Origin of the sequence: Bradyrhizobium sp. SZCCHNR1017 (assembly GCF_032381375.1) — a bacterium.
In the GTDB taxonomy this organism is placed as follows: Bacteria; Pseudomonadota; Alphaproteobacteria; order Rhizobiales; family Xanthobacteraceae; genus Bradyrhizobium.
Genome location: NZ_JAUHIR010000001.1, coordinates 114,098 through 171,195, shown reverse-complemented (window position 1 = coordinate 171,195; position 57,098 = coordinate 114,098). Strand labels below are relative to the sequence as shown.

The 57,098-nt window shown below is 66.2% G+C and carries 51 protein-coding genes and 1 pseudogene (2 of these 52 running past the window's edge); 26 read left to right on the top strand and 26 right to left on the bottom strand.

The features are described 5' to 3' along the window. Both QW863_RS00815 and QW863_RS00810 read left to right on the top strand, forming a co-directional pair. On the top strand, positions 1-450 hold the final stretch of the coding sequence (locus QW863_RS00815; protein WP_315712400.1) for an alcohol dehydrogenase. Its footprint begins 609 nt before the window's first position; only the last 450 of its 1,059 coding nucleotides appear in the window; its start codon lies beyond the left edge, outside the window; the stop codon is at positions 448-450. A 381-nt stretch (positions 451-831) separates the two neighbouring features. Beyond that, entirely contained in the window at positions 832-3,099 is a 2,268-nt protein-coding gene (locus QW863_RS00810; protein ID WP_315712401.1) for a hypothetical protein, read from the top strand. A 12-nt stretch (positions 3,100-3,111) separates the two neighbouring features. On the opposite strand, the gene gmk is transcribed toward QW863_RS00810, so the two are convergent. From gmk to fabD, 7 genes are all read right to left on the bottom strand, one after another. Further along, positions 3,112-3,771, bottom strand: a complete 660-nt coding sequence (gene gmk / locus QW863_RS00805) for a guanylate kinase (protein ID WP_172109343.1) — start codon at positions 3,769-3,771, stop codon at positions 3,112-3,114. A gap of 3 nt (positions 3,772-3,774) precedes the next feature. Continuing rightward, positions 3,775-4,662, bottom strand: coding sequence for a YicC/YloC family endoribonuclease (locus tag QW863_RS00800; protein ID WP_315712651.1), 888 nt, complete (start codon positions 4,660-4,662; stop codon positions 3,775-3,777). A 124-nt stretch (positions 4,663-4,786) separates the two neighbouring features. Next, complete coding sequence (gene mltG / locus QW863_RS00795; RefSeq protein ID WP_315767262.1) at positions 4,787-6,076, bottom strand: endolytic transglycosylase MltG; 1,290 nt, start codon at positions 6,074-6,076, stop codon at positions 4,787-4,789. A gap of 277 nt (positions 6,077-6,353) precedes the next feature. Beyond that, positions 6,354-7,619 (bottom strand): beta-ketoacyl-ACP synthase II, encoded by a 1,266-nt coding sequence (fabF, locus tag QW863_RS00790; RefSeq protein WP_315712404.1) that lies wholly within the window; start codon positions 7,617-7,619, stop codon positions 6,354-6,356. Between the two features lie 221 nt (positions 7,620-7,840). Next, positions 7,841-8,080 carry an acyl carrier protein gene (locus QW863_RS00785; RefSeq protein WP_006610957.1) on the bottom strand — a complete coding sequence of 80 codons (240 nt, stop codon included), beginning with the start codon at positions 8,078-8,080 and terminating at the stop codon, positions 7,841-7,843. 437 nt (positions 8,081-8,517) lie between these two features. Further along, positions 8,518-9,255 carry a 3-oxoacyl-[acyl-carrier-protein] reductase gene (gene fabG, locus QW863_RS00780; protein ID WP_315712419.1) on the bottom strand — a complete coding sequence of 246 codons (738 nt, stop codon included), beginning with the start codon at positions 9,253-9,255 and terminating at the stop codon, positions 8,518-8,520. A gap of 34 nt (positions 9,256-9,289) precedes the next feature. Further along, a complete protein-coding gene (gene fabD, locus QW863_RS00775) occupies positions 9,290-10,249 on the bottom strand; it encodes an ACP S-malonyltransferase (protein WP_315712421.1) in 960 nt (319 codons plus the stop codon). A 372-nt stretch (positions 10,250-10,621) separates the two neighbouring features. Between fabD and rpsF the strand changes: the two genes are divergently transcribed. The 4 genes from rpsF (at position 10,622) to rplI (ending at position 13,054) form a co-directional block, all read left to right on the top strand. Next, positions 10,622-11,083: a 30S ribosomal protein S6 gene (gene rpsF, locus QW863_RS00770; RefSeq protein ID WP_315712423.1), complete on the top strand. Its 462-nt coding sequence runs from the start codon at positions 10,622-10,624 to the stop codon at positions 11,081-11,083. A 5-nt stretch (positions 11,084-11,088) separates the two neighbouring features. Continuing rightward, positions 11,089-11,328, top strand: coding sequence for a 30S ribosomal protein S18 (rpsR, locus tag QW863_RS00765; protein ID WP_008963441.1), 240 nt, complete (start codon positions 11,089-11,091; stop codon positions 11,326-11,328). A gap of 132 nt (positions 11,329-11,460) precedes the next feature. Continuing rightward, entirely contained in the window at positions 11,461-12,411 is a 951-nt protein-coding gene (locus tag QW863_RS00760; protein ID WP_315712425.1) for a hypothetical protein, read from the top strand. A 49-nt stretch (positions 12,412-12,460) separates the two neighbouring features. Next, entirely contained in the window at positions 12,461-13,054 is a 594-nt protein-coding gene (rplI, locus tag QW863_RS00755) for a 50S ribosomal protein L9 (protein ID WP_315712426.1), read from the top strand. 60 nt (positions 13,055-13,114) lie between these two features. Here the strand turns inward: rplI and QW863_RS00750 are convergent, their stop codons facing one another. Next, positions 13,115-13,891, bottom strand: coding sequence for a hypothetical protein (locus QW863_RS00750; RefSeq protein WP_315712428.1), 777 nt, complete (start codon positions 13,889-13,891; stop codon positions 13,115-13,117). Positions 13,892-14,313: 422 nt separating this feature from the next. On the opposite strand from QW863_RS00750, the gene QW863_RS00745 reads away from it, so the two are divergent. From QW863_RS00745 to QW863_RS00730, 4 genes are all read left to right on the top strand, one after another. Then, a complete protein-coding gene (locus QW863_RS00745) occupies positions 14,314-15,564 on the top strand; it encodes a cyclopropane-fatty-acyl-phospholipid synthase family protein (protein ID WP_315712430.1) in 1,251 nt (416 codons plus the stop codon). Between the two features lie 641 nt (positions 15,565-16,205). Next, positions 16,206-17,714: a replicative DNA helicase gene (locus tag QW863_RS00740; RefSeq protein ID WP_315712432.1), complete on the top strand. Its 1,509-nt coding sequence runs from the start codon at positions 16,206-16,208 to the stop codon at positions 17,712-17,714. A 45-nt stretch (positions 17,715-17,759) separates the two neighbouring features. Next, positions 17,760-18,944, top strand: coding sequence for an alanine racemase (gene alr, locus QW863_RS00735; RefSeq protein ID WP_315712433.1), 1,185 nt, complete (start codon positions 17,760-17,762; stop codon positions 18,942-18,944). Between the two features lie 727 nt (positions 18,945-19,671). Then, entirely contained in the window at positions 19,672-20,199 is a 528-nt protein-coding gene (locus QW863_RS00730) for a hypothetical protein (RefSeq protein WP_315712435.1), read from the top strand. Positions 20,200-20,572: 373 nt separating this feature from the next. Here the strand turns inward: QW863_RS00730 and QW863_RS00725 are convergent, their stop codons facing one another. Beyond that, positions 20,573-21,463 carry an SDR family oxidoreductase gene (locus tag QW863_RS00725; protein ID WP_315712437.1) on the bottom strand — a complete coding sequence of 297 codons (891 nt, stop codon included), beginning with the start codon at positions 21,461-21,463 and terminating at the stop codon, positions 20,573-20,575. 91 nt (positions 21,464-21,554) lie between these two features. On the opposite strand from QW863_RS00725, the gene QW863_RS00720 reads away from it, so the two are divergent. Further along, on the top strand, positions 21,555-22,382 hold the full coding sequence (locus tag QW863_RS00720; RefSeq protein WP_315712439.1) for a helix-turn-helix transcriptional regulator: 828 nt from the start codon (positions 21,555-21,557) through the stop codon (positions 22,380-22,382). A gap of 154 nt (positions 22,383-22,536) precedes the next feature. Next, positions 22,537-23,307, top strand: a complete 771-nt coding sequence (gene xth / locus QW863_RS00715; RefSeq protein ID WP_315712440.1) for an exodeoxyribonuclease III — start codon at positions 22,537-22,539, stop codon at positions 23,305-23,307. A 28-nt stretch (positions 23,308-23,335) separates the two neighbouring features. Here xth and QW863_RS00710 read toward each other — a convergent pair whose 3' ends face one another. Beyond that, complete coding sequence (locus QW863_RS00710) at positions 23,336-23,839, bottom strand: hypothetical protein (RefSeq protein WP_315712442.1); 504 nt, start codon at positions 23,837-23,839, stop codon at positions 23,336-23,338. A gap of 158 nt (positions 23,840-23,997) precedes the next feature. After that, entirely contained in the window at positions 23,998-24,723 is a 726-nt protein-coding gene (locus QW863_RS00705) for an alpha/beta hydrolase (protein WP_315712443.1), read from the bottom strand. 104 nt (positions 24,724-24,827) lie between these two features. Here QW863_RS00705 and QW863_RS00700 point away from each other — a divergent pair, with 104 nt between their 5' ends. Next, positions 24,828-25,814 (top strand): helix-turn-helix domain-containing protein, encoded by a 987-nt coding sequence (locus QW863_RS00700; RefSeq protein WP_315712444.1) that lies wholly within the window; start codon positions 24,828-24,830, stop codon positions 25,812-25,814. 13 nt (positions 25,815-25,827) lie between these two features. On the opposite strand, the gene QW863_RS00695 is transcribed toward QW863_RS00700, so the two are convergent. Beyond that, positions 25,828-26,121 carry a GlsB/YeaQ/YmgE family stress response membrane protein gene (locus QW863_RS00695; protein WP_315712445.1) on the bottom strand — a complete coding sequence of 98 codons (294 nt, stop codon included), beginning with the start codon at positions 26,119-26,121 and terminating at the stop codon, positions 25,828-25,830. 507 nt (positions 26,122-26,628) lie between these two features. Here QW863_RS00695 and QW863_RS00690 point away from each other — a divergent pair. The 5 genes from QW863_RS00690 to QW863_RS00670 all read left to right on the top strand — a co-directional run bounded on the left by QW863_RS00690 (position 26,629) and on the right by QW863_RS00670 (position 34,518). After that, the gene (locus QW863_RS00690; protein ID WP_315712446.1) at positions 26,629-28,413 is read left to right on the top strand and encodes an amidohydrolase; all 1,785 of its coding nucleotides are present in this window, start codon (positions 26,629-26,631) and stop codon (positions 28,411-28,413) included. Positions 28,414-28,492: 79 nt separating this feature from the next. Beyond that, a complete protein-coding gene (locus QW863_RS00685) occupies positions 28,493-29,989 on the top strand; it encodes an amidase (protein ID WP_315712447.1) in 1,497 nt (498 codons plus the stop codon). Positions 29,990-30,081: 92 nt separating this feature from the next. Continuing rightward, the gene (locus QW863_RS00680) at positions 30,082-30,882 is read left to right on the top strand and encodes a hypothetical protein (protein ID WP_315712449.1); all 801 of its coding nucleotides are present in this window, start codon (positions 30,082-30,084) and stop codon (positions 30,880-30,882) included. Between the two features lie 246 nt (positions 30,883-31,128). Continuing rightward, complete coding sequence (locus tag QW863_RS00675) at positions 31,129-32,940, top strand: amidohydrolase (RefSeq protein ID WP_315712451.1); 1,812 nt, start codon at positions 31,129-31,131, stop codon at positions 32,938-32,940. 72 nt (positions 32,941-33,012) lie between these two features. Further along, on the top strand, positions 33,013-34,518 hold the full coding sequence (locus QW863_RS00670) for an MFS transporter (protein WP_315712453.1): 1,506 nt from the start codon (positions 33,013-33,015) through the stop codon (positions 34,516-34,518). Between the two features lie 14 nt (positions 34,519-34,532). On the opposite strand, the gene QW863_RS00665 is transcribed toward QW863_RS00670, so the two are convergent. Both QW863_RS00665 and QW863_RS00660 read right to left on the bottom strand, forming a co-directional pair. Then, positions 34,533-35,351, bottom strand: coding sequence for an LssY C-terminal domain-containing protein (locus QW863_RS00665; RefSeq protein WP_315712454.1), 819 nt, complete (start codon positions 35,349-35,351; stop codon positions 34,533-34,535). A 204-nt stretch (positions 35,352-35,555) separates the two neighbouring features. Next, complete coding sequence (locus QW863_RS00660; protein ID WP_409977883.1) at positions 35,556-35,843, bottom strand: hypothetical protein; 288 nt, start codon at positions 35,841-35,843, stop codon at positions 35,556-35,558. A 270-nt stretch (positions 35,844-36,113) separates the two neighbouring features. Between QW863_RS00660 and QW863_RS00655 the strand changes: the two genes are divergently transcribed. The 5 genes from QW863_RS00655 to QW863_RS00635 all read left to right on the top strand — a co-directional run bounded on the left by QW863_RS00655 (position 36,114) and on the right by QW863_RS00635 (position 41,732). Then, complete coding sequence (locus QW863_RS00655; RefSeq protein WP_315712457.1) at positions 36,114-36,839, top strand: sulfite exporter TauE/SafE family protein; 726 nt, start codon at positions 36,114-36,116, stop codon at positions 36,837-36,839. A gap of 19 nt (positions 36,840-36,858) precedes the next feature. Continuing rightward, positions 36,859-38,349, top strand: coding sequence for a DNA repair protein RadA (radA, locus tag QW863_RS00650; RefSeq protein ID WP_315712459.1), 1,491 nt, complete (start codon positions 36,859-36,861; stop codon positions 38,347-38,349). A gap of 174 nt (positions 38,350-38,523) precedes the next feature. Then, entirely contained in the window at positions 38,524-39,150 is a 627-nt protein-coding gene (locus tag QW863_RS00645; protein ID WP_315712460.1) for a CvpA family protein, read from the top strand. 23 nt (positions 39,151-39,173) lie between these two features. Next, positions 39,174-40,706, top strand: a complete 1,533-nt coding sequence (gene purF, locus QW863_RS00640; protein ID WP_315712462.1) for an amidophosphoribosyltransferase — start codon at positions 39,174-39,176, stop codon at positions 40,704-40,706. Between the two features lie 282 nt (positions 40,707-40,988). After that, positions 40,989-41,732 (top strand): SDR family NAD(P)-dependent oxidoreductase, encoded by a 744-nt coding sequence (locus QW863_RS00635; RefSeq protein ID WP_315712464.1) that lies wholly within the window; start codon positions 40,989-40,991, stop codon positions 41,730-41,732. Positions 41,733-41,774: 42 nt separating this feature from the next. Here the strand turns inward: QW863_RS00635 and QW863_RS00630 are convergent, their stop codons facing one another. The 5 genes from QW863_RS00630 to QW863_RS00610 all read right to left on the bottom strand — a co-directional run bounded on the left by QW863_RS00630 (position 41,775) and on the right by QW863_RS00610 (position 45,718). After that, the gene (locus QW863_RS00630; RefSeq protein WP_315712465.1) at positions 41,775-42,164 is read right to left on the bottom strand and encodes a 4Fe-4S binding protein; all 390 of its coding nucleotides are present in this window, start codon (positions 42,162-42,164) and stop codon (positions 41,775-41,777) included. A gap of 25 nt (positions 42,165-42,189) precedes the next feature. After that, positions 42,190-43,083 (bottom strand): VOC family protein, encoded by an 894-nt coding sequence (locus QW863_RS00625; RefSeq protein WP_315712467.1) that lies wholly within the window; start codon positions 43,081-43,083, stop codon positions 42,190-42,192. Positions 43,084-43,242: 159 nt separating this feature from the next. After that, on the bottom strand, positions 43,243-43,539 hold the full coding sequence (locus tag QW863_RS00620) for a hypothetical protein (protein WP_315712468.1): 297 nt from the start codon (positions 43,537-43,539) through the stop codon (positions 43,243-43,245). 23 nt (positions 43,540-43,562) lie between these two features. Further along, entirely contained in the window at positions 43,563-44,804 is a 1,242-nt protein-coding gene (locus QW863_RS00615) for a patatin-like phospholipase family protein (protein WP_315712470.1), read from the bottom strand. Further along, positions 44,801-45,718 carry a DUF3313 family protein gene (locus tag QW863_RS00610; RefSeq protein WP_315712471.1) on the bottom strand — a complete coding sequence of 306 codons (918 nt, stop codon included), beginning with the start codon at positions 45,716-45,718 and terminating at the stop codon, positions 44,801-44,803. The genes QW863_RS00615 and QW863_RS00610 overlap by 4 nt, the downstream gene beginning before the upstream one ends. Before the next feature lie 161 nt (positions 45,719-45,879). Here QW863_RS00610 and QW863_RS00605 point away from each other — a divergent pair, with 161 nt between their 5' ends. The 3 genes and pseudogenes from QW863_RS00605 (at position 45,880) to QW863_RS00595 (ending at position 49,130) form a co-directional block, all read left to right on the top strand. After that, positions 45,880-46,518, top strand: coding sequence for a TetR/AcrR family transcriptional regulator (locus QW863_RS00605; protein WP_315712472.1), 639 nt, complete (start codon positions 45,880-45,882; stop codon positions 46,516-46,518). Between the two features lie 100 nt (positions 46,519-46,618). After that, positions 46,619-47,759 (top strand): annotated as a pseudogene (locus tag QW863_RS00600) (hypothetical protein). 144 nt (positions 47,760-47,903) lie between these two features. Next, complete coding sequence (locus tag QW863_RS00595; protein ID WP_315712474.1) at positions 47,904-49,130, top strand: ABC transporter substrate-binding protein; 1,227 nt, start codon at positions 47,904-47,906, stop codon at positions 49,128-49,130. A 99-nt stretch (positions 49,131-49,229) separates the two neighbouring features. Here the strand turns inward: QW863_RS00595 and QW863_RS00590 are convergent, their stop codons facing one another. The 7 genes from QW863_RS00590 to panB form a co-directional block, all read right to left on the bottom strand. Beyond that, complete coding sequence (locus QW863_RS00590) at positions 49,230-50,450, bottom strand: PLP-dependent aminotransferase family protein (protein ID WP_315712476.1); 1,221 nt, start codon at positions 50,448-50,450, stop codon at positions 49,230-49,232. Between the two features lie 136 nt (positions 50,451-50,586). Next, complete coding sequence (locus QW863_RS00585; RefSeq protein ID WP_315712477.1) at positions 50,587-51,840, bottom strand: TCR/Tet family MFS transporter; 1,254 nt, start codon at positions 51,838-51,840, stop codon at positions 50,587-50,589. 29 nt (positions 51,841-51,869) lie between these two features. Beyond that, the gene (gene der, locus QW863_RS00580; RefSeq protein WP_315712478.1) at positions 51,870-53,240 is read right to left on the bottom strand and encodes a ribosome biogenesis GTPase Der; all 1,371 of its coding nucleotides are present in this window, start codon (positions 53,238-53,240) and stop codon (positions 51,870-51,872) included. Positions 53,241-53,322: 82 nt separating this feature from the next. Then, the gene (locus QW863_RS00575) at positions 53,323-53,856 is read right to left on the bottom strand and encodes a hypothetical protein (protein WP_315712479.1); all 534 of its coding nucleotides are present in this window, start codon (positions 53,854-53,856) and stop codon (positions 53,323-53,325) included. A gap of 46 nt (positions 53,857-53,902) precedes the next feature. Next, complete coding sequence (locus QW863_RS00570; RefSeq protein WP_315712480.1) at positions 53,903-54,556, bottom strand: tetratricopeptide repeat protein; 654 nt, start codon at positions 54,554-54,556, stop codon at positions 53,903-53,905. 177 nt (positions 54,557-54,733) lie between these two features. Next, positions 54,734-56,326 (bottom strand): class I adenylate-forming enzyme family protein, encoded by a 1,593-nt coding sequence (locus QW863_RS00565; protein ID WP_315712481.1) that lies wholly within the window; start codon positions 56,324-56,326, stop codon positions 54,734-54,736. A 167-nt stretch (positions 56,327-56,493) separates the two neighbouring features. Next, a protein-coding gene (gene panB, locus QW863_RS00560) for a 3-methyl-2-oxobutanoate hydroxymethyltransferase (protein ID WP_315712482.1) crosses the window boundary here: on the bottom strand, positions 56,494-57,098 show its 3' portion. 220 nt of this gene lie beyond the right edge of the window; only the last 605 of its 825 coding nucleotides appear in the window; its start codon lies off the right edge, out of view; the stop codon is at positions 56,494-56,496.

Genomic DNA, 57,098 nt, shown 5'->3' with positions numbered 1-57,098 from the left:
CCGATCTCGGTGGCCGACCTCTCGGCGGCCGCGCGCGAGACCGCGCTGAAGAATGGCGCCGCGACGGCCTACGATCCGGCCGAGCCGGATGTGATCAAGCGCATCCTCAAGGAGACCGAGGGCGGCTTCGACGAGGTCGTCGATTTCGCCGGCAACGAGAAGTCGATGGCCTTTGCGGTGTCCGTCGTTGCACGCGGCGGCAAGATCGTCGTCTCCGGACTGATGGGCGGCCAGTTCACCCTGCCGATGGTTCAATGGGTGTACAAGCGCATGACCATCGAGGGCTTCATGGTCGGCACGCTGACTGAGGCGCACGAGTTGATGGCGCTCGCGCGCGCCGGCAAGATCAAGCCGCCGCCGATGCGCGAGGAGCCGATGGCTGACGTACAGAAGTGGATCGATGCGCTGCGCGCCGGCCATGTGGTCGGACGTGTGGTGCTGACGAACTGATCCCTCGTCCGTTGCGACATCGCACGCGGCGGCGGTGCTGCACCGCTGCCGCTGTGGCCAATCATTTGTCCACAAACGTAGAGGTTGTCGGCGCCGCGCCTCGGATCCCTGAGGGTGAAAAGTCAGGTCCATCTTCACGGATGTGACCGATTTGGCGCGCTAGCGCGGCCAAAATCGAGACGGGATGCGGATCCTTTTGTGGGAAAAAAGCCGCACTCGGGCACGAAAGGATCGCGACAGAATTAATCCGGAATTGCGGCTCATTGCCACCCAACTTCTCTCCGAGAACGCGCCGTTGCGTAAGCGTATCCGGAGTCTTCAATGGCAAGCCGAACGGCAGGAGTTGCGTTTGCCATTGCAGCCGGAATCGCCGGCACCGTCGTGCTCGTGCTGCCGCGCGTCGTGTTGGCGGCGGAGGAATGTCTGACCGAGCCGACGGGAGAGAAGTCTGACGCGCAACGCTGGTACTATCGTTTCGATCGTGGCACCAATCGGCGTTGCTGGTATCTGAAAGACGCCAACGGCAATACCCGTGACGCCGCGGCACCGATGCGGGCCGCGCAGCAGCCGACTCCCTGGGACTTCGCCCAGCCCGCTCCACCCAAACTGACGCCGAGACGCAGCGATGGCCCGGTCGCTCGCACCAGCGACGCCCTCGCCGAAGCGCCGCAGCCGCGGCTGCGTGCCGATCTCGCCGTGCGGGGCACGCCGAAGCCGCAGACTCTCGCCACGCCGACGACGCTGACGGCATCGGACACCAGCCTGCCGCGCAGCCTCGATAGCTCGCCCTGGCCCTCTGCCCCGCCGCAACAGGCGGACCCGATCGCGGCCGATGCGCCACCACCGGCAATGGCCGACGACGGCAATGCGGAGCCGGACGCGAATGCGGCGCCGACTGCCGACGGGCCGATCATCGCACCCAAGCCGAGCAAGCCCGAAGCGCCCATCCACGTGCTCATGCTCGTGGTCATCGGCGCACTCGCGATTTCAGGACTGCTGGCGAGCGCGCTCTATCGGCTCAGCCGGATGGGACGGCGGCAACGGCGCAACGGCAGCTGGCACGCGGACGCAGTACGGATGCGCCGCAGTCGCATCAAACCACGCTCCAAGGCGCCGCAGGGCGGGATGCGTGCGAACCGCGGCAGCATGCCGGCGGCACCATCCCAGCCAGGCGGCAGCCGCGGCTCCCAGCCGGCTTCGGCGCTCGACCTCGCCAGCGCGCGGCTGTCCGCTTCAACGGACCAGATCGACCCCCGTGCGCAGCGACCGGCGCCGTCTCCCCAGCATCAGGATCACCCGGCCGTGGCCGCACGCCGACGCGACCGGGACGCGGCTGCGGAGATGCAACGATCACAATCCACCGACGCAGTATGGCAGGCGGTCGATGAGTTGGTGGATCGCGCAGCAGTGCGCCGGGCCGAGCCTTCCGGGGCACAGATCGCTGCGACCAACGCGCCGCCATCGCCGGTTGCCGCAACTGCCGCATCGCCTGCTGCTCCGGCGCAGGCACAACTGGCGGCTGCCCAGATGGCCGCGGCGCAGGCCGCTGCCGCCAAGATTGCAGCAGCCCAGGCGAGCGCCGCTGCTGCAGCCGCCTCGCCGCGCTCGCCGACCTATGCGGCACCGACCGCGCCCGCCGAGCCCTGGCCGGCGGCGCAGCGGGTTGAACCAGCGAATCCCACCCGCATCCAGGCAGCCGCAGCAATGCCGCCAGCCGCCCCGCCACCGGCGCAGGCTGCCGCGACCGCCGCCCCACCTGCCCCTGTCGACGTCAGCGAAATCGTGTCGGCGCTGCGCAAGGCCCGAAGCAGCGATGTCACGTCCCCCTCTGCCGGCGCTCCGATCGACGCCGCCAAGGTGATTGCCGCGCTGCTGGTGTCGCGCGCGGCCAAGCGGCACGCCACGCAACCCGGCGAGGCTAGCGATGATCCGGCTGCAGCGGCCCTCGCTGAGACGGCTCCGCCAACGCAGGCGGACGCTGCACCCCGGACCACGCAGGCGTCGCAACACCTGACGAACCATCCGCGTGGCGGCCAGCCCGTCGCTCAGCCCGTTCCCGGGACGCCCGATCAGCCTGCCTCCCCGCGCGCGCCGTCAACGGCACCAGCCGATCCAGCGGCCGCACTGATCGAGACGCTTCGCGCGCATGCGGCACGACAACCGGCCCCTCAGCCTGACGATGACATCGCCGTGGGCGGACCCGCGATGATGTCGGAAGCCCCTGCCGCCGAAGACGATGAGCTCGACGATCCTGCGGCGGCGCTGATCAACCTTCTGCAGTCGCGCTTTTCATTGCCCGAAGACGAGCTGGAGGCAGAGCCGCAGCAGGAGGAGTTCTCCGTCGAGGCTCAGCAGGACGTCGCGCACATGCATGATGATCCCGCGGCCCGACTGATGAGTCTCCTGGAATCGCGGTCGTCGATCCCCGCCGCGCTACCTATCGACAGACCGCAGGCGCAGCAGCAGCCACAGCGCCCGTCGCAGCAGCGTCCCCTGTTCGTGCCGACGCCGTTCGAGGATCCGGCGACCCCGCCGCTCGACTTCATTCCGCGGCCTCCGGCGCTGCGGCCGCGGCCGCGCAACATTCAGCAGGATGATGAGCTCGACGGCATCCAGGACATCCTGGCGCGCCTCGGCCGGCGGGCGTAGACGGAAGGCGTTTCAGCTCTCGAGCTGGCGCTGCAGCTCGCGCACGAAGGTCGTCAATCCGGTCCGGCGCTCGCGCTTCAGGCGCTCGGCCTTGAGGATCGACTGCACCTCGGCGAACGCATCGTCCACGTTGCGGTTGATGACGATGTAGTCGTACTCCGCCCAGTGGCTCATCTCGTGGCTGGCGCGGCTCATGCGCCCGCGGATGACCTCGTCGGAGTCCTGCGCGCGCGTGTGGAGACGCTTCTCCAGATCGGCGGCGGACGGCGGCAGGATGAACACGCTGACGACGTCCTGCCGCGCCTTCTCGCGCAGTTGCTGCGTGCCCTGCCAGTCGATGTCGAACAGCACGTCCTGGCCCGCCGACAACGCCGCTTCGACCGGCGCGCGCGGCGTGCCATAGCGATTGTCGAACACGGTGGCCCATTCGAGCAGCTCGTTGCGCTTGGCCATGTCCTCGAAGCGCGCCCGGTCGACGAAGTGATAGTCGCGGCCGTCGACCTCACCAGGCCGCATCGGACGCGTCGTCGCCGAGACCGACATCCGCAGGCCCGACATGCGCTCGATCAGCAGGCGCGACAGCGTCGTCTTGCCTGCCCCCGAAGGCGATGACAGCACGAACATCAGCCCGCGCCGCTCGACCCCATCGAAGCTTCCGTCGTGAGCCGCCATGGATCACTCCAGATTCTGAACCTGTTCGCGAAACTGCTCGACCACGGTCTTCATCTCCAGGCCGATGTTCGTCAGCTCGATGTCGTTCGACTTCGAGCAGGTGGTGTTGACCTCGCGATGGAATTCCTGGGCGAGGAAGTCGAGCCGGCGGCCGACGGGCCCGCCCTTGCCGAGCATCTCGCGCGCCTGCGCGATGTGCGAGGCGATGCGATCGAGTTCCTCGCGCACGTCGGCCTTGGCCGCGATCAGCAGCGCCTCCTGCGCCAGGCGATCGGGATCGAAGCGGTCGGAGGTTTCGAGCAGGGCTGCCACCTGTTCGGCCAGCCGCGCCTTGATCGCCTCGGGCTTGCGGCCCGGCGACGCCTCCGCCCTTTTCGCCAACGCCTCGATTTCGTCGACGCGCTGATTGAGGATCTGACCGAGCGTGTCGCCCTCGCGCCGGCGCATCTCGACGAGATGTTTCAGAGCGGTGTCGAAGCCTGCAATCGCCGCCTCTTTGGCGGCCTTGTCCTCGGCCTCGTCACTCTCCGGCTCGGCCACCTCGATCACGCCCTTGATCGACAGCAGCCCGTCAATGCTCGGTGCGACCGCGTCAATCCTGCCGGCGAGCGAGCTCGCCATCTTCACCACCGCAGCCAGCACGTCCTCGTTGATTCGCACCGTCGACCCGGTCTCGGTGCGCTTGACGGTGAGATTCGCATAGACCGTGCCGCGCGACAGGACTTCCGTCGCGCGCTTCTTGGCGAAGGCCTCGACCTCGTCCCAGCCCTGCGGCAATCGCACCCGGACGTCCAATCCCTTGGCGTTGACCGACTTCAACTCCCACTCGAACGAGTAGGGACCGCTTGCCCCGTGGCTACGGGCAAAGCCGGTCATGCTCGACAGCGCCATTTCGTCCATGTCTCCGGCACATTGGGAACGGGGACAGACTCAACCCCCGCCGAAAGTGCGCGAACCTTACGGCCTTTTGGGCAAATGTTAAGCCCGGTTCTGCGCGGCCGACATGCGTGGGAAATTATTGCTGAACGACCGGCGGGCTCGGCTGCGCCGCCCCCTGACGGGCGCCGTTGCCAGGTGCGGCCCCCGGTGCAACTCCGCCGGTGGCGCGGTTGGCCGGCGGCTTCTTTGCCGCTGCGGGCGCCCGTGGGGTCGCTCCGGCCGCCGGATCGGCCGCGCCACCCGCGACGGCAGGCGGCGCCTCGTCGGGCTCGACGGTGTCGTTCTGGGTCTGCCGCTCCATCGCCCTGAGCTTGGCGACGTTCTTCTGGTGCAGGTCGTAGGTTTCGGTGAAAGCATGGCCGCCGGTGCCGTCGGCGACGAAATAGAGATCGCGCGTGCGCGCCGGATTGGCCGTCGCCTCCAGCGAGGCGCGGCCGGGGTTGGAGATCGGTCCCGGCGGCAGGCCCTCGATCACATACGTGTTGTAGGGCGACGGCTGGGTGATCTCGCTGCGCTTGATCGGACGGCCCAGCGTGCCCTTGCCGCCGACCAGACCATAGATGATGGTCGGATCGGACTGCAGCTTGATCCTCTGCTTCAGCCGGTTGACGAACACGGCGGCCACCCGGCTGCGCTCGTCGGGCTTGCCGGTCTCCTTCTCGACGATCGAAGCCAGCGTCACCAGCTGCTCCGGCGTCCTGACCGGCAGATCCGGACTACGCCGTTCCCAGATCTCGGCCAACACGCGCTTCTGCGCCTGCTGCATGCGTTGCACGACCTGATCGCGGCTGGTGCCGCGCGGAAACTTGTAGGTCTCCGGCAACAACGTGCCTTCGCGCGGAATCTCGCGGACGCTGCCGGTGAAGATCTCGTTCTCGGACAGGCGGGCCACGATCTGCTCTGACGTCAGGCCCTCGGGCACGGTCACCGAATGCTGCACGACCTTGCCTTCGACGATGACGCCGATCACGTCGCGCAACGATGCATTCTTCTGGAACGCATACTCGCCCGGCTTGAGGTCGGAACTGGCCTTCAGGGCATAGACTCCACCGATGAAGATCCACGGATTGACGTCGATCACACCTTCACGCGCGAGCACGTCGGCAATATCGCGTTTGCCCGCGCGCTGCGGGATGTTGACGACCTTGTCCTCCTGCAGCGGTCCTGCCGCTTCCAGGATCTGCCGTCCATAATAGTAGGCCGCGCCCACGCCGAGCATGGCCAGGATGAGCAAGGTGATGATCGCGTTGCCGACAACCACGAACGGATTGCGGGCGCGGTCGGAGCGGCGCGGCGGCGGCGGCACGCGTTCCGGCTCCAGCGCTGCGCGCGGGCTGCGGGGCGAGATGGGCGGCCGTTCACTCATCGATGCAACCTTCAGTCCTGTCGCTCTCGTCGTGGCCGTGCGCTCCCCAACGCAAGCGACCTGAAGTCCACGCCCATTTAACGATTCGTCATCTCGTCATCGAATACGGCGAAAAGGTGTTTTCGCCGGGCCTCACCGCCATGCGCATCCACTTACCGCATCGGCGCCGAAGGCCGACCTGCGAAAGACACGCGAAGTCTTGGGTTCTAGTGTGGCTGCAGTCGGATATCCGCGTGACCAAGCGACAATCGGCCCGCGCGGCATCCGTCCTTCCGCACTAGGTCACCACGCGCCGTAAAACCACCGACGCGTTGGTGCCGCCGAAACCAAACGAGTTCGACAGTGCCACGTTGATCTCGCGTTTGCGAGGTGCATGCGGCACGAGATCGATCGCGGTTTCCACCGACGGGTTCTCCAGATTGATCGTCGGCGGGGCGATGTTATCCCGAATCGCGAGAATGCTGAAGATGGCTTCGACGGCGCCGGCCGCGCCGAGCAGATGTCCGATCGACGATTTGGTCGACGACATCGAGATCTTCGAAGCGGCATTGCCAAGCAGGCGCTCGACCGCGCCGAGTTCGATCTCGTCGCCGACTTGAGTCGAGGTGCCGTGCGCGTTGATGTAGTCGAGGTCGGCGGCCGTGATACCGGCGCGCTTCAGCGCCGCACTCATGCTGCGAAAACCGCCGTCGCCGTCCGGAGATGGCGAGGTGATGTGATAGGCATCTCCGGAGAGTCCGTAGCCGGAGACCTCGGCGTAGATCCGCGCGCCACGTGCTTTGGCGTGCTCATACTCCTCGAGCACGACCACGCCGGCGCCCTCGCCCATCACGAAGCCGTCGCGGTCCTTATCGTAAGGGCGCGACGCGCGCTCGGGCGTCTCGTTGAATCCGGTCGACAGCGCGCGCGCCGCGCAGAACCCGGCCATGCCAATTCGGCAAATCGGCGATTCGGTGCCGCCGGCGACCATGACATCGGCATCGCCGAGCGCGATCAGGCGGCTGGCGTCGCCGATCGCATGCGCGCCGGTCGAGCACGCAGTGACGACCGAATGATTGGGACCCTTGAGCCCGTGCTCGATCGAGACATAGCCCGAGGCGAGATTGATCAGACGTCCAGGAATGAAGAAGGGCGACACTTTGCGCGGACCGCGCTCCTTCAGGAGGATCGCAGTGTCGGCAATGCCCGAGAGGCCCCCGATGCCGGACCCGATCAGCGTGCCGGTGGCACAGCGGTCCTCTTCCGTCGCAGGATGCCAGTTGGCGTCATCGAGCGCCTGACGCGCCGCAGCCATCGCGAAAATGATGAAATCGTCGACCTTGCGCTGGTCCTTCGGCTCCATCCACTGGTCGGCATTGAAGGTGCCGTCGGAGCCATCGCCGCGCGGCACCTGACAGGCCACCTTGGCGGGAAGATCGGAGACCTCGAACGACTCGATCAAGCGCGCACCGCTCTTGCCCTGAAGGATGCGCTGCCAGGTCGTTTCCACACCACAGCCAAGCGGCGAAACCATGCCAAGGCCAGTGACGACAACCCGCCTCATGTTCGTTTCTCCAGACCCGACCTTGAGCGCTTGTGCATCGGCTGACGGCCGTCGCCGCACCTCGGGTCAATTGTTCGAGTAACACGTTCTGGCCGGGCAGCGCGTCCGAATCGTCCATCGCCGACCGCCAGATGACGGCTCATCACGACGCCGCCAACAGCAAGAAACCGGTCGACCGCACAAGACGGATCGGCCGGTTTCGCGCAACTCTCGCCGGAGCGTCAGCTCTTGGCGTTCTTCTCGAGGAACTTGGTGGCGTCGCCGACGGTCAGGATCGTCTCCGCGGCGTCGTCCGGAATCTCGCACCCGAACTCTTCCTCGAAGGCCATGACGAGCTCGACCGTATCGAGGCTGTCAGCACCGAGGTCGTCAATGAAGCTCGCGTTGTCGACCACTTTCTCGGGCTCGACACCAAGGTGTTCGACCACGATCTTCTTAACCCGCTCGCCAATCTCACTCATCGTTCAAACCTCGTGCTTGTTCCTTTAAGACCCGACCCCCGGATGATCCGCATCACCCCGGCCGCTAAACTTCCTTCGCGATCGCGCAAAACCAGATTTGCCCCGCAGCGCCCCTTTACCGAAATTTGGCGGACGACTTGCGGTCCGAAAACTTCGGAAACGGGGCCACTCACAAACTCCAATCCACACTCTCCATGAGGCCGGTACGCCTCCGATCCAGAGCGCTCAAACAGGAACCCGGATCAGCAGCACCAGCCGACGGAGGCCCGGCGAACGATGGCAGCTCGCCCCGCCAATATACAGGGTTTGGAAATCCTGCAATGGCGTTCTTCGTGCCCCGATCAGCTGCCCGGTTACCATACACGCGAATCATTGACCACACGGCCCGGTATAGTGGTCGCGACGTCTTTTCGCCGCATTCCGAGCCACGGCAGAGCCTAGATCATGGCCATGCCGCCATTGACGTGGATGGTCTGCCCCGTGACATACGCCGCCTCGTTGGAGGCGAGGTACACCGCAGCTGCAGCAATGTCCTCCGGCGTGCCCAACCGCGCCGCCGGCACCTTGGCGAGGATCGACTCGCGCTGCTTCTCGTTCAGAGCGTCGGTCATCGGTGTCTTGATGAAGCCGGGTGCGATGCAGTTGGCGGTCACGCCGCGTTTGGCATATTCGGCGCCGAGCGTCTTGATCATGCCGATGATGCCGGCCTTGGACGCCGTGTAATTGCCCTGCCCCGGATTGCCGGTGACGCCGACGATCGAGGTGATCGCGATGATGCGGCCGAAGCGCTTGCGCATCATCAGCTTGGTGGCGGCACGCGAGAGACGGAATGTCGCGGTCAGGTTGACCTTGATCACCTCGTCCCAATCCTCGTCGCGGAGCTGCACGAACAGGTTGTCGCGGGTGATGCCGGCGTTGGCGACGAGAATGTCGACCTGCCCCATCGCCTGCTCGGCGGCCGGCACCAGCGCCTCGACCTCGGCCACGTCGGACAGGTTGCAAGGCAGCACATGCACACGGCTGCCCAGCTCGCCGGCGAGGGTCTCAAGCACCTCGCGCCGGGTGCCGGAAACGGCAACGGTCGCCCCCTGGGCATGCAAGGCCTTCGCGATCGCGTTGCCGATGCCGCCGGTCGCGCCGGTCACCAGCGCGGTCCTGCCACTCAGATCGAACATCCAACTCTCCTCAATGCCGCTTCCAAGCGGCCACTTACGACGTTTTCGCCGCGGCCAGCGCATCCTTCGCGGCCACGATATCCGACGGGCCGCCGACGGCGACGCCGACCGCACCATCCGCGATCCGCTTGACCAGGCCGCTGAGCACCTTGCCGGCGCCGATCTCGAAGAACCGTGTCACGCCCTGGCCCGCCATATATGCGATCGATTCGCGCCAGCGCACCGTACCCGTGACCTGCTCGACCAGGCGACGGCGAATCTCGTTGGGATCGCTGATCGGCGCCGCGAGTACGTTCGAGACCAGGGGCGAGGCCGGAGCCTTGATCGTGACCTTGGACAGCGCCTCCGCCATGACGTCCGCCGCCGGCTGCATCAGCTTGCAGTGGAACGGCGCGGAGACCGGCAGCAGCATGGCGCGCTTCGCGCCCTTGGCGCGGGCGATCTCGACGGCGCGATCGACGGCGGCCTTGTTGCCGGACACCACCACCTGGCCGCCGCCATTGTCGTTGGCGGCCTGGCAGACCTCGCCCTGGGCCGCCTCTTCGGCGACCGCTACAGCCGCCTCATAATCCATCCCGAGCAGCGCGGCCATGGCGCCGACGCCCACCGGAACGGCCTTCTGCATGGCAAGCCCACGGGTGCGCAGCAGGCGGGCAGTATCCGCAATCGTCAGGCTGCCGGCGGCGGCCAGCGCCGAGTATTCGCCCAATGAGTGACCTGCGACAAAGGCGGCGTCGCGTCCGACCGAGAATCCGGCCTCGGTTTCCAGCACCCGCAAGGTTGCCATCGAGACCGCCATCAGAGCGGGTTGGGCATTTTCGGTCAGCTGCAGGGTCTCGGCCGGACCTTCCCAAATGATGGTCGTCAGCTTCTCACCGAGGGCGGCATCGACCTCCTCGAACACCGAACGAGCCACCGGGAAGGAGTCGGCGAGCGCCTTGCCCATGCCGACGGCCTGGGACCCCTGCCCCGGAAAAGTGAATGCTGCCGTCATGGCCGCCCCCTGAACGTTCCAAAATCCCTGGAATTGAGTAACTTTGGCCGGAAAGACACTGGCCGGCCCTGTGATGTCAAGCACGTGACGGGCGCAATTCGACCACTTTCCCTTGCCTTGGCCCCGAAAATCGGTATAAGGCGCGCCATCCGTGGATCCCGAGCCGGGAGCTGAACGGACGGTCCCAGCAAACTCACCTTGCTCAACCTTGGGGATTTAACCTCTCCAAGCTGTCCTGGTGACTTTGATGTGGCAGGGCCAGTCGGCCCGTCGTCCCGTGTTCCCGCCTTCTGAGCTGACGTCTGCGAGTCCTTTCCACAAGGTCTCGAAGGGCTTGACGCCGGGATTTGCGCCAACTTGGAAAGGACAGCCATGCCGCTTTACGAGCATGTATTCCTCGCGCGTCAGGACGCGAGCACCCAGCAGGTGGAAGAACTGACGGCTCAGATGACCGGTATCGTCGAAGGTCTCGGCGGTAAGGTCACGAAGTCCGAGAATTGGGGCGTTCGCTCCCTCACCTACCGCATGAACAAGAACCGCAAGGCCCACTTCGTGCTGCTCAACATCGACGCGCCGTCCGCGGCGATCGCCGAGATCGAGCGCCAGGAGCGGATCAGCGAAGACGTGATCCGCTACCTCAGCGTCCGCGTCGACGAGCTCGAGGAAGGCCCGTCGGCGATGATGCGCAAGGCCGATCGCGACCGTGAGCGCGACGACCGCGGCGGTGGCTTCCGTGGTGAGCGCGATGGCGGCGGCTTCCGTGGCGATCGCGGTGACCGTGGCGATCGCGGCCCGCGCCGGCCCCGTGACGAAGAAACTGCGGACGAGGAGTAAGATCAATGGCTGAAGCCCCCGCACGTCGCCCGTTCTTCCGCCGCCGCAAGACCTGCCCGTTCTCCGGGCCGAACGCGCCGAAGATCGACTACAAGGACTCCAAGCTGCTGATGCGCTACGTCTCCGAGCGCGGCAAGATCGTGCCGAGCCGCATCACGGCCGTGTCCGCCAAGAAGCAGCGCGAACTCGCGCGCGCCATCAAGCGCGCCCGCTTCCTCGGCCTGCTGCCTTACGTCATCCGCTGATTGCGGACCTCGGACCGGCGGCCCCGCGCCGCCGGCTCCTTCCGTTGAATTCTCATAAGGCTTCCGGGTCGTCCGGTCGCCGATGGTTGGGGCGAAGGCGCCTCTAACCGCTCGAAGGGAGCGGGACAGCTGATGATCGGAACGCTTCTCATCGCGCTCGCGGCAGGCGCTGCCTCCGCGGTCATGTTCGCCTCGACCGGATCGGGCGTGATGACGGCGCTCGTGCTTGCGCTGCTCGCGCCCGTGCCGCTGCTCGTCGCCGCAATCGCCTGGGGCCGGCTTTGTGCCGTCATCGGCGGTCTCATAGCAACCGCTTGCGTGCTGGCCATCTTCGGCTTCGATCGCGCTCTCGCCTTTGCCGTCTCCGTGACGCTGCCGGCCTGGTGGCTCGGCCACCTCGTCCTGCTCGGCCGTCCGACGACCAGCCCGTCCGGCCAGGATGGCATCGAATGGTATCCGCCCGGCAACATCCTGCTGTGGATCGCGGTGATCGCAGCGCTGATTGCCGCGTTCTCCTTCGGCACCGACATGACGGCCACCAATCAAGGTCTCAGGCGGCTGCTATCGCGCGTGCTCAGCAATACCGTCACGTCGACCGATGCGGTCGACATTCCCCGGCTGGTCGAGATCCTGGTCTTCATGGCGCCGCCGATGGCCGCGGTGATCATGACCACGATCCTGTCGCTCAACGTCCTGGCGGCCGCAAAGATCACGGCGATCTCCGGCCGGCTGATGCGCCCATGGCCGCGCCTGCGCGACACCAAGCTGCCGCTGATGACGCTGCCGGCGCTGTTTGCGATCATCGCATTCTGCTTCCCGGGCGGGCTGATCGGCATGCTGGCGCGAATCGCCGCCGCAGCGCTGCTGACCGCCTATGCGCTCACCGGATTCGCGGTCCTGCATACGCTGACCCTGCCGCTGCGCACCCGGCCGCTTTGGCTCGGCCTCGCCTACGCGCTGATGCTGACGTTCATCTGGCCGATCCCCATGCTGGCGATGATCGTCCTCGGCCTCGCCGACGCCGCCTTCGACCTCCGTCACCGTTACGGCCCGCGGCAGCCGCCGCCTTTGCCGGTGCCGTAAAAGTTCAACCTCACACCAACCGCTTCCGAACATCACAAGGAGAACATCGATGGAAGTCATTCTGCTGGAACGTGTCGCCAAGCTCGGCCAGATGGGCGAGATCGTGAAGGTCAAGGACGGGTTCGCCCGCAACTTCCTGCTGAAGCGCAAGAAGGCGCTGCGGGCCACCGCCGAGAACAAGGCCAAGTATGAGGGCATGAAGGCCGAGCTCGAAGCCAACAACATCAAGGCCAAGGGCGAGGCGGCCAAGGTCGCCGAGAAGATCGACGGCCGCGACATCGTCATCATCCGCCAGGCCTCCGAATCCGGCCAGCTGTTCGGCTCGGTCTCGGTGCGCGACATCGTCACCGCCCTCGCCGCCGACGGCATCACCGTCAGCCGGCCGCAGGTCTGGCTCGACGCCCCGATCAAGACGATCGGCAAGCAGACGATCACCATCGCGATCCACCCGGAGGTCGAGACCTCGGTGACCGTGACGGTCGCCCGCAGCGCCGACGAGGCCGAGCGCATCAAGCGCGGCGAGGACATCTCGACCCGCCAGGAAGACCGCGACGCCGCCGCCGAAGCGATCGCGGCCGCCGGCGAGTTCTTCGATCCGGAGGCCCAGGACGAGGGCGCTGCCGGCGAGCCTGCGCAGCAGTAAGCGCGCCAGCCCATTTGCGGAAAAGCCCGGCTCACCGAGCCGGGCTTTTTCATTGTCGTCTCACCGCGAGGGCGAGGACGGAACCGAGGGATCCGACGGCACCGACTGGGTCGTGGCCGGCGCCGGCGTCACCGGCGGGACCGGATCGGCGCGCAGCGCCGGCGCGGCCTCGCTCGATCTTGCCGGCTCGACCCGCGGCGGCTCGGAGCCGGCAGCGCTGTCCTCGCGCGACGCCGACGGCCGGGTCGCACCGGTCGGCTCGCCGCGCGTCTCCTCCGCAGCCGAGCCCTCCTGGGCCGGCTTCTTGCGCTTGCCGAGCCGGCCCTTCTTCGCGGGCGCGCTGCCCTCGCCGTCGGCCGGCGCAGCGGCTGGATCAGTTGCCGCGTCGGGCTTCGCCTCGGCCGGCGCGGAGCGCTTGGAGTGATGACCCGAACGGCGGCGCGGCTCGCCTGGGCTGGCAGCAGCATCCGCGGCGGCCGGTTTCGCCTCGGGCGGCTCGGTGGCGGCCGACCGGGCGCGGCGCTCGGACCGCGTCTCCTTGCCGGAGTGGCCCGTTGATCGCGCATCCGCAGCGCCGTTCGCAATCAGGTAGTTGGCGAGCACGCCGGCCATCTCGGGGCTCGTCGTGTAATGCTGGCGCAGAAATCCGGGCAGCGAGCTGGCCGAGGTGTTCTTGGCCAGGCCGCGCGGCGACTTGTGGCAGACCACGCAGGTCCCGTTGTAGATCTGCGCAGGACTCTTGCCCGCATCGAGATTTTCCTGCGCAACGGCGGCCCCCGCGAAGCCCATGCAGAACACCGCCACCACCGTCGCCAAATTGAGCGCTCGGCCCACCATTCTCATTCTCCAGCTATGGTTTCGCCCACACGGCGCCGCCCCGCGCGACATCCGCTGCCGTGTTTCCTCTCGCTATCAGCCGAACGTGACAGCGGACATTGCGGTCGCTCCACGCCCTCGACGGCGATCCCTTCAGACCTCGTCCGGCGGTCAGATGCCGGACACCGGCCAAAAGACCGGCGGCCGCGGCCTTTTTAACGGATTGCGGAGCGAATGAAAGCGCACAGATGTTCCTGCGCCGAGATGTCCATCGATCAATGACGGCTCGGAATATCGGCGTTGTGTTCATGGCAGTGGCGTCGGCTTGTGCCCGCCGGGTAACATAACAACGTGATGATAGGGAACCAATCGGTTCTCAACGCGTCGAGTGCGACGGCCTGGAAAGTCAGCAACTCACGGGAATAGCTCGTTGGGTGGTGTGGATGGACCGTTTGCTGCGAAGTCTGTTGAGTAGCTTCATTCGCCGTGGCTCGATCAGCTTTACGACCGCCAGCGGCACGTCGTTCAGCTGCGGGGATGGAACCGGCGTCCCCGTGGCGGCACGATTTCTGACTCGTGAAGCCGAGCGCCGGATTCTGGCCAACCCCGAGCTCGCGCTCGGCGAGGTCTATACGGACGGCTCGTTCGTGGTCGAACGAGGAACGATCGCGGACCTGCTGTCGATCGTGATGAGCCAGCCGGCCGTGGTGCCCGACTGGGCCAGGCCGCAATGGTGGCTGCGCTATCTGATCCGGCACCTGCGCCAGCTCAATATCCGGGCACGCGCGCGCCGCAACGTCGCCCATCATTACGATCTCGATGGGCGGCTGTATTCGCTGTTCCTCGATGCCGACCGGCAATATTCCTGCGCCTATTTCGAGACGCCGGACGCGACGCTGGACGATGCCCAGCTCGCCAAGAAACGTCATCTCGCGGCCAAACTGCTGATCGGCCGCCGCCATCGCGTCCTCGACATCGGCTGCGGCTGGGGCGGGCTTGGACTCTACCTGGCCGAGATGTGTGATGCCGACGTGACCGGCGTGACCTTGTCGGCCGAGCAGTTGCAGGTTGCCGAGGCCCGCGCGGCCGAACGGCACCTCTCCGCCTCCGCCCGCTTCCTGCTGCAGGATTATCGCGACGTGCCCGGCACCTTCGACCGCATCGTCTCGGTCGGCATGTTCGAGCATGTCGGGGTCGCCTTCTACGACTCCTTCTTTCGCCGCAGCGCCGAGCTGCTCGCGGACGACGGCGTCATGCTGCTGCATTCGATCGCACGCTCCGTGGGCCCTGATGCGACCAATCCCTGGATCGCCAAATACATCTTCCCCGGCGGCTACGTCCCAGCCCTCTCGGAGGTTCTGCCGGCGATCGAGCGCGCCGGGCTCCTCGTCTGCGATATCGAGATCCTGCGCCTGCACTACGCGGAGACCCTGAAGGCGTGGCGCGAACGCTTCATGGCCCGGCGCGACGAGGCCGTGCAGCTCTATGACGAGCGCTTCGCGCGGATGTGGGAGTTCTACCTGGCGGCCGCGGAAATGGGGTTCCGCAAGCAGAACCTGATGAATGTCCAGATCCAGCTGACGAAGCGCCAGGGCGTCGTGCCGATGACGCGCGACTACGTCCACCGTGAGGAGACGCGGCTGCGGGCGCGCGAGCGCGGCAGCCGCCCGGCGCTGCAGATGGCGGGTGAGTAGCGCGCGCGGCCCGCGACGACAACGGAGGGCGGCGCCAGTGCAATGGTCCTGCAGAGACGGACGGCCGCATTCCCTCGGCTGCGCCGCGCCGGTCTCGACTTCAATTCTGAGATGCTCGATGGACGCCTTGCATCCCAACCGCGAGATCATGCCCATCCGACTCAAATTTTCAAACAAATCGTGCGGTCTGTGAACTGGCTCACAGACCCTGGGGAAGCCCGGCCGTAGTGTCCTCGCATGTCCCCGAGCCCCGCCAGAGCCATGTTGGAACCCCAGACCGACTTCAGCACCGACTACGCGCTGATCGCCGCGGGCGTGGGAGCATCCCTGATCGCCCTCCTCTATCTGCTGCTGGTCTGACGCCGGGCGCGGATCCACGCGCGGCCCTGGCACGCCCTGCCGTACCGGCTCTCGTTCCCGCCTCGCCGACGTGTCGAACGATCGCGCCGGTTGATTGCACCGGCGTGTCGCTCGCGCTCGCGCGGCGTTGAGTCCTGTCGGTTCCGTCAAGCGCGGCATCTGGCGAGTCCGGATTCATCCACCAGATTTACCAGACGGTGAATTGCGCTCAGCTTTCGCTTCCGCTTCGCGCGCGACTGGCGCTTTATCCCCTCCCCTTCAAAGCTGCTAAACACGCGGTCATGGCACTTACCGATTCGAACGTTCACAAGCTGGCGTCGGCTGACGCAGCAACGCCGGCCTATCGCAGCGCTCCTCACAACATCGAGGCGGAACAGGGTCTGCTCGGCGCGATCCTGGTCAACAACGACGCGTTCTATCGCGTGTCGGACTTCCTCGAGCCGAAGCATTTCTTCGAGCCGCTGCACCAGACCGTGTTCGAGACCGCGTCCAGCCTGATCCGGATGGGCAAGGTCGCGACGCCCGTGACCTTGAAGACGTTCCTGCCGGCCGACGTCGACATCGGCGGCATGACCGTCGGGCAGTATCTGGCACGGCTCGCGGCCGAAGCGACCACGATCATCAACGCCCAGGACTATGGCCGCACCATCTACGACCTGTCGTTGCGCCGCGACCTGATCGGCATCGGCGAGGACATGGTCAACGTCGCCTATGACGCGCCGGTGGACTTCGCGCCGCGCAACCAGATCGAGGACGCCGAGCGCCGGCTGTACGAGCTCGCGGAGTCCGGACGCTACGACGGCGGGTTCCAGAAATTCTCCCAGGCGCTGACGACCGCGCTCGACATGGCCGCCAAGGCCTTTCAGCGCGACGGCAAGCTGTCCGGCATCTCCACGGGCCTGCGCGATCTCGACGCCAAGATGGGCGGCCTGCAGCATTCGGACTTGATCATCCTCGCCGGCCGTCCCGGCATGGGCAAGACCTCGCTCGCCACCAACATCGCTTACAACGTCGCCCAGGCCTATGTTCCCGAATTGCAGCCGGACGGCACCTATCGCGCCGCCCAGGGCGGCGTGGTCGGGTTCTTCTCCTGCGAAATGAGCGGCGAGCAGCTCGCCACCCGTATCATCGCCGAGCGCTCCGGCATTCCCTCCAGCCACATCCGCCGTGGCGGCATCACCGAGGCCGATTTCGAGAAGCTGCGCGAATGCTCGATCGAGCTGCAGTCGCTGCCGTTCTATGTCGACGAGACCGGCGGCATCTCGATCGCGCAGGTGATGGCGCGCGCCCGCCGGCTGAAGCGCCAGAAGGGCCTCGACCTGCTGGTGATCGACTACATCCAGCTGCTGTCGGGCTCGGGCAAGCGCGGCAACGACAACCGCGTCCAGGAAATCACCGAGATCACCACCAGCCTGAAGGCGCTGGCCAAGGAGCTCAGCGTTCCCATCATCGCGCTGTCGCAGCTGTCGCGCCAGGTCGAAAACCGCGAGGACAAGCGGCCGCAACTGTCGGACCTGCGTGAATCCGGCTCGATCGAGCAGGACGCCGACGTGGTGCTGTTCGTGTATCGCGGCGAGTACTATCTGGCCGCCAAGGAGCCGCGTCCCGGCACCGAGGAGCACCAGAAGTGGCAGATGGAAATGGATCTGGCGCTCGGCAAGGCCGAAGTGATCATCGGCAAGCAGCGCCACGGTCCGACCGGCACGGTCGAGCTGCACTTCGACGCCTCGGTCACCCGCTTCGGCGACCTCGCCCATGACGGCCTGCCGCCGCAGCACCACGACTATTGACCTGACGCGGTTGAACCGTGACGCCGCGGCGCGTAAAAGCGCCACATGAGTGTTCCCGAACAGAAACCCGCCGAGCAACCTGTCTCGGCGGTCGACGAGGCTGTCCCGGCCAGCGCCACCGGCGTGCTGACCATCGATCTCGACGCGCTCGCCGCCAATTGGCGCAAGCTGGAAAAGACCGCAGTGCCGGCCGAATGCGCCGGGGTGATCAAGGCCGACGCCTATGGCTGCGGCATTCCCCAGGTGGCGCGCACGCTCGCCGCGGCCGGCTGCAAGACCTTCTTCGTCGCGACGCTCGCGGAGGCAAAAGTCGCCCGCGCCGCTTTGCCGGACAGCGCCGCGCTCTACGTGCTCGACGGCTTCTTCCAGAACACCGGCGACGACTACGCGGCGATCAACTGCCGTCCTGTCATCGGCGACCTCAACGAGCTCGCCGAATGGGACATGTTCTGCCGTCGCACCGGCTGGAAGGGCGGCGCGGCCATCCATGTCGACACCGGCATGAACCGGCTCGGCCTCAGCCCGATCGACGCGCATGGCATGATCCCGCGCATCCAGACCGGCGACCATGGCATCACGCTGGTGATGAGCCATCTGGCCTCCGCCGAGCAGATCAACAGCCCGTCGAATGCACGCCAGCTCGCGACGTTCCGCGAGGTCGTCAGCGTGTTCGCCGGCGTGCCCGCCGCGCTTGCCGCCTCCTCCGGCATCTTCCTCGGCGCCGCTTTCCAGTTCGACATGGTCCGGCCCGGTGCCGCGCTTTACGGCGTCAATCCGACGCCGGAGGCCGACAATCCCATGCAGCCGGTCGCCGAGATCAAGGCGCGCATCGTGCAACTGCGTGACCTCGCGCGCGGCGACACGGTCGGCTATGGCGGCACCTGGACGGCGCGCCGCCCGACAAAGATCGCGATCCTCTCCGCCGGCTATGCCGACGGCTATTTCCGCGCGGCGAGCTCCAACGACGGCACCCGCGGCGCCGACGTCATCATTGCCGGCCAACGCTGCCCAATCGCAGGGCGCATCTCGATGGACCTGATCGCGGTGGATGTCACCGACCTGCCGCCGAAGGCCGCCCGCCGCGGCCACTTCGCCACGCTGCTCGGCGAGGGCATCACCGTCGACGAGCTCGCGCATCATTTCGGCACCATCGGCTATGAGGTCCTGACCAATCTCGGCCGGCGCTATCATCGCATCTACAAGGGCGGCGCGGCGGCAGCGGAAAGCTGATCGCGCGCAGCAACGCTCTCTGTCTGACGTGCATACAGCTGCTTCCACATCGTCATTGCGAGCGCAGCAATCCAGAGTCCCGCACACCACCCTGAATTGCTTCCGCCTTCGCTCTTCGAGCTACGGCGGACAAGTCGCTGCGCTCGCAATGACGGTGAACTGACATGAGCCATCGTTCTCGCGGCATACAACGCCCGAGGCTTGCATCTCTTTTTCACCCTCTTCGAAAGACGAGGGCGCAGGGAATGCCGGGTGAAGGCCTCACCCATGGCCCGCCTGCAGAAAAAAAGCAGGCGGCAGTCACCACAGGTTCAGCCGGTCAACCGGCATTCCCCGCGCGATGGCTTTACGCCTTATGCGTACTCTCCCCGGGGATCGGCTGTCTTGCCCCCGTGACCGGCGGATCATCACCGCCAGCGTAGCATCAGCGTCGAGATGCCAGGACCATACGTCTTCGACGTGCGCCTCGTGCCGTTCGTCCGCACGGCCTCAAGCCATGCTGCGACCCCAAGCGCCCACCACATCCCACCCCGCGTGTCATGACGATCGCGATACGCCCCTCGTGCCGAGGCGGGACGGAGGGAGTGAAGCATGTTTTTCTGATAAACGGAAGTACAATATTTTTCGCGGAAGGACTGGACAGGGTGAGTCGCGTTGAGATCGTTGATGAATTCCGCGTTTCGGCGCGCCCGTTAGGGCCAAGCTACGCTGGCTAGGGTGCCTGGTCATGACGGATGTCGTTGGCGCGCTTCATCTCTCGCGCCAGATCGTCGACAACCTGCGCCAGGGAGCGGCCATCACTCGCAGTGAGCGACTTCCGCAGCTGCCGCGAACTCCAGAGAATTGCGGCAACGAATATGATGAAGGGAAGCCAGGAGACAATCAGGCTTACATACCATGGAACATCATTAGTCATACCCAGCTTCTTCCCTGCAAATATCTACGAGACCGCCCGGCTCGTTCAGATGAGTCGCGCGACCGGCTACAATCTTCTGTCATTCGCCCGCTTCATCTCATCCGCCAGATCACCGACGATCTGCGCCAGCGAGCGACCATCGCCGGCCGTCAGAGACGTCTGAATCCGACGGGTGCTCCATGCAACGGCCAAGACGAACATGATCAGTGGCAACCAGGCTATGATCAGACTTACGTACCAAGGCACATCGTCATTCACACCCAACCTCCACGCATGGTCTCCGCTCGGCGGACCAGGGGCGAGGCTATGATCTTAATCATTAAAAAGTCGGCTGGATGACAACGAGAATCTGCACAATGAGCACATGTAGCTAGGGGCCATACTTTGGTGAGAGGAAGCGCCTCCGCCTCAGGCGCCCGAGCGCGCGCCACATCGTCATTACGAGCGCAGCGGCGAAGCGACGCAATCCAGAATCCCACATGCCACCCTGGATTGCTTCGCTGCGCTCGCAATGACGGGCTGATGGATATCGGCACACGGCTGCGACAGCGCCCGCTGCTGTAGCCCGGATGAGCGCAGCGATATCCGGGGGTCTCACGTGCCGTATCGGAAAACCCGGATGTCGCCGCGCTCATCCGGGCTGCGGGGCTGGTCGCGCAAGAGCGCCATCATTCGATCAAGATGGGCGCTGCGGGTCGGTCGCGGCCGGCGCTCACGCCTTGAAGTAGTCCGGCTGGCCAATGTCGGCGATCAAACCGATCCCGTCCGGTCTCCAGCCCAGGCGCTGCTGTGTCAGGACGCTGGAGGCCGGCATGTCCAGCCCTGCGAACATCGCCAGTGGACCGTAGTAGTCGCCCGCCTCCTCCTTGCTGATCGACACGACCGGCACGTTCAGCGCGCGGCCGATCACCTCGATGACCTCGCGCATGGGGACGCCCTCCTCGCCGACGGCGTGGTAGATCGCGTCTGCAATGCCCTTCTCCAGGGCGAGCCGGTAGAGGCGGGCGACATCCGATCGATGCGCCGCCGCCCAGCGCTCGGTGCCTTCGCCGACATAGGCGGCGCGGCCCTTCTGCCGCGCGAGCTCGACCAGATAGGAGATCAGGCCGGCCTTGCCCGGCGCGCCGTGCACCTGCGGCAGGCGGATCACCATCGCGCGCACGCCACGCGATGCGTAGGCCAGGCCGGCCTGCTCGGACACGCGCGGGACATGCGCTGACGACTCGCGCCGCATGTCTTCGGTGACCACCACATTGGCCGCAACGAGCCCCGTTCCGGAGGTGACGATGAACGGCTTGTTCGTGCCCACCAGCACCTCGCCCATGGCTTCGATGGCGGCCTTGTCGATGGCGCCGTTCTCCGCGAATTTCGCGAAGTCGTGGATGAAGGCGAGATGGATCACGCCGTCGGCCTCCCTCGCGCCGCGCTTCAGGCTCTCGATGTCCTGCAGCGAGCCGCGATGAACCTGCGCGCCCAGTTGCTCGAGCGTGCGGACGTTCTCCGCGGAGCGCGCGAGGCCGATGACCTGATGCCCGCCGGCGATCAGCTCCCTGGTGGTTTCGGAGCCGATGAATCCGGCGGCGCCGGTGACGAATACGCGCATGAGACACACTCCCTGTTCAGACCGCCGGGATATTGCTAGGCTGCTCATGCGGGTAAAGTCGTGACTTTATACGGGTATAATCGCTAACAGGATGACGGACGCCAACCCTCTCGGGACCTATCTCAGGGATCGCCGCGCCAAGCTCGATCCGACCGCCTTCGGCCTGCCGCTGCAGCGGCGGCGAACGCCGGGGCTTCGGCGCGAAGAGGTGGCGCAGCGCGCCAATGTGAGCGCCACCTGGTACACCTGGCTCGAGCAAGGGCGCGGCGGCGCGCCCTCCGCCGACGTGCTGGACCGCATCGCGCGCGCCATGATGCTGACCGACGCCGAGCGCGAGCATCTGTTCCTGCTCGGTCTCGGCCGGCCACCCGAAGCCCGCTATCACGCGATCGACGGCATCTCACCCCGTCTCCAACGCGTGCTCGACACGCTGGAATACAGTCCCGCCTTCGTTCGCACGGCGACATGGGACATCCTCGCCTGGAACAGGGCGGCTGCGGCCGTCCTCACCGACTACAGCACCCTGCCGGAGGGCCAGCGCAATGTTCTGCGCATGATGTTCCACGACAGCCGCGTCCGCGCCGCACAGCCCAACTGGCAGGCCGTGGCGCGCTATGTGGTCGCGTCCTTCCGCGCCGACGTGGCCCGCGCCGGCGCGGCCCGCAATGTCCAATCGCTGGTCGACGAGCTCTGCGCGACGAGCCCGGAATTCGCGGCGATGTGGCGCGATAACGATGTGCAAGGGCGGCACGGTGACGGCGTGAAGACCCTGCAGCATCCCGTCGCCGGATCGCTCTCGATGGAATTTTCGGGCTTCGCCGTCGATGGCCGGCCCGACCTCACCATGGTGATCTACAATCCCGCGACGCCGGACGATGCCGACAAGATCCGCGCGCTGGTGGCGTCGCGACCGAAGTAGGTGCGTGCGCCTCTCGACTCGCGCCGCCGAGAAGCACGCGGGTTGCCTGATAGGCCGGGCTTTCGTAGCAGCCTTGGCTGCATCGACGCTGCCGCTTGAACAAAAAGCCGATTGCGAGCTTGGTCATCCGGACCATCCCACGGCGACGGGCATCATGAAGATCGCGACCTTCAACATCAACAATGTCCGGCGGCGGCTCCCCAATCTGCTGCGCTGGCTGCGCGCGGCCAGGCCCGACATCGTCTGCCTGCAGGAGCTGAAATGCACCCAGGCCGATTTCCCCGTCGATGCGATCGCCAAGGCCGGCTATGGCGCGGTGTGGCAGGGACAGAAGACCTGGAACGGCGTCGCGATCCTTGCGCGCAAAGCCGAGCCGGTGCTGACCCGCACCGCCCTGCCCGGCAATCCCAGAGACCAGGAGGCGCGCTACATCGAGGCCGCGGTGCGCGGCCTCGTCGTCGGCTGCCTCTATTTGCCGAACGGCAATCCGCAGCCGGGGCCGAAATTCGACTATAAGCTCGCCTGGTTCAAACGCCTGCAGAAGCACGCGGCTGATTTCATCAAGGACGACCTGCCGGCCGTGCTCGCCGGCGACTACAATGTGGCGCCTGCTACGCTCGACATCTATCCGACGCGATCCTGGGACAAGGACGCGCTGATCCAGCCGAAGAGCCGCGCCGCCTTCAAGGCGCTGGTCGATCAAGGCTGGTGCGACGCGATCCGCATGCTGCATCCGGACGCGCCGATGTTCACGTTCTGGGACTACAAGCGCAACCGCTGGCCGCGCGATGCCGGCCTGCGGCTCGACCACCTGCTGCTGAGCCCGCAGCTCGCGCCGCGCCTTGCCAAGGCCGGCGTCGACAGCGCCATCCGCGGCGAGGACGGCGCCAGCGACCACGCGCCGGCCTGGATCGTGCTGAAATAATCCGAACTCGCCTGTCCGCGTCGGAGCCTCAGCCGCGGTCGGGCCAGGTCTGCTGCAGATTGGTCGCGCGCTCGGGCAGGCCCTCGGTCAGCACCGCCATGCCGCCGCACACCGGCAGATGCACGACGAGGCTCGCGGCATCCGGCACGTTCGGACGCGGCGTCACGTTCCACAGCATGATCTCCTGACGCGTGCGGCGGATCTCCTTGAACTCGTAACTATACGTCTCCGAGCCGCGCGGATATTCGCGCCAGAGCTGGCCTTCCTTGCGGAAGCTGCTCTGCGTGCCGTCATAGCGATCGGAATAGGACAGGCAGGCCGGCACGTTCAGCGCTTCGAGCACGGCCGCGCCGACGTTCGACGCCGCGGGAAGGACGCTGTTCGCCGCGCCGATCGCGGCGAACACGGTCGTGATCGCGCCGGCGGCCATCGCGAGCCAGCCGGCCCTGGTCGCGGCCGGCCGCGCGGGCGCTTTCGCGGCTGATGTCTTGGATGCAAGACCCCGAGGGGACGTCAGATGGAGCTGGGCCATGACGCGTTCTCCGATGGTGCGGCGAGGATGGAGGCCCCGCCGGGCTGCATTCATCGGAGATCAGTCTGGCCGATCGCGCTCCCGGCGAATGTGACGCCGATCACAACCTGAAATGATGACCGACCGGCGCCACACCGGGAGCGTGGCGACACGCGCCGTCAATCGCGTCCCGCATCCATGATCGCCTGCGCGAGCCGGCCGGGATCGGAGAAGCACAGCTCATGGCTGCCGGGCACCTGGACCAGCCGGAACAGGCCGAGCTTGCCGGACAGCCGCGGATGCCATGGCAGGCTGTGCGGCAGCGCCGTGTCCTCGGTGCAGTTGATGTAGGATTTCGCGATTGCCATCTCGGCGGGATTGGCGCGCAGCTTGATCTTGTCGGTGAAGGTCTTGTTGGGATGCGGATTGAGCATCTCATAGGCGCGCGTCGCGGTGGCGAGATCGGCGTCGTTGATGAAGGCCTCGCGCCAGACCGGGAACGGCAGCACCACCGAACCGTCGCCGCGCTCCGCAGCGACGGCGTCGAACAGCGCAACATAGTGCGGTGGCACCATGTCGTTGAGGCACTCGCCGTCGTTGGGCACGAACGCATTCCAGTAGACCAGGCGGCGGATGCGCTGAGCGATGCGGTCGGCGACGCCGGTGATGACCATGCCGCCATACGAATGCCCCATCAGCACGGCGTCGGTGATGTCATGCTCGGTGAAGTAGTCGCAGATCGAGGCGATCGCCTCGTCGAGTCCAGTGGTCTTTGCGTCGCCGGGGCGGTTGCCGCGGATGGTCGGCAGATGGACGGTGTGGCCGGCGGAGCGAATATGCGCGGCGACCGGCTCGAGCTCGGCGCCGGTATGCCAGGCGCCATGGACCAGGACGTAGGTTGACATGATCACGTTCCTTTGCACGATGGAAGGCGGTGCAAGGACTATGGGCCGGACCGCGCCCGCGGCGCTTGGCTGCAACTGAACCCGATTGGTCTCGGAGTGAACCGATGGGCGCCGAGCCGGAACGGCAGCGGAGCTGGAATACGGCGGCGGTGCGGCCGGAGGAGCAGTTCTCGTATTACCGCGAGGCGATCTGCCAGGCCTTCATGAACTTGACGCCGGAGCCGGCGCGCGGCATCGGATTCGCTGCGGAGGTGCAAAGCATCAGCCTCGGGAGCGGCGCCATCAACCGCGTCAGCTTTCCCGAGCACATCGTACGTCGCTCGCGCACGGACATCGCCGCTTCCACCCAGCGCTGCTTCTATCTCAACCTCAAGCTCGCCGGCCGCTGCACCATCCTGCAGGACGAATGCGATGTCAGCCTGTCCGCCGGTCAGGTCGGCATCTTCGACAGCGATCGCACCTTCGTGCTGCAGCACGATCGCGGGCCGTCGCTCGGCGTGATCTCGTTCCGCGTCCCCGCCGATGCGCTGTGCAGCCGCCTGCCGGCGGAGCCGGACATCGCGCCGACGCGGCTGTCCGACGATCCATGCGTCGGCGCACTGATCGTGGAGACGGCGCGCTCCCTCAACGCCAATGCGCTGCGGCTCGCGCCCGACGATGCGTCGGCGCTGTTCGGCGTGCTGCTCGATCTGGTGGCGCTGAGCCTGGCGCGCCGCGGCCGCCGCGAGACGCATGCGACCACCTCATTTGCCGATGCGACGACCTTGGCGCTACGCCGCGCCATTCACGAGCGGGTGCGCGAGCCCGGCCTGACGGTGGCGACCATCGCATCTGTCGTCGGGATCAGCGAGCGCTATGTGCACAAGCTGCTGGCCCGCGCCGGGACCAGCTTCTCCGACCTGGTGATGGAGCGCCGGCTCGATGGCGCAGCGCGCGATCTGCGCGATCCCGCCCGATGCGGCCGGGACATCGGCCGCATCGCCTTCGACTGGGGCTTTTCGGATCTGTCGCACTTCACGCGCCGCTTCAAGCAGCGCTTCGGCATGCGCCCGCGCGACTGGCGCGCGGAGACCGCGCGTCACCCGGGCTGACCACCGCCTGCGGTCAGCGCGGACTCCGTTCGCGGGCTGCGCCCCACAACCAGATTGCCGCCAGCAGGACCAGCGAGCCGACGAACGCCGCGACGACATCGCGCAGCGAAATGACGATGCTGCCCATGCCTGGAAACAACCCGAACAGGTTGAACAAGACACCACCGATGAGGGCGCCGACGCATCCCAATCCGATGTTGGTGAGGAGCCCGAAACCGGCTCGGCGGCGCTTCACCAGGATTCCGGCAAGGCCGCCACCAATCAAGCCGACGACGAGCCAAGTCCCTGCATGTGCCAGTGTGAACATTCTTCACTCCGTCGGTCTGCCGTCACCCCTCAGCTGGAGCATCACGGCCAGCAAGCAAGATCATGAGAACACATTGCCGAGCGAAGCGAGACCGCCAGTTGCTACACGGAAGCAGCCAGATCAGGGGTCTTGCTCGCAGAGCCACACGAATCGCACGCTTGCAGGTTACATCGATTTCGTTGCCATGAGCTGAACTCTGCACATCGGATGAGTTCGCAACCCACTCGCAAACTGGCGCAGGCCGGCGTCCATGACAAGGTGATGCGGCCCCTGCTTGCTTTGAATTGGCCATTCCGCTTCGGACGTCGCGTACTTCCTCCCGAAATGACAGTCATTCGAATCTAATCGTCTCGAACACGCACGGCTCATGCGAACGCTTCGCACGCGAAGGGCTACGTAGTTCCCCCGAGTTCATATGATCCGCGGAATCAAGAAGAATGCGTTTCCCGCAGAGCGTGTAAGGATGAATGCATGTGCATCGCATGCAACTGGGCAAGATTCCGTGGTTTGCTCCAGCTTGATTTTGGCTCCGTCAACGAGGCCGAGCCGTCACGACGCAGGCTCCTGCAGGCAGGCGCGGCGTTCGCCGCAGCCGGCGTTGCCTCGGTGTCCGCTCCGACGAACGCCGAGGCGCGAACCGGCGGCGGCAAGGCCGACATCGTGTTTCGCAACGGCCCGGTCTACACCGTGAACGGCGGCCGGGAATGGGCCCGCGCGGTCGCCGTCAAGCAAAAGCACATCGTCTATGTCGGCGATGACGCGGGCGTCCGGTCCTTCATCGGCCCGAAGACCCGCGTCGTCGATCTCGCCGGCAGGATGCTGCTGCCCGGCTTCGTGGAAGGACACATCCATCCGATAGCGGGCGCTGTCGTGACTCGGGGCGTCGATCTTCAATACGACACAAGGGAGGAGATGCTCGACGCCCTGAAGGCCTATCGCGCCAAGCTGGGCCAGGCCGCCATCGTCCGCGGCTTCGGCTGGCGCTATAACGCCTTTCCGCCGACCGGCCCGCGCAAGGAGGATCTCGATCAGATCTGGCCGGACACGCCCGTCTTTCTCGTCGGGATCGATGGCCATTCCGCCTGGGTCAATTCCAAGACGCTGGCGATTGCCAAGGTGACCAAGGCGACCAAGGATCCGTTGCCCAGCTACAGCTACTTCGAGCGGGACCCGGCCTCGGGAGAGCCGACCGGCTATCTGGTCGAGCCACCGGCGATGTTTCCGGTCCTTAACGCGGTCTCGCCGTTCACGACCGGCTATATTGCGGACTCGCTCGCACAGTGGCTACCGAAGGCGTCGGCGGCCGGCATCACCAGCGTGTTCGATGCCGGACTGCTCGTTCTGCCCGAGGAGACAGGCTACGAACTCTATCAGGACATGGAGCGCAAAGGAAAACTGCCGTTCCGTGTGGTCGGATCGACCTACCACAACAATTCGGCGATCGACCCCGTGCCGATCGCGAAGGCCCTGCGTCGACGCTTCAATTCCGAACTGGTGCAGGCGCCCGTTCTCAAGCTCAACATCGACGGCGGCGAAGCCCAACGGACCGCCGCATTGCTGGCCCCCTATAGCGACGATCCGAGCACGAGCGGCGAGACGCTGGTCCCGCCGGAGCAGTTCAAGGACATCATCCGACGCGCCGACAGGGCGGGCCTCAATATTCACATCCATTCCTACGGTGATCGCGCCAACCGCCTGTCGCTGGACGCGTTCGAAGCCGCGATCAAGGTCAATCCGCCGCGCGATCGCCGGCACACGCTGGCGCATCTCGTATTTGTTTCACCTGACGATCTGCCGCGCTTCGCCAAGCTCGGCGTCACCGCGCAGTTCTCCGCCCAATGGTCGGTGGCGGATGCCTCTTGGCAGGGCGTGATGCGGCCGCGCGTCGGCGCGCGCGCCGAGCAGGCGTTTCGCACCGGCTCGATCCTGCGTCACGGCGCCAACATCTCGCTCGGCACCGATTGGCCGGCCGCCGGCTATTACAGCACCTACAAGCCGCTGGATGCGATCGAGATCGCGACCACGCGGCGGGAGTTGAACAAGCCGGATCAGCCGGCTTTGGTGCCGCTCGACGAGCGGATCAGCCTCGAAGAGGCGATCCGCGCCGCCACCATGGGCTCGGCCTATCAGCTCGGGCTCGACCAGAAGGTCGGTTCGATCGAGGCCGGCAAGCTCGCCGATCTGATCGTGCTTGAAAGAAACCTGTTCGAAGTCGCCCCGCACGACATCCACAACACAAAGGTGCTGATGACCGTCATGAACGGTCAGGTCAGGCACGAACAGCGAAGCTGAATCCAGCGACGTCTCGGACCGTCACCTTCAGGGCCACATCGACATACTCAGACCGATTCCCGGACATACGGAGGCGTATATGATCGACAGAAGAATGCTCATCAAAGGCGCGGGAGCGGCGTTGGTCGCGTCCGAACTCGGTTTGCCGGCCGCGCGGGCCGAGTCTGCCGATCCGCTCTGCTACGCGTCGGTCGCCGATCTCACCGCCATGTTCCGGGCCCGCAAGGCGTCGCCTGTCGATCTCTTGAAGGCGCAGATCAAGCGGATCGAAGCCTACAACCCGAAGGTCAATTGCATCACCTACGAGCACTTCGACCAGGCGATGAAGGAGGCCAAGCAGTCCGAAGACCGGTATCGGCGCGGCAACCCGAGGCCGCTCGAAGGGATCACGGTGGCCATCAAGGACGAATTCTCCAGACCGGGCTGGCGGATCACACAGGGCTCGCTCCTCTACAAGGACTCGCCGCCGGCAACGGAAAACTCGGCCATCACCGACTTGCTCGAGGCGGCCGGCGCCGTCATGCCGTTCCAGACGACCGTACCGGAATTCTACCTCTTCCTCGGCGCATCCACCCGCGCCTGGGGCACGACACGCAATCCATGGAATCTGGAATACTCTCCGGGCGGGTCGTCGGCGGGATCGGGCGCGGCGTTGGCCGCAGGCTTCACGACGCTCGCCATGGGCTCGGACATGGGCGGCTCGATCCGAATTCCCGCCTCGCAATGTGGCCTCTACGGCTTCAGGCCGCCGTTCGGACGCGTGGCCGGTGGGGAAATCCCGTTCGCGACCTCGGGCCCGATGGCGCGGCGCTTCGACGACCTCGTCAGCCTCCAGAACGCGATCGTCGGTCCGTCCGAGCGGATGATGGCCGCGATGCGCCCTCGCCTCGACTATCCCACCCGTTATCCGCGCCTTTCCGGGTGGCGCATCGCCGTGGATTGGGGCGCCGGCATTGCGGACGTCATACCGTCCGTGAAGGCTGCGATGCTGAGAGGCATCGAGGCGCTGCGCGCCGCGGGTTGCACGGTGGACGAAGTCGATTGCGGCTTCACGAAGGCCCACAAGATGGTCTTCATCCGTGGGCTGATGTCGACGTCCATCGGCACTGCGATCGAGATCTCGAATGCGCATCGCGATCAGCTCTCGCCCTACATGACCGAAATGCTCGACCAGGTCGGCCCGGTCGGACCGCGCCAGGCCGAAGAAGCCGAAGAGCTGCTGCAGCGGCTGCACCGCCAGGTCCAGCAGCGCGTGTTCGGCAAGGGGTACCGCATCCTGCTCATGCCGACCATGGCAACGCCTCTTGTCGGGGCCGACATGTTCAAGAGCAAGGAGAACAAGGTGGACCCGTGGGTGGGCACCGGTCTGGGCTTGGCGCTGACGTGGCACTGGAATCTGCTCAACCGCTATCCGGTCGTCGATGTCCCGCTCGGCTTGGTCGAGGAACGCATGCCCTCGGGCATGCAGGTGATCGGCCAGACCTACACCGATCTCGACACGTTCCAGTTCGCGTCCAACTGGTCCCGTCTCCGGCGGTCCCTGTTCGCGGACGAGCGTTTTCCGACCTTCACGTGATGCAGCGGGGCCACGCGGTGTGGACGCGAGACAGTGGCTGCAAGAGCAGCGCTTCGACAGCGAGGTCGACGACGCCGAGAGCCTTCCGACAGGTGGTTCTGTTGCTCCTGATTTCGGCACTCTGCCATGACTCCGGCGCCCTGGCACAGCAGGCCAAGACGCCGTCGCTCGAAGATCTGGCCAAGACGGCGCAGAACCCGATCGCGGACACGATCAGCGTCGGCCTTGAGAATATCGCCATGCCGAATACGGGCCCGTACCGGCAGACGGCCGACGTCTTCAAGATCGAGCCGGTCATCCCGTTCCAGCTCAATGCCGACTGGAATCTGGTGACGCGCACGACCATTCCCGGCATCGCCCAGGTCCGCTTTTCCCCCGAGCAAGGCCGGATCGGCGGGGTCGGCGACATCAACCAGATCTTCGCGCTCACCCCGTCCCATTCGGGCGCCCTCATCTGGGGTGTCGGCCCGACCTTTTCCTATCCGTCGGCGACCGATCCCGCCCTCGGTTCGGGAAAATGGAGCGCAGGTCCGACCATTGTCGCGCTGACCATGCCGGGTCCATGGGTGCTGGGGGTGCTCGCCAACAACATCTGGTCGTTTGCAGGTCCGAGCGACCGCGCGCCGGTGAACCAGATGATGCTGCAGTACTTCGTGACCTACAACTTCTCCGACGGGTCCTACATCAGCTCGAGTCCCATCATTACGGCGAACTGGCTCGCGAAGGGGAATGATCGCTGGGTCGTCCCGATCGGCGTCGGCGTGGGCAAGCTCTTCATGGTCGATAAGCAGCCGATCAATGCCGAGGTGGGCGCGTACTACAATCTGCTGAAGCCGGACCAGGCATCGCATTGGCAGTTTCGCGCCAGCCTGGCTTTCCTGTTTCCAAAATGACGCTGCTTGGAACGAGCGGCCTCTGTGGCCGTGAGCAGCAATCCGGTCTGCAATCCTGTTGAAGGCATTCGATTTGAATTTTCACCATCAGCAAGCATCCAGAGCGTCAGTTTGCGTGCGCACGCTCGACGCCTTTGAGGCCGAGTTGATCGCGGTCAATCCTGGCGGCCGCGGAGGAACGTAGTTTAGCGTTCGATCAGGGAAGGATGCGGCTCACGCGGAACGTGGGCTTTTCGGAGCAGGACAATGTGCATCGCATGCGGCTCAGCCATCGGTTCGCTGTTCGCGGCGTCGAAGCCGGAGGGCGGCGGACTGACCCGTCGCCAGATGGTTGCAACCACGGCTGCCGCCGCAGCATTCGCGGCCGCTGGCTCGGCTCCGGCTTTTGCCGCCCCCAATCGCACGACCGTGTTTCGCGGCGGGCGCGTCTACACGGTGGAAGGCTCGCAGCCCTGGGCGGCGGCCGTCGTCGTCAAGGGCAACAAGATCATCTATGTCGGCGACGATGCCGGAGCGATGAAGTTTGCCAGACGGGGGGCTGAGGTCATCGACCTCAAGGGCCGCATGCTGATGCCGGGCTTCGTCGAGGCGCATTGGCATCTTTGCACTCTGGCATTTGCCCGCGGCGCCTGGGTCAACGAGGAAGATCCTGAGCGCATCTCCGAGATCCTGCGCGATTACGCCAAGACGCATTCCGACGAGAAGTTCATTCTCGGCTTCGGATGGATCGCGGGCGCGTTTCCCGCCTCGGGTCCCCGCAAGGAACCGCTGGACGCGATCTTCCCTGACCGGCCGGTCCTGCTCGTCAGTTGCGATCTGCACAGCTACTGGGTCAATTCCAAGCTGCTGGAGATGGCCGGCATCACGAAGGACACCCCACGCGACGTCGTGCCCGGCTCCTCCTGGTACGAAAAGGATCCCAATGGCGAGCCGACTGGCTTCATTTCGGAAGTACCCGCGCTGTTCGCGGTACTGAAGACGCTCGAAAAACACGGCATCGAACCGTTCGGCCTCAAGTCAGCCGCCGCCGCCATCGAGGAATGGCAGCCCAAGCTCGCAGCCGCTGGCATCACCACCCTCTTCGATGCCGGCTTCAGCGCCTGGCCGACCGAGCAGCATCACGGTTTCGACATGCTGGTCGACCTCGAGAGCCGCGGCAAGCTGCTGCAACGCGTGATCGGCAGCCTCTATCACAACGACCCCAACGTCGATCCGCTGCCGATCATTCGGGCCTATCGGAAGCGCTATCGCACTCCGCTGGTCAAGGCCGAGGTGCTCAAGCTGATCGTCGATGGCACCGAGCTGAGCCGCACCGCCTATCTGCTGGATCCCTATGCCGGAGGGCAGGATTGGCGCGGCGAACCATTGTTGCCCTCGCCCGTGTTGAATCGAATCCTGCGCGAAGCCCATGCGGAGGGAATCGATACGCACCTTCACGCCGTCGGCGACGCCGCAGTTCGTATGAGCCTGGATGGATACGAAGCCGCGTTCGGCAGGCAGGGCCCCGGCAACCGTCGCCATACCATCTGCCACGCGTTCCTCACCGCGCCCTCGGACATTGCGCGCTTCAGAAAGCTCGGCCTGATTGCGAACACCCAGATCCAGTGGGGCGTGCCGGATACGAGCCAGCGTCGCATCCGCGAGATCTACGGCGAAGAGCGCTGGAGCCGCATGTACAGCTTCAAGACGTTCATCGACCAAGGCGTCACAGTGTCGTTCGGAATGGATGCCCTGGCGACCGGCTCCAAGGTCGTGGTCAAGCCGCTCGAGGCGGTGCAGGCCGGCCATACGCGCCAGGAACCCGGCAAGCCCGACGGCCTGGTCCATCCGCCCGCCGCCGAACGCCTGAGCCTGCCGCAGCTCATTCGAGGCTACACAATCAATGGAGCTTACCAGATGCGCATGGAGGATAAGATCGGCTCCATCAAGGTCGGGAAGCTGGCCGATCTGATCGTGCTGGAGAAGAACCTGTTCGATGTCGGGCCGCACGAGATCGGCAAGGTGAACGTTCAGCTGACGATGATGAACGGCCGGATCACGCATCGCGACAGACTCTGAATGGGAATGAGGACGGTGCACGAGATGGCGAATGCACGGACTGAACAGAATCTTGCGCCGGCGGATTCGCCGATGTCGAAACGTAATCGCTGGCTGATCCTCCTGACCGTCTCCAGCGCGCTGGCGCTCGTCGTCATCGACATGACGGTGCTCTATACCGCGCTGCCCAGCCTGACCCATGAGCTCGGAGCAACCGCCTCGGAGAAATTGTGGATCGTCATGGCCTACGGGCTCGTCGTCGCCGGCCTGCTTCCGGGCTTCGGCTCGCTCGGCGATCGCGTCGGGCACAAGAGGACATTCGTCGCCGGCCTCATCGTCTTCGGACTGGCCTCGGTCGTCGCCGCCTATTCGCCGACCGCCACCATCCTGGTTGGCGGACGCGTCCTGCTCGCGATCGGCGCCGCGCTGATGATGCCGGCGACGCTGTCGATTATTCGCATCACCTTCTCCGATGACCACGAACGGGCGCTCGCCATCGCGATCTGGGGAGCCGTTGCGTCCAGCGGGGCGGCAGTCGGCCCGTTGGTCGGCGGTGTCCTGCTGGAATATTTCTGGTGGGGCTCGGTCTTTCTGATCAACGTGCCGCTCGTCGTCCTGGCGCTGGTCGCCGGCCTGCTGCTGATTCCTGCACCGGCCGATCGTGCTGAGCGCGACTGGGACCTCCTCGGTTCAGTGCAGGTGATGGCCGGGCTGATCGGCTTCGCCTACGTCGTCGAGGAGCTCGGCAGTCGCCAGTCTTCCTATGTCGTCCTTGCCGGCACGGCTGTCGCGACGGTCATCATGTTGACGGTGTTCGTACGCCGTCAATTGCGTCTCGAGGATCCTTTGCTCGACTTCACCCTGTTCCGAAACGTCGAGTTCACGCTCAGCGTGATCACCGCGATCGTGGCTTCACTTGCCATTGCGGGGACGGAGCTCGCGATCAGCCAGCGCCTGCAACTCGTCCTCGGCTACTCGCCGCTGCAGGCGGCATTGTACATCCTGCCGGCCCCGCTCGGTGCATTCATCGGCGGGCCGCTCGCGAGCCTCATGCTCCGTCGCGTGGGCGCCGCCACCACGATGTCCGGCGCGCTGTTGATCGCCGGCATCGGCGCGGCCGGCTACCTGCTCTGCTACAACGCCAATCTGGCCCTGCAATTGGTCTGCATCGCGATCAACGGGCTCGGGCTCGGAGCATCCATTGCCGCCGCCTCCAACTCCGTGATGAATCACGCGCCTGAAGGCCGCGAAGGCATGGCCGCGTCGATCGAGGAGGTGTCGTTCGAGCTCGGCGGCACGATCGGCATCAGCATTTTCGGGAGCATCCTGTCCGGAGTCTATACGGCGTTCATGGTTCTGCCCGACGGCCTCGGCATTCCCGCCGTTGCGCGCGACAGCATCGACGAGGCGCTGATCGCTGCCGAGCGGCTGCCAACCGAAGTCGCTGCCATCGTCACCTCGCACGCTCACCGCGCCTTCGATCAGGCGTTCCTGACGGTCGTCTGCGTGGCGATGGTCGTCCTGCTCGGCACCGCCTTCCTGGTCCGGCCCCGAGCAGAGCGAACGACATCGAAAGAGGCTCGTCAGCATGTCCATTAGACAGACGACGGCAATCATGTGCCGTCGTCCGTGGTGGAGACCAACATGCTCGCCAACGCAATGTCACCGTCCGTCACGTAGTGATTGACCCGCTCAGGGAGGCTCTGACCGGCTTTGTACAGCTCCACGGTCTCGATCGATCGTGTCCTGATCAGTTCGGCCATGATGTAGTCCCGCTCGGCGTTGACATCCGGATCGGTGGCGTGCGTGACCTGAAACGTCAATCGAGTGAACGATAGGCCGGTGTCCTTCGTGCCGGCTCCGACCCACAGAGCGGATTCATCGACCGCCGGCCGATCGGCGTTGGACCAGAAATCGCCTGCATTCCAGGTTTGCTCTGCGTGTGCCAGACCAACAGCCCAGAACCTGACGTGATGGCGCTGTCGCGGGCTGTTGCCGATGGCTTTCTGAAAGCCGATATCCTGGCCGCGTCCGAACAGATAGAGCGTGCTGAACGGAGCGGTGGGGTAAGGCGTATCGAGGACGAAGGCGCGGATCATGGCCCAAGAGCTCGTCAGGCCCAATCGGTCCGCTTCAGACCAACCCACCGCAGCAAAGCTTGCGCGAAGCTGTTGGAGCGTCCCGACCAGGGCGAGATTGACGGGGTCGCCGGGCAATCCATCACCCGTGATCGTGTAGCTGGGCACTCGCCGCTTCTGAAGAATCCTGAGACTCAACCGGATCACGCGGGGCAGAACGACATAGGCCGCGAACGCGTAGCTGACGCCGACTGCGACAATCCAGGGCAGCCTGCGGTTCGCGGTCTCGAACACCACGAAGACGATCAGCCAGACCGTGAAGATCCCCAGCCCGGCGACCAGCACGCGTTGCATGAGGCGTATGAGCAGTCGCACTGGATCGGTCCGGCGAAAGGAAGTGAACAGCGGTCGGTGTTTTCGGGAAGGTGTCCGATCTTCATCGCGATGGCAACACCGCACCTGGACGCATGAAACCGCCCGGTCGGCGGCGTTTCGACCAGCTCGTCCGCGCCCGGTTGCTCGACATCCGCAGTCCAACGCAATCGGACTGCGCGGGGCTTACGCCGACAGCCGCTCGGCGTTCGCCGCGACATAATCCCGATAGAGATCGACGACCGCCGCCGGGCTGGCGCCGGCCATCAGCTTCGCCGTCGCCTCCAGGGCTGCGGCGAGCTTTTCGCTGACCATCAACTCCGCCTCCTCGCCCGCATCGGCTTCGCCGCGCGCGAATTTTTCCAGCCGGAGTCGGATGACCTCGCCGGCTTCCATGGCCAGCATCGCGGCCGTGAACCAGGGGAACTCCGCCCCGGCGGTTGCCGTCATGGACGGCCGCATCTGCAAGGACATTGGCGTTTTGCTCATCGTCATCGTCCGAGAACATCGGCGGACGTGCGAGGAATACGCTTCAACTTTTAATGATGCGGACGCACAATCATCGCCGATTTCGAGTCGGCTCGAACCACCCGTTAACCACCTGGGCCCTGTTTCTCTCATCCATCATTGCGAGGAGCGAAGCGACGAAGCAATCCAGAGTCATGCGCGCGACTCTGGATTGCTTCGCTCCGCTCGCAATGACGGGAGAGAGATCTTGCCCGCCATCACGAAGGCGCGAAAATCTTGGGCTTCCTCTTCGTTCTCGCGGTCGGCCTCGTGGCCGGCACCTTGTCCGGCATCGTCGGCACCGGCTCGTCGATCATGCTGATGCCGGTGCTGGCCTACGAGTACGGCCCGAAGGAGGCCGTGCCGATCATGGCGGTCGCTGCGGTCATGGCGAACCTGTCGCGCATCCTGGCGTGGTGGCGCGAGGTCGACTGGCGCGCCTGCGCGGCCTATTCGGTCACCGGCATTCCGGCCGCCGCACTCGGCGCGCGCACCTTGCTGATCCTGCCGTCGCAGGCGGTCGATATCACGATCGGGCTGTTCCTGATGGCGATGGTACCGGTACGGCATTGGCTGACGCGGCACGACCTCAAGGCCAACCTCTGGCATCTCGCGCTCGGCGGCGCGATCATCGGTTTCCTCACCGGCATCGTGGTCTCGACCGGACCGCTGAGCGTGCCGCTGTTCCTGTTCTATGGCCTGTCGAAAGGCGCCTTCCTCGCCACCGAGGCCGCGAGCTCGCTCGGGCTCTATGTCTCGAAATCCATCACCTTCCAGCGCTTCGGCGCGCTGACGCCTGACATTCTGCTCAAGGGTCTGATCGCCGGCGGCTCGCTGATGGCTGGCGCCTTCGTCGCCAAGCGCTTCGTGCTGCACATGAAGCCCGATGTGTTCCGCGTGGTGATGGATGGCATCATGCTGGCCGCGGGCCTAAGTATGTTATGGAACGCCACCCACTCCTGACCGCACCGATTCTCACCTCATGGCCAAGACCACGCTCTCCTTCGTCTGCCAGAACTGCGGCGCGGCCTATTCGCGCTGGCAGGGCAAGTGCGAGGCCTGCGGCGAGTGGAACACCTTGGCCGAGGAAGACACGACGGGCGCGACCTCCGCGCCGGTCTCGCTGCGCTCCAAGCGCAAGGGCCGCACGTTCCAGTTGGAATCGCTGACCGGCAAGACCATCGACGCGCCGCGGCTGTCGTCGGGCATGACCGAGCTCGACCGCGTCACCGGCGGCGGCTTCGTCCGCGGCTCGGTGCTCTTGGTCGGCGGCGATCCCGGCATCGGCAAATCGACGTTGCTGACCCAGGCGACCTCGATGCTGGCGCGCGCCGGCCATCGCGCGGTCTACATTTCCGGCGAGGAAGCTGTCGCCCAGGTGCGGCTGCGCGCCGAGCGCCTCGGGCTTGCGGATGCGCCGGTACAACTGGCGGCTGAGACGTCGGTCGAGGACATCATCGCGACCCTGTCCGAAGGCGGCGTGCCGCGACTGATCGTGATCGATTCGATCCAGACGATGTGGACCGACACCGTCGAATCGGCACCGGGCACGGTGACGCAAGTGCGTGCCTCGGCGCAGAAGCTGATCAGGTTCGCCAAGAAATCCGGCGCCGCGATCATCCTGGTCGGCCACGTCACCAAGGACGGCCAGATCGCCGGGCCCCGCGTCGTCGAGCACATGGTCGACGCGGTGCTGTCGTTCGAGGGCGAGGGCTCGCAGCAGTTCCGCATCCTGCGCGCGGTCAAGAACCGGTTCGGCCCGACCGACGAGATCGGCGTGTTCGAAATGACCGGATTGGGTCTGCGCGAGGTCACCAACCCCTCCGAGCTGTTCCTGTCCGAGCGCGATCTCGGCAGCCCCGGCACGGCGGTCTTTGCCGGGATCGAGGGCACGCGCCCCGTGCTGGTCGAAATCCAGGCCCTGGTGGCGCCGACCTCGCTCGGCACGCCGCGCCGCGCCGTGGTCGGCTGGGATCCGAGCCGGCTGTCGATGGTGCTGGCCGTGCTGGAGGCGCATTGCGGCGTCAAGCTGTCGGGCCACGACGTCTATCTCAACGTCGCCGGCGGCCTGCGCATCAACGAGCCTGCGGCGGATCTCGCCGCGGCCGCGGCTCTGGTCTCCTCGCTGGTCAACGCTCCGCTGCCGCCCGATGCGGTCTATTTCGGCGAAATCTCGCTGTCGGGCGCGGTCCGACCGGTGGCACAGACCTCGGCTCGGCTGAAGGAGGCTGCCAAGCTCGGCTTCGGCCGCGTGGTACTGCCGGAGCGCGCCCGCGGCGAGGCCGGCGGCGACGCCGGGCTCAGCCTCAATACCGTCGGCGGATTGACCAGCCTGGTGGCCGACATCGCCGCGCGCGGCACGCCTCGTGCCCGACACGACAGCAGCCGCGAAGACGGCGACCAGGGCCGCCGCGGCCCCAGCCATGCCGAAAAAAATGCCACACCGGCGAGATTCCGCCGCCAGGACGGCTAGCCGGACCGTGACGTTCGCGTGACTCGCCGCTATACAACGCCGCAACCGGTCGCCCACACGGGATCGTGCAGCCGTCCGGACTTGCCGGGGAACCTCGCTGTCCTCCTCCCGGAGGGGCGGTCCTCCGTCGACTCGAAGCGAACCTTGGACCTGTGAAGCGGACCTGAGCAGCCGATGCCGATAACGATCCTCGATCTCATCCTGCTCGGCGTGATGCTGGTGTCGGGGCTGCTCGCGATGGTCCGGGGCTTCATGCGCGAGGTGCTGTCGATCGCAGCCTGGGGCGCGGCCGCCCTGGTCACGCTTTATTCATTCTCCAAGCTGCTGCCGACCGCCAAGACCTATTTCAACAACGATACCGTCGCGAGCGTGGTCGTCGTCGCCGGTACTTTCGTGGGCACCCTGCTGATCGTCTCGGTGATCACGGTCAAAATCTCCGACATGATTCTCGATTCGCGCATCGGCGCGCTCGACCGCACCCTCGGATTCCTGTTCGGACTGGGCCGCGGCCTGCTGATCGTGGTCGTCGCCTTCCTGTTCTTCAGCTGGCTGGTGCCGGACAAGCAGCGCCCGGACTGGGTCACCGGTGCCAAATCCCGCGTGGTCCTGCAGGGAACCGGGGATTGGCTGATGTCGCTCTTGCCTGATGATCCCGAGAACACCATTTTAAAGAAATTCAAGAAGAACAAGCCGGACGACGACCAGACTGACACCGAGTCGCCCGGAGCGGGCGGCGATGGGTATAGCAAGCCTGCCCGCGACAGCTTGAAGAAGCTGATCGAGAAACCCGCGGCCAAGTGAGCTCAGCCCAGAAGAGAGGCGCGATGGACCTGCACCACGATTCTTCCGGCGAAGCCCAAGCGGATACTCACGCGGATCTGGACTTCGGACCTCAAGCCTACCTCAGAGACCCAGACCTTGACGGAGACACGCTGCGCGAAGAGTGCGGCGTGTTCGGCATTTATGGGCACAATGACGCCGCCGCGATCACCGCGCTCGGCCTGCACGCGCTCCAGCATCGCGGCCAGGAAGCCGCCGGCATCGTCTCCTATGACGGCACGCGCTTCCACAGCGAGCGCCGCCTGGGCCTCGTCGGCGACACCTTCTCCCGCCGCGAGGTGATCGAGCGCCTGCCCGGCAACGCCGCGATCGGTCACGTGCGCTACGCGACCACCGGCGCCACGATCCTGCGCAACGTGCAGCCGCTGTTCGCCGAGCTCAATGCCGGCGGCTTCGCTGTCGGCCACAACGGCAACCTCACCAACGGGCTCACGCTCCGCCGCGAGCTGGTGCGCGCCGGCGCCATCATGCAGTCGACCACCGACACCGAGGTGATCCTGCATCTGGTCGCGCATTCCCGCCGCACCAATTTCATCGACCGCTTCATCGAGGCGCTGCGCGCGCTCGAAGGCGCCTACTCGCTGGTCTGCATGACCAACAAGAAGCTGATCGGCGCCCGCGATCCCCTCGGCATCCGCCCGCTGGTGTATGGCGAGCTCGAGGGCTGCCCGATCCTGGCCTCGGAGACCTGCGCGCTCGACATGATCGGCGCACGCTACATCCGCGACATCGAGCCGGGCGAGGTCGTGATCTTCGATGAAAACGGCGCCCACAGCCACAAGCCGTTCCCGCCGAAGCCGGCGCGTCCCTGCGTCTTCGAATACATCTACTTCGCCCGGCCCGACTCAGTGGTCGGCGGCCGCTCGGTCTACGAGGTCCGCAAGGCATTCGGCGCGCAGCTCGCGCGCGAGAGCCATCCCGACGTCGACGTCGTCGTGCCGGTGCCCGATTCCGGCGTGCCGGCGGCGATCGGCTACAGCCAGCATTCGGGCGTGCCGTTCGAGCTCGGCATCATCCGCAATCACTATGTCGGCCGCACCTTCATCCAGCCGACGCAGGCGATCCGCGAATCCGGCGTGCGCATGAAGCACTCGGCCAACCGCGCCGCGATCGAAGGCAAGCGCATCATCCTGATCGACGACTCGCTGGTGCGCGGTACCACCTCGCGCAAGATCGTGCGCATGATGCGCGACGCCGGCGCCACAGAGGTGCATTTCCGCCTCGCCTCGCCGCCGATCCTCTACCCCGACTATTACGGCATCGACCTGCCGGACCGTGGCGGCCTCTTGGCGGCGACGCATTCGCTCGAGGAGATGCGCGAGCTGATCGGCGCCGACTCGCTGGCGTTCCTGTCGATCGACGGCATGTACCGCGCCATGGGCGAGCCGGCCCGCGACCCCGCCGCGCCGAAATACGCCGACCACTGCTTCACCGGCAGCTATCCGACCCACCTCACCGACCAGTCGCTGGTCGAGCCGACCCAGCAGCAATTGTCGCTCCTGGCCGAGGCGAGCTGAGGCTCTCTCCCCACACCGTCATTCCGGGGCGATGCGCAGCATCGAACCCGGAATCTCGAAATTGTTTTGTGCGCCTGACCTCTAGATTCCGGGTTCGAGGCCTAACGGCCTCGCCCCGGAATGACGGCGTTCGATCGGCCGTCGTCCCGGCACATGCCGGAGGCCCTGACCACCGGCCGTCGTTTGTCGGGCAGGACTAGCCACAGCCACCCAACTCCATCATAACCGCCGCGGAATATGGATCCCGGCGTTCGCCGGGACGACGGCTGAGAGATGATCGTGATGACCCTTCCCCTCGCCAATCGTATTGCCCTCGTCACCGGCGCCTCGCGCGGCATCGGCCATGCGACCGCCCGCGCGCTCGCGCGCGCCGGTGCGCATGTCGTCGCCGTCGCCCGCACCCAGGGCGGGCTGGAGGAGCTCGACGACGAGATCCGGAAAGAGACCGGCAGCGGCGCCACCCTGGTGCCGCTCAGCATGACCGACAGCGACGGCATCGCCCGGCTCGGCGCCGCGCTGCATGAGCGCCATGGCAAGCTCGACATCCTCGTCGGCAATGCCGCCGTGCCCGGCCCCTCCTCACCGCTCGGCCATATCGACCTCAAGCCGTGGAACGACGTCGTCGCGGTCAACCTCACCGCCAACTTCCAGCTGATCCGCTGCATGGAGCCGCTGCTGAAGGCCTCCGACGCCGGCCGCGCGGTGTTCCTCACCTCAGGCGCCGCTCACAAGGCCCAGGCCTATCTCGGCCCCTACGCCGTCACCAAGGCGGCGCTGGAGACCCTGGCTCGGGTATGGGCGCACGAGACCGAGCGCACGGCGCTGCGCGTCAACTTGTTCAGCCCGGGCCCGATCCGCACCCGCATGCGCGCCACGGTGTTCCCAGGTGAAGACCCGATGACGCTCGAGACGCCCGAGCAGGTCGCCGAATTGATCGTGCCGATGTGCCTGCCGTCGTGGACCGAGACCGGCAAGCTCTACGAGTACAAGACCCGCGCGCTGAAGAGCTTTCAGCCACCGGCGTAGACTATCACGTCGACGGCACCAGGGCGGTCGCAGGCTCCACTCCTACGTCGCGCTGTCACCCGCCGCGACCTCCACGAGATCAATGGCGCGCTCCGGGCAAGCCACCACGCACAGGCCGCAGGCAAGGCAGAGATAGCTCTTCGGCGTGTAGGCCGTCTTCATGCCGTGAAAGCGCACGCGCATCCTGCCGAGGAAGGACAGCGCTCGGAAATCGTCGCCGCTGATCGGCGCAACGTCGAACACGTTGTAGGGGCACACCTCGACGCAGTCGCCCTTGGCCTCGCATCGGTTGCGGTCGACGACCGGCACGAAGCTGCCCGGCTCGGCCTTGCAGCCGGCGCCCGGACGTTTCGGATGCTGCGCGGCCTTGCGCACCTTGGCAGCCTTGGTGCGCTTCGAGAGCGGTGGTGTCGGCTCGGTCTGGTCGGTCACGCTGTCGGCTCCATGGGCGGATGAATCAGGCTTCGGCGGTCAGCATCAGCGCGGTGCCGGCGGGATCGCGCAGCACGTACTGATCGCCCCGCACGATCACCTCGTCACAGCCGCGCAGCGCGGCGTCGAGGCGCGCGCGGGTGTCGAAGCGGATCGAGAAGCCGCGCAGCCGCGCCACGCCTGCGGGTGCTGGCGGCGCATCGATCCCCTGCCAGACGTTCAATGCGATACGGTGGGTGTAGGCGCCGCCGGCGCCGAGATCGGCAAACCCCAGCTGTGGCGCGAATGCGCCGGGCAGGAAGCCAAGCCGGGTGTAGAACGTGCGCGCAGCCTCGATGCGCGGGACGTGCAGATGCAGATGGCCGATCCGCGCGGCGTCGGCGAGCGGCGCCGACAGCGGCGGTCCTTTCGCCTGCGCCAGCTCGTGGCGCACGTCGAGCGGGCTCCTGCCACTGCAGGGCCGGCCTTCGGCATCGAACACGGTGAAATCAGTCTCGAACGTGCCGTAGCCGCCGAACCGCTCCGGCGTCTCCAGCGTGAACTCGATGCCGAGCCCGTCAGGATCGTTGAGATAGATCGCCTTGGACATCACGTGATCGACCGGCGAGATCGGCGTGCGGCTGGCGATCAGCCGGCGCAGCATCCGCGAGAATTCCGCCTGGTCGGGCACATGGATGGCGATATGATAGAGGCCGGAGAAGCCGCGCAGCGCCGGGCGTTTCGCACCGGGATGCAGCACCACGAGCGTCTCGCCCGCCGTGCCGAGCTCGGCCGCGCCGTTGCGCTTGCGCAGGCGCAGACCTGCGGTCTCGCACCAGAAATCGATCGCGCGCTCGAGATGCGTGACCTCCAGATGCACCGGCCCGAAGGTCGCGATCTCGCCGGATGCGCCGGTTCGCGGCAAGGTCAGATGGTCCATGTGCGATCTCCGATTGGTCCGTCGTTGCGGCCGCGCCCGATGCGGCGGGGCCACGTTAGACGGCCGACGCGTCCTGATCGCCGGGCGCCCCGTTGAGGCTCGCATTCTCCGGGGTGAATGATCCGGGCCGGACAGCGCCGCTCCGCCCGCGGCCGGCGCCTATCTCGGTCCGGCAGGATCTGCCGCGGCGGGTTTGGCGGCTGCCGACTTGCCCGCAGCCGCCTTCGCCACAGCCGGCGCCTGGCGATCGCGCACCGCCATCAGCTCCTTACGCAGCTTCTCCTGCTGCTCGACCGACAACACCGGACGCTGGTCGTCATGCGGCACGTCGTTGACGGGGAGATAGTTGTAGGTGTTGTGGAACTGCGTGGTGGCGTCGGGCGGCGGCGTGGACGACGTCGCGCAGCCGCCGAGCAGCAATGGTATCAGCAGCGCGGCGCGCGCAGCGGAGCTCACGACAGACCTGCAGCTTCGCCAGATCATCGCGCGGCAGCCGCCATCGTGCGCGCCGGGATCTGCGCCGTGATGCCGTGCTCGTTGGATTGCAGCCCAGGCAGGCTCTTCACCCAGGGATAGCCCCGCCGTCCCATGTCGTGGCCGCGATCGAACAGCGCGGTCATGTAGGTGCGGTCGAACGGACCGTCGGCCTTGGCCTGGAAATCGGCCGGCACGCTGGCGAGGTTGAAGTCGATGCCGTTGAACTTCGCCACCGAGTAGATGCGGTAGATATCGCCGATGCCCTGGTTCTTGATCAGGGTCGACAGCGAGCGTTGCGTCACCGAGAGCACGTCGGCGCCGACGCTGTCCCATTGCGGATCGATGCGAGCGTTGCGGATGACGTAGAGATGCGCGCCGCTCACGCTCCGGCGCGGGCCGCGGCCGGAGACGAGACGCAGCACCGACGGACCGATGAACACCTGCCGCGTGACGCCGCCGTCGACATGCAGCTCGTCGTAGTCCTTGTCGCCGATCCGCACCTTGATGCGAACCGGAGCGAAGGCGCCCGGCACGGTCGCGGACGCCAGCAGCACCTGGCGGAACAGCGCGATCGCCTCGGGCGTATCGGCGGCGGCGATGCGGCCCATGTCCCACAGCACCGGACGCTGCGCATCGAGATTGGTGGTGCCGACCAGAAGCACCCGGCCCTTGCTGCTCTCGCGCGCGACGTCGCGCAGGAACTCGCGATCGACATACTTCTCGATCAGCCGCGACAGCGGCGTGTTGTCGGCCAGCGCCGAGCCCTGCAGCAGGCCGGGAATGTTGACCGTGAAGATGTCCTTGCGCTCATAGGCGGTGAAGATCTCGCGCAGCTTGTCATCATGCTCGCGCCCCAGGAAGACGAACGGCGCGATCAGCGCGCCGGAGCTGACGCCCGTCACCATGTCGAACGACGGCCGGTTGCCGGCCTCGCCCCAGCCGGCCAGCAGCCCGGCGCCGAACGCGCCGTTCTCGGCGCCACCGGAGATCGCGAGGAAATTCAGCGGACGCGAGATCGGGAGTTCGGCCGACGCGCGTGACATCGCGGCCTCGGCAAAGCGCGGCGCCGGCTCGTCACCCCAGTAGCGGACGTTGCGGAAGCCGACCGGGTCGGCGCTGACAGCCGCCGCCTCCGGCAACGCGTTGCGTGGCATGACGGCTGCGCACGCCGCCAGCAGCAGCGACGCGGCGCACGCGAGCAGGACACGCGGGACAAGCACGCGGAAGGAGGCGGCGGACTTCATCGCGACGCTTGCTGCTCCACGCTTGCGATCTCCGGCGACGGCTGCGGCGCGTCCGGCCTGGCTTCCTCGGCGCCCTTGTCGGTCCAGCCCGGCGGCAGGCCCAGACCGGCACCGACGAAGCCCTTCAGGCCGGGGAAACGTCCGTACTGCTCACATGCGGCATATTTGGGAGCGGCGCCGAGCTTGGCCGGCACGCTCGACACCGAAGGCAGCGAGGCCAGCGACGGGACGCCTGAGAACGGCGACTCGCCGGTCGACACCAGCTTCGCGAAGTCGGCGCCGAACTCGGAAGCGAGGTCGTAGGCGTCGCCGTCATTGGCCATGCGGGCAGTCGAGACCGAGTTGGCGCCGCGCGCCCACACCATTGCGGCCTTCTGGAACCCTGCGAAGTCGCGCGCCTCGGCCTCGACGGACAGCGTGCCGAGCCCGACGGGCAGTCGGGGCACCGGCACCGGGACGCCCGGCAGCGCAACGCTTTTGGCGATGGACGCCGCCTGCGAGGCGGCCGAGGCGGTCGCGTTGGTCGCCGTGGCATGGGTGACGGTCGCCTTGACCGTCAGATCGGCCTCCTCACGGGGGCCGACGATCTGGAATCGCTCGCTCAGCCGCAGGCACATTTCCCGGCTGATGACGTTGGCCACCAGCTTGCGCTCGCTCTCGTCGAGGGCGATGTCGGGACGCGGCGGAAACGCGGTCGGCTCGATCCGGATCGTCTTGGCCTCGAGCAGCTCCTTCTTGTTGGCCTTGATCTGCGCGCGCGTCACCAGGCCGTTGGCTTCGGCGAGATGATCGTAGTTCTTGAGCGAGCCCGCCCGCTCGAGCGGAGCGGTGGCGCAGCCGGCCGTTGCCAGCGCCAGGGAAACCAGGGTCATCGACTTCAGCGGAGCGAGACGCATCGAAACGGTCAGACCCATTGATAGACAACTCACTCTAATTAAGTCTCACAAGCCGTAGCGCTTGTCCAACGAAACTAGATCAAATTCTCTAGATTAGAGCGGCGAGAAATATTATTTTATATTACAAGCAGTTGGCGAAAACGACGAATGTGGCGAGAGTTGGCCCGGCAGGACACGCGATGAGAAAGGTCGATCCGGTCAAGCACGAGCAGAAGCGCCGGGAGATTCTCCAGGCCGCACTGTCGTGCTTCGTCAGGAACGGATTTCACGGCGCCAGCACCACCGACATCTGCGCCGCCGCCAAGATCAGCCCGGGGCACCTCTACCATTACTTCCCCAGCAAGGAGGCGATGATCCAGGCGCTGGTCGAGCAGAATCTGAGCCACGCTGCATCGCGCCTCCAGGCAATCCTGGCCTCGCCCGACGTGATCGACGCCCTGGTGCAGGAGCTCGAGAGCACCAGCATTCACCAGCCGCAGGCCCAGGTCCTCAGCGCCGAGGCTTTGGCCGAGGCCTGCCGCAATGCCGACTTTGCAGCCATCGTCCACGCCCACGCGCGCGCGATGCGGGCGCTGCTGGTCGACTTCCTCACCAAGGCACAGGGCCGCGGCGAGGTCGATCCCGGCCTCGATCCGGAGGCGACCGCGAACATCCTGTTCGTGATCGTCGACGGCGCACGCGCGCTGCCGATCCGTAATCCGAACGTCGACATCAAGAAGAGCAGTGAGCATCTGCGGCTCATGCTGACGCGCTTTCTGCGGCCGCCCACGTTGCGAACGCCGCCGAAAAAGGAAGCGGTAGAGCAGGCGCCGGTCTGAGCCTGCCGATCGGCGTCCCCCGCGCGATTGACACTCCGCCATGCCCGCGATTGACTGCGTTCATAAGCGGATGACCGCAGCACATATCGGGGAGGACGGCATGACGCGAGCACGACGCGGACGCGCGACAAGGCCTGCCCTGGTCATTCTGCTGTTCGCCGTTGCGGCCGGCAACGTCCTCTTCTCTCGCAGCACCAGCGCCGCAGCAGAGGTGCCCGCGTTCGCCGTCGAGCCGTCCTGGCCGAAGCAGCTCCCCAACAACTGGATCCTCGGCCAGGTCGGCGGCATCACGGTTGATCACCAGGGCCACATCTGGGTCATTCACCGGCCGCGCTCGCTGACCGACGACGAGAAAGGCGCTACGCTCAATCCGCCGCGATCGAAATGCTGCATTCCGGCGCCCCCGGTGCTCGAATTCGATACCGACGGCAATCTCTTGCGCGCCTGGGGCGGCCCGGGCCCGGGCTATGAATGGGTCGGCCGCGAGCATGGCATCGAGGTCGACGAACGCGGCTTCGTCTGGATCGGCGGCAATGCCGACAATGACAACGCCATCCTGAAGTTCAACGCTCGATGGCAAGTTCGTCGCTCAGATCGGAACGATGGCGCCGAGCAAGGGCTCCAACGACACCACCCAGCTCGGCAAGCCCGCGGAGACAGCGATCGACAAGGAGGCGAACGAGATCTACGTCGCCGACGGCTACGGCAACCGCCGCGTCATCGTGTTCGATGCCACCACCCTCGCCTACAAGCGGCATTGGGGCGCCTATGGCCATGTCCCTGACGATGCCAAGCAGCCGCCGTATGATCCCAAGGCACCGGTCGCCCAGCAGTTCGGCAATCCCGTGCACTGCGTGAAGATCGCCGACGATGGTCTCGTCTATGTCTGCGACCGCATCAACGACCGCATCCAGGTGTTCAGGAAGGACGGGACATTCGTGGCCGAATGGTTCTTCGAAAAGAACACGCTCGGCAATGGCGCGGTGTGGGACATCGCGATCTGGCCGGATCCGAAGCAGACCTACCTGCTGTCTGCCGATGGCGAGAACAACGAGATCCGCATCATCAGGCGGGATGACGGCAGCGTGGTTGGCAGCTTCGGCCACAATGGCCGCAATGCCGGCCAATTCCATTGGGTGCACGCGATGGCTGTCGACCGGCAGGGCAACGTTTATACCGCCGAGGTCGACACCGGTAAGCGCATCCAGAAATTCCGGCTGACCTCGGACGCCCTGCGTTAACGCTCAAGCGAAACGCACAAACCTTGGGCGCGTCTCGCGCCTTTTGGCGCATTGCCGCAACTGACAAGACCGGCTATCCAGGGAATCCGACGGCAAAGGGCGCCCAAGAAGCCCCGCCGTGACACGATACCAGGGAGGACTTTGATGACGACGTCTCATGCGCGGCGGATGGCTGCGCTGCTTGCCGCCACCACGCTCAGCTTTGCCGGCTCCGCCTTCGCCGACGACAAGGTCGTCAAGATCGGCGTGCTCAACGACATGTCCAGCCTCTACGCCGACATCGGCGGTCCCAACTCGGTCGCAGCCGTCAACATGGCGGTTGAGGATTCCGGCCTGAAGGCCAAGGGCTGGACCATCGAGGTCATCAGCGGCGACCACCAGAACAAGCCCGACGTCGGCGTCAATATCGGCCGGCAGTGGATCGACACGCAGAAGGTGGACGTGATCATGGACACGCCGAACTCGGGCGTGGCGCTGGCCGTCTCCAACCTGGTCAAGGAAAAGAACTCGATCCTGTTGAACTCCGGTGCCGCCACGGCGGACCTGACTGGCAAAGCGTGCAACGCAAACACCATCTCCTTCACCTACGACACCTACATGCTCGCGAACGGCACCGGCAAGGCGCTGACCAAGGCCGGCGGCGACACCTGGTTCTTCCTGACCGCCGACTATGCCTTCGGTCACGCGCTGGAGCGCGACACCTCGGCCGTGGTGACCAGCAGCGGCGGCAAGGTGCTGGGCTCGGTGAAGCACCCGCTCAACACCGCCGACTTCTCGTCCTTCCTGCTGCAGGCGCAGTCGTCGAAGGCAAAGGTCATCGGGCTTGCCAATGCCGGCGGCGACACCACCAACTCGATCAAGCAGGCCTCGGAATTCGGCATCGTCCAGGGCGGCCAGAAGCTCGCCGCACTCCTGCTGTTCGTCAACGACGTGCATGCGCTGGGGCTGAAGGTGGCGCAGGGCCTGACCTTCACCGAGTCGTTCTACTGGGATCTGAACGACCAGACCCGCGAATGGTCCAAGCGTTTCCAGAAGCTGTCGCCGAAGGGCACGATGCCGTCGATGACGGTGGCGGGCAACTACGCCGGCACGCTGCATTACCTCAAGACGCTGGAAGCGCTCGGCGGCAATCCGCATGACGGCGCCAAGGTCGTGGCCAAGATGAAGGAGATCCCGACCGACGATCCGCTGTTCGGCAAGGGCCCGCTGCGCGCCGACGGACGCCGCCTGATCCCGGCCTATCTGTTCGAGGTCAAGAAGCCCGAAGAGTCCAAATACCCGTGGGACTACTACAAGCTGATCGCCAAGATCGCGCCTGAGGATGCCGCCAAGCCGCTCGAGGCCAGCGACTGTCCGCTGGTGAAGAAGTAAGCCGATAGCTCCGATGCGGGATGCGGTGGATTAGCATCGCGTCCCGCCAGTGCCGCTGCGCAGACGATGCGACATTCGCTGCGCCGAATCACGTCATCGTCAGCGCAGCAGGCTCGCGAGGCGGCCGATGCCTTCCTCGATCACGGCCTCCTCGGGCAGCGAATAAGACAGGCGGATCGTGTTGGTGCCGCTGCCGTCGTGGAAGAAAGCTGCCCCGGGAACGAACGCCACCTGGGCCTGATTCATGGCGCGGTCGAGCAAGGCGGCACCGGACACGCCGTCCGGCAAGGTGAGCCAGACGAAGAACCCGCCGTCGGGCCGCGTCCACCTCGCTTCTGACGGCATCTGTGCCTCGAGTGCCCTCAGCATCGCATCGCGCTTGAGCCGATAATGCGCGCGCGCCCGTGCAATCAGCCCGGCATGCCCTCCGTCTTTCACGAGCCTGTGCATCACGATCTGATTGATCGCTGACACGTTGAGGTCGCTCGCCTGCTTGATGAGGACGAGACGGCTGATGATGGCGCGCGATGCACAAATCCAGCCTATGCGCAGGCCCGGCGCGACCGTCTTCGAGAACGTTCCGAGATGGATGACGCGGGAAGCATCGAGCGAGCCGCGGCGACGGACGTCCAACGACTGCAGCGACGGCATCTCGTCGCCGTCGAAACGCAAGGCAGAATAGGCGCTGTCCTCCAACACCGGCACGTCCAGCTCGCCGGCGAGATCCAGGACATCGGCGCGCGCCGAACGCGACAGCGTCTCACCGGTCGGATTGGCAAAGTCCGGCACGACATAGACGAATTTCACGCGCGCCCCCGCAGCTTCTTTCGCGGCTTCGTCCGCGTAGGAGGCCGGGGTGCGGTTCGCAGCGTGTGGACCGATCGAATCGTAACGCGGCTCGTAAGCCGAAAAGGCCTGAAGCGCGCCAAGATAGGTGGGAACGGTGACGAGCGCCGTATCCGCGGGCGTGAGCAGCAGCTTGCCGAGAAAATCGAGCGCCTGTTGCGATCCCGCGGTGACGAGGATGTTGTCTGGCGAGGCCGCTATGCCCTGCGCGGTCATGTGCTCGGCGATCCACTGGCGAAGCGGACCGTAGCCCTCGCTGACGGCGTATTGCAGAGCAGCGGAAGCCGCGTTGGGCGATGCCAGCGCATCGGCATAGACCTGCGCCGCCGCTGCTGCAGGAAACAGCGCAGGATCGGGGATGCCGCCGGCGAACGAAATCATGCCTGGCCGCTCCAGCACCTTGAGCAGTTCGCGGATCTCCGATGCCTTCATGCGATCCGCGCGGCGCGCGTAGACGGGCTTCCAGCTCACCAATATTCCTCCCCTGATCCGGCTATTTATGTCAGTATTATTGACCTATTTTGAAGCGTGTGCAATCCCCGTCCCGCGAGAGCGCGAGAGCTGCATCGGTGGGGTCAGCGGATGAGAACCTTCAGGCCGGCGCGCTAGTCTAGCTGTTCTTTGCCGAGGAGAGCGTCCGCACCGCAATCAGGAGAGCGACGATCAGCAACGCCGACGCCAGCAGGAACGGCGCGCCGGGTAGATGCGCCGGCGCGGCCGTTCCGATGAAATAGGCAAAGGTCAGCGTGAACAGGAAGGGACCCGCGAGCTGGGCCACGCTCTGCACGCTCGACGTCGCGCCCTGTAGCTGGCCCTGCTTGTCCGGTGGGACGAGGCGGGTCATCAAAGCCTGCATGGCCGCGCCCGACACGCCCCATAGCGCCATCACGGGGATGCCGAGCCAGCTCAGCGGTCCCGTCGGCGCCACACCGAAAATGAAGAAGCCGACCATGCCCGCCGACAGACCGAGCATCAACGCGCCGCGCTCGCCGAACAGGCGGACGATCAGCCCGACCGCGCCGCCCTGCACGATCATCGCGCAGACGCCGACCATCGCCAATGTGAGGCCGACGGTGCGGGTGTCCCAGCCGTAGCGGTAGGTCGCATACAGCACGAAGGTCGACGGCAGCACGACATGGGCAAGCTGGGTGATGAAGTTCACGGTCGACAGCCCCGCCAGGATGCGGTCCGATGCCAGCAACCGCAGCGCACCGAGCGGGTTCGCCGTCCGCCACCGGAATGGACTGCGCCGTTCCTGCTTCAGCGACTCCGGCAGCACCAGGAAGCCATAGAGCGCGTTGGCGAAGCTGAGCCCCGCAGCCGCCCAGAACGGCAGCCGCGGATCGATGTCACCCAACAGTCCGCCGGTGGCGGGACCGAGCACGAACCCCGCACCGAACGCTGCGCCGATGCGGCCGAAGATCGCGGCCCGCCGATCCGGCGGCGTCAGATCGGCGATGTAGGCAAAGGCGGTGGAGATGCTGGCCGAGGTGACGCCGGAGACCAGGCGCCCAACGAACAGCCAGGCGAGCGACGGCGCCAGCGCCATCAGCACGTAGTCGGCGGCGAGGCCGAAGTTCGACAGCAGGATCACCGGGCGCCGGCCGAAGCGATCGGACAGGCTGCCGAGCACCGGTGAGAACACGAACTGCATCAGCGCCCAGGCGGTGCCGAACAGGCCGAAGATGCGGGCCGCCTGCGCGGTGTCGTTGCCGACGAAGCTCTCGATCAGCTTCGGCAGGATCGGCATGATCAGCCCGAGCGCGAGCATGTCGAGCAGGATGGTGACGAAGATGAAGGCGACCGCGCCGCGGCGCGGGGCCGGCGCATCTTCGGTCGCGACGCTCGGCGGACTTGCTTCCATGGCCGGACCGCTTCCGCTACCGCAACTGATCAGTTCGGCCGCTTGCGCTTGTGCGCGAACGGATTGGCCTTCTCGCGCAGGGTGATGCGCACCGGCGTGCCGGGCAGCTCGAAGGTCTCGCGCATCGAGTTGGTGAGATAGCGCAAGTAGGATTGCGGGATCGCGTCGGCGCGGGAGCAGAACAGCACGAAACTCGGCGGCCGCGCCTTGGTTTGGGTGATGTAGTTCAGCTTGAGCCGGCGGCCCGACACCGCCGGCGGCGGATTGTCGGCGATCGCCCCCTCGAACCAGCGGTTCAGCGCCGCGGTCGGCACGCGCCGGTTCCAGACCGCGTAGGCTTCGACGATCGCCTGCATCAGCCGGTCGATGCCCTCGCCCATCAGGCCCGACACCGCCACGATCGGCGCGCCCGCGACCTGCGGTAGCCAGTGGTCGGCATCGCGGCGGAGCATCGAGATCTGGCCGGGGTTGCCGTCCATCAGGTCCCATTTGTTGACGGCGATGACCAGGGCACGCCCCTCGCGCTCGATCAGGTCGGCGATGCGCAGATCCTGCTCCTCGAAGCGGTTCTGCGCATCCATCATCAGCACGACGACCTCGGCGAAGCGCACCGCGCGCAGCGCGTCCGCCACCGACAGCTTCTCCAGCTTCTCCTCGATGCGCGAGCGCCGGCGCAGACCTGCGGTGTCGAAGATGCGGAAGCCGCGGCCCCTCCACTCGATTTCGACCGCGATCGAATCGCGCGTCGTCCCGGCCTCGGGACTCGTGAGCAGCCGCTCCTCGCCGAGCAGATGGTTGATCAGGGTCGACTTGCCGGCATTGGGACGGCCGACGATCGCGACCCGGATCGGCCTGTTGGCGCGCTCCTCGTCGGTCTCCTCGCGCTCGTCGTCCTCGTCGTCGGTGGGCGGCACGAGCTTGCTGACGGCGTCGTAGAGCTCGCCCATACCCTCGCCGTGCTCGGCCGAGATCTGGATGGGATCACCGAGGCCCAGCGCATACGACTCCATGGCGCCGAGCTCGCCATGCTTGCCCTCGCTCTTGTTGGCGAGCAGCAGCACCGGCTTGTCGGCGCGGCGGGCGAAATCGGCGAAGGCGCGGTCGGCGGGCGTCAGGCCGATGCGGGCATCGATGACGAAGAACAGCGCGTCGGCGAGCGCGATCGCGGTTTCCGTCTGCTCCTGCATGCGCGCGGTCAGCGAGCCCTTGGGGCCCTCGTCGAGGCCGGCGGTGTCGATGATCGTGAAGTTGAGATCGAACAGCCTCGCCTCGCCCTCGCGGCGGTCGCGCGTGACGCCCGGCACGTCGTCGACGAGCGCCAGCTTCTGCCCGACCAGACGGTTGAACAGGGTCGACTTGCCGACGTTGGGCCGGCCGATGATGGCGATGGTGAAGGGCATGATGATCCGTGCGCGTGAGCGCGCAGCTTTAGCGCATTCGGCCGCAAAACCGAACGGGCGATCCGCCGATTCGCAGGTGAGATTAACGGCTGAACGAGCCGCTCGGCATCGGCGCCGGGAAGCCGCCGCCGCTGGACCGCGGGGCTGCCGGCGGCTGCGCCGCGGCCGGGTCATCCGCGGGCGGTGCGGTGGTGCGGCGGCGCACGATCTTCTTGGGCTTCGGTGCCGGCGGAACGGCGGCAGCGCCCTCCTCGACCGCGGCAGCCTCGCCATCCTGCGGATCGGCCGTCGTCGGGTTGTTCACGGCCGCCTGCCGCCGGCCCTTTTTACCCTTGGGCTCCTCCACCGGAGGCGCCGGCGGCGTAGCCGCCTGAGCGCCTGGGTCGGTCATCGGCTGCTGCTGCGCGCCCTTGTAGAGCTCTTTTGGCACGCCCTGCTCGAGACCCGGCACGCCCTCCGGGAACACCGGCTTGCGGTCACCCGGCAGCTTCTTCTTGGTGTCCAGGAAGTCGAGCATGTCCGAGGGATCGAAACTTCCCCCGCTCGCGCAGCCGCCCAGCACGCCGGAAAGCGCAACGAGGACCGTGAGGGCAATGACACGTTGGGGGCGGCGCATGATCGTCGTTCCAATCAACTCGGTTCGCCGGTCGCGAGGTTCGCGATCAGCTCTTGGCGACTGCAGGCAATAGCGCCTGCAGCGCTTCGGCGCGCGAGCGCAGGCCCGGCGGGGTCTCACCATCCAGCGCAATCATGTCGAGCCATTGACGGGCCGCCGCGGCATCATTGGCCTTCCATGCCGACAGCGCCAGCAATTCGCGGGCGGCGTGGCGGAACGGCGCGCCAGACGCCGTTTCGCCTTCGAGGCGCTGCTTGAGGTCGGCGTAAGGCGCCGTATCGGCCAGCAGGCCTGCCGCGCGCAGCCGCGCCATCGACTGCGGCTCGGCCCCGATGCTGCGGTCGGCAGCAAGCTCGTCGTAGATCTTCACGGCAGCCGCCTTGTCGCGCATGGCGGCCTCGGCAGCCTGGTGGAAGCGGGCCAGCATGCGGTATCCCGATGGGGCCCTGGCCGCGACATCGGCAAAGGCCTTCTCCGCATCGGCATGCTTGTTCTGCTCGGAGAGTTCGAGGGCCTTGTTGAAGGCTGAGCCCGCCTCGGCGGCCTTCTGGCCCTCGAGATACTGGTAGCCGCGCCAGCCGCCGACGCCGGCGATGATCAGCACGGCAAGGGCGATGATAAAGATCGAGTAGCGGTCCCACAGCTTCTTGAGCTGTTCCCGACGGACCTCCTCGTCTACTTCATCAATAAATTCAGACACCTAAGGACATCCCGTCAGGTTCGCTGCGAGCGCGCGCGCATGCGTTTGAAGTGCCGCGCGAGCGGCCCGTTGCCCGCGCGCCGGCGCCGATACCGCATCGGCATGGCGGTGGCAAGGCGAGTCCAGCCGAATCAAGGCGTTACTCCCCGGTTCTGCCACAGGGTCCGAACGCGGCTATCACGCCGTCAAGGCTTCGCGCAACTGCCGTTTCATCACCTTGCCGTTGGCGTTGCGCGGCAGGGGGTCCGCGGTCACGGTCAGGGTTTCCGGAACCTTGTAATCCGAGACCCGCTCGGCGCACCAGCTGCGCAGCGCTTCGGCGCTCATCGGCTCGCGGGTCACGACCACCGCGTGCACGCGCTCGCCGAGCACCGGACATGGCCGGGCGATGATCGCGCTCTCGACCACCGCCGGGTGGCTCGCCAGCACCGATTCGACCTCGGCCGAGTAGATCTTCAGCCCGCCACGGTTGATCATGTCCTTCTGCCGGTCGAACACCCGGACGAAATTGTCGGCGTCGACGGAGCCGAGGTCGCCGGAATGCCAATAGCCGGCGGTGAAGCTCTCGCCGGTGGCCTTGGGATTGTTCCAGTAGCCCTTGATGACCTGGCCGCCGCCGATCCAGATCTCGCCGATCTCACCGCGCGGCAGCTCCCGCCCCTGCCCGTCCATCACCAGGATGCTGGCGCCCGGACACGGCAGCCCGACGCTGTCGATATGGCGCGCGGTCAGATCCGACGGCATCAACGTCGCCGGCGAGGTGGTCTCAGTCGAGCCATAGGCGTTGACCAGCCGCAGACCCGGGATCTTGGCGGCCAGCCGCTCGATGGTGGCGACCGGCATCGGCGCGCCGCCGAAGCCGCCGATCCGCCAGCACGAGAGATCATGACTGTCGAAGTCGCGCTGCAACAGGCAGAGATTGTACATCGCGGGGACCATGACCGTGTAGGTCACGCGCTCGCGCGCGGCGAGCTTCAGATATTCGCCGGCCTTGAACTCCGGCATGATGATCAAGGTGCCGGCGCAGCGCGCCATGCTGGTGATATTGGCGACGACGCCGGTGACATGGCCGAGCGGCACGGCGGCGATCGAGCGGTCGGCCCGCGTCAGCCCCAGGCAGGCCTCGTAGATCATCGAGGAGTGGATGATGTTGCAATGGGCGAGCATCGCGCCTTTCGGCCGGCCGGTGGTTCCGGAGGTGTAGAGGATCATCGCGGTGTCCTCTTCGGTCACCTCGACTTGATTTTCGTGCGCGGCATGATCGGCCAGCGCTGCAAAATCCGACCGCGCCGGACGATCGTCGACGGCAATGCGCCCCGCCAGCTCCGGCGTTTCCGCAGCGGCCGGCAACCGGTCCGCCAACGCAGCCTCGTGCAGCAGCAGCCGGGCGCCGCAATCCTTCAGCACATAGGCGATTTCCGGCGTCTGCTGCCGCGTCGACAGGAGCACCGTGATCAGCCCGAGCTTGGCTGCGGCAAACAGCGTGAGCACGAATTCGATGCGGTTGCCGAGCAGCAGCGCCAGCCGGTCGCCCTTGCGCAAGCCCCTCGCCTGCAGCCCGCCGGCGATCCGCGCGGCGGTCGCGGCGACCTCGCGCCACGACAGCCGCACGGCCCCGCAGACCAGCGCCTCGCCGTCGCCGTTGCGCTCCACCGCTTCTTCGACCATGGCCCAGATGTTCGCGGGCCGCTCCGTGAACAACGGAACCACGCGATCGCCGAAACGGGCTTCGCGCCGCATCGGCGGCGTTACATAGGTCGACCAGTCCATGGAGTTTCCCCGAGCTTGGCTTCTTGTCGTTGTTCGCCGCGATGCGGACCAGCCTGAAACATAACCAAGGGATGACGCGCTTGGCTATCTCCACCAGCGCCGGAGATTCATCCCGTGACGCCGCACGCACCACGGCGCCAACGGGCCGACCAAGCGAGAGCCGCCCGTCAGGTCTTTGACTTCATTCCGTAGACATGTTCCGCCGCCGGAAACGCACGGGTACGCACGTCGGCCGCGTAGCGTTCGATCGCCTCGTCGATCGCCGGACCCAGATTGCCGTAGCGGCGGACGAATTTCGGCGCCCGCGGCGACAGGCCGAGCATGTCCTCCAAAACCAGCACCTGACCGTCGCAGGCGGCGCTGGCGCCGATGCCAATGGTGGGGATCGCGATCTGCTGCGTGATCTTGCGCGCCAGCGGCTCGGCCACGGCCTCGATCACCACCGAGAACGCGCCGGCCTGTGCGATCGCCGCAGCGTCGTTCTCGATCGCGGCCCAATCCGCCTCGTCGCGGCCCTGCGCCCGGAACGAGCCGAGCGTGTTGATCGATTGCGGCGTCAGGCCGACATGGCCCATCACCGGGATGCCGCGCTCGCTGAGGAAGGCCACCGTCTCGGCCATCCGCGCCCCGCCCTCGAGCTTGACCGCGCCGCATTGCGTCTCCTTGAGGATCCGCACCGCCGCATGAAACGCCTGCTCCTTCGTGGCCTCGTAGCAGCCGAACGGCATGTCGACCACCACCAGCGCCTGGCGCGAGCCGCGCATCACGGCGC

What these genes read in the sequence shown, in the direction of transcription:
- gmk (WP_172109343.1), bottom strand. Translation starts at nt 3,771, where the DNA reads ATGGCGGCTCACGACGGAAGCTTCGATGGGGTCGAGCGGCGCGGGCTG.
- QW863_RS00800 (WP_315712651.1), bottom strand. Translation starts at nt 4,662, where the DNA reads ATGGCGCTGTCGAGCATGACCGGCTTTGCCCGTAGCCACGGGGCAAGC.
- mltG (WP_315767262.1), bottom strand. Translation starts at nt 6,076, where the DNA reads ATGAGTGAACGGCCGCCCATCTCGCCCCGCAGCCCGCGCGCAGCGCTG.
- fabF (WP_315712404.1), bottom strand. Translation starts at nt 7,619, where the DNA reads ATGAGGCGGGTTGTCGTCACTGGCCTTGGCATGGTTTCGCCGCTTGGC.
- QW863_RS00785 (WP_006610957.1), bottom strand. Translation starts at nt 8,080, where the DNA reads ATGAGTGAGATTGGCGAGCGGGTTAAGAAGATCGTGGTCGAACACCTT.
- fabG (WP_315712419.1), bottom strand. Translation starts at nt 9,255, where the DNA reads ATGTTCGATCTGAGTGGCAGGACCGCGCTGGTGACCGGCGCGACCGGC.
- fabD (WP_315712421.1), bottom strand. Translation starts at nt 10,249, where the DNA reads ATGACGGCAGCATTCACTTTTCCGGGGCAGGGGTCCCAGGCCGTCGGC.
- rpsF (WP_315712423.1), top strand. Translation starts at nt 10,622, where the DNA reads ATGCCGCTTTACGAGCATGTATTCCTCGCGCGTCAGGACGCGAGCACC.
- rpsR (WP_008963441.1), top strand. Translation starts at nt 11,089, where the DNA reads ATGGCTGAAGCCCCCGCACGTCGCCCGTTCTTCCGCCGCCGCAAGACC.
- QW863_RS00760 (WP_315712425.1), top strand. Translation starts at nt 11,461, where the DNA reads ATGATCGGAACGCTTCTCATCGCGCTCGCGGCAGGCGCTGCCTCCGCG.
- rplI (WP_315712426.1), top strand. Translation starts at nt 12,461, where the DNA reads ATGGAAGTCATTCTGCTGGAACGTGTCGCCAAGCTCGGCCAGATGGGC.
- QW863_RS00750 (WP_315712428.1), bottom strand. Translation starts at nt 13,891, where the DNA reads ATGGTGGGCCGAGCGCTCAATTTGGCGACGGTGGTGGCGGTGTTCTGC.
- QW863_RS00745 (WP_315712430.1), top strand. Translation starts at nt 14,314, where the DNA reads ATGGACCGTTTGCTGCGAAGTCTGTTGAGTAGCTTCATTCGCCGTGGC.
- QW863_RS00740 (WP_315712432.1), top strand. Translation starts at nt 16,206, where the DNA reads ATGGCACTTACCGATTCGAACGTTCACAAGCTGGCGTCGGCTGACGCA.
- alr (WP_315712433.1), top strand. Translation starts at nt 17,760, where the DNA reads ATGAGTGTTCCCGAACAGAAACCCGCCGAGCAACCTGTCTCGGCGGTC.
- QW863_RS00730 (WP_315712435.1), top strand. Translation starts at nt 19,672, where the DNA reads ATGACGGATGTCGTTGGCGCGCTTCATCTCTCGCGCCAGATCGTCGAC.
- QW863_RS00725 (WP_315712437.1), bottom strand. Translation starts at nt 21,463, where the DNA reads ATGCGCGTATTCGTCACCGGCGCCGCCGGATTCATCGGCTCCGAAACC.
- QW863_RS00720 (WP_315712439.1), top strand. Translation starts at nt 21,555, where the DNA reads ATGACGGACGCCAACCCTCTCGGGACCTATCTCAGGGATCGCCGCGCC.
- xth (WP_315712440.1), top strand. Translation starts at nt 22,537, where the DNA reads ATGAAGATCGCGACCTTCAACATCAACAATGTCCGGCGGCGGCTCCCC.
- QW863_RS00710 (WP_315712442.1), bottom strand. Translation starts at nt 23,839, where the DNA reads ATGGCCCAGCTCCATCTGACGTCCCCTCGGGGTCTTGCATCCAAGACA.
- QW863_RS00705 (WP_315712443.1), bottom strand. Translation starts at nt 24,723, where the DNA reads ATGTCAACCTACGTCCTGGTCCATGGCGCCTGGCATACCGGCGCCGAG.
- QW863_RS00700 (WP_315712444.1), top strand. Translation starts at nt 24,828, where the DNA reads ATGGGCGCCGAGCCGGAACGGCAGCGGAGCTGGAATACGGCGGCGGTG.
- QW863_RS00695 (WP_315712445.1), bottom strand. Translation starts at nt 26,121, where the DNA reads ATGTTCACACTGGCACATGCAGGGACTTGGCTCGTCGTCGGCTTGATT.
- QW863_RS00685 (WP_315712447.1), top strand. Translation starts at nt 28,493, where the DNA reads ATGATCGACAGAAGAATGCTCATCAAAGGCGCGGGAGCGGCGTTGGTC.
- QW863_RS00675 (WP_315712451.1), top strand. Translation starts at nt 31,129, where the DNA reads ATGTGCATCGCATGCGGCTCAGCCATCGGTTCGCTGTTCGCGGCGTCG.
- QW863_RS00670 (WP_315712453.1), top strand. Translation starts at nt 33,013, where the DNA reads ATGTCGAAACGTAATCGCTGGCTGATCCTCCTGACCGTCTCCAGCGCG.
- QW863_RS00665 (WP_315712454.1), bottom strand. Translation starts at nt 35,351, where the DNA reads ATGCAACGCGTGCTGGTCGCCGGGCTGGGGATCTTCACGGTCTGGCTG.
- QW863_RS00660 (WP_409977883.1), bottom strand. Translation starts at nt 35,843, where the DNA reads ATGTCCTTGCAGATGCGGCCGTCCATGACGGCAACCGCCGGGGCGGAG.
- radA (WP_315712459.1), top strand. Translation starts at nt 36,859, where the DNA reads ATGGCCAAGACCACGCTCTCCTTCGTCTGCCAGAACTGCGGCGCGGCC.
- QW863_RS00645 (WP_315712460.1), top strand. Translation starts at nt 38,524, where the DNA reads ATGCCGATAACGATCCTCGATCTCATCCTGCTCGGCGTGATGCTGGTG.
- purF (WP_315712462.1), top strand. Translation starts at nt 39,174, where the DNA reads ATGGACCTGCACCACGATTCTTCCGGCGAAGCCCAAGCGGATACTCAC.
- QW863_RS00635 (WP_315712464.1), top strand. Translation starts at nt 40,989, where the DNA reads ATGACCCTTCCCCTCGCCAATCGTATTGCCCTCGTCACCGGCGCCTCG.
- QW863_RS00625 (WP_315712467.1), bottom strand. Translation starts at nt 43,083, where the DNA reads ATGGACCATCTGACCTTGCCGCGAACCGGCGCATCCGGCGAGATCGCG.
- QW863_RS00615 (WP_315712470.1), bottom strand. Translation starts at nt 44,804, where the DNA reads ATGAAGTCCGCCGCCTCCTTCCGCGTGCTTGTCCCGCGTGTCCTGCTC.
- QW863_RS00610 (WP_315712471.1), bottom strand. Translation starts at nt 45,718, where the DNA reads ATGGGTCTGACCGTTTCGATGCGTCTCGCTCCGCTGAAGTCGATGACC.
- QW863_RS00605 (WP_315712472.1), top strand. Translation starts at nt 45,880, where the DNA reads ATGAGAAAGGTCGATCCGGTCAAGCACGAGCAGAAGCGCCGGGAGATT.
- QW863_RS00595 (WP_315712474.1), top strand. Translation starts at nt 47,904, where the DNA reads ATGACGACGTCTCATGCGCGGCGGATGGCTGCGCTGCTTGCCGCCACC.
- QW863_RS00585 (WP_315712477.1), bottom strand. Translation starts at nt 51,840, where the DNA reads ATGGAAGCAAGTCCGCCGAGCGTCGCGACCGAAGATGCGCCGGCCCCG.
- der (WP_315712478.1), bottom strand. Translation starts at nt 53,240, where the DNA reads ATGCCCTTCACCATCGCCATCATCGGCCGGCCCAACGTCGGCAAGTCG.
- QW863_RS00575 (WP_315712479.1), bottom strand. Translation starts at nt 53,856, where the DNA reads ATGCGCCGCCCCCAACGTGTCATTGCCCTCACGGTCCTCGTTGCGCTT.
- QW863_RS00565 (WP_315712481.1), bottom strand. Translation starts at nt 56,326, where the DNA reads ATGGACTGGTCGACCTATGTAACGCCGCCGATGCGGCGCGAAGCCCGT.